The organism is Serinicoccus sp. CNJ-927 (assembly GCF_001942435.1).
GTDB classification, from domain to species: Bacteria; Actinomycetota; Actinomycetes; order Actinomycetales; family Dermatophilaceae; genus Ornithinicoccus; species Ornithinicoccus marinus.
Genome location: NZ_MKKF01000001.1, coordinates 1 through 57,037, shown reverse-complemented (window position 1 = coordinate 57,037; position 57,037 = coordinate 1). Strand labels below are relative to the sequence as shown.

Genomic DNA, 57,037 nt, shown 5'->3' with positions numbered 1-57,037 from the left:
GCGGTCGAGCAGCTGCTCGGCGCCCGCCAGGGCGCGCACCGTCGGGTCGGTCTCGACCGGCGGCAGCAGCGACCAGCGTCCCACGGTCGTGGGTGGCCCCGACCGGCTCGGGCGTGACGGACGGCCCGTCCGGGAGACGGACGACGCCGACGAGGCGGACAGGGCGACCGAGGTCCGCGACCACCGCCCCCCGCGCGAGGGGGCACGCCGCGACTTGTGCGTGGTGCGACCACCGGCGAGCAGCGCCCGCACCGGGGCGTAGGTGTCGGCGCTCACGCGGCCGGACCAGACGAGGTCCCACAGCGTGCCTGCGAGCCGTTGGTCGTCGAGCGAGCCCACGGCGTCGCTCAGCGCGCGGAAGAAGTAGGCGCCGCCCACGACCCGCTCCAGCACCTCCAGCACTGCCCCGGCCCGCTCGTCCTCGACGAGCGCATCAGCCTCGCCCCCCTCGGGCACCGCCATCGTGAGGTGCGCGGTGTCGGCGAGGTGCAGCGAGACCCAGCCGTCGTCACCGGGCAGCGAGCCGTGCCCCTGCCAGAGGACGTCGCCAGAGCTCATCAGCTCATCCAGCAGCGCCGGCGTGTAGTCGACGACCCGGGCGGGCAGCACGAGCGACTCCAGCGCGGAGGCGGGCACCCGGGCGCCGGCGAGCTGCTCGACCGCGCGCAGCGTGCCGTCCAGCCCGCGCAGCTCGCCGACGGACTGCCAGCGGGGCAGGAAGCGGGCATACGCCGCCTGGGTGACGGGCTCGACCTCCTGCCGCAGCGCCGCCAGCGACCGGCGGCGCAGCAGCCGCAGCACCTCGGCGTCGCAGACGTCGTCCTCCCCGGTGCCCGACGGCGCGAGCGCCCCCATCACGAGCCGGCCCGACGAGACCTGCCGCCGCACCGCGTCCCGCACGACGGCGCTGCCGAGCCCCAGCCGGGTCGCGAGGGACTCCAGCGTGAAGGGCGCGTGGGTGCGCGCGTGCCGTACGACGAGGTCGGCGAGCGGGTCCTCCACCCCTTCGAGGAAGGCGGCGGGCACCCCGACCGGCATCGCCACGCCGAGCGCGTCGCGCAGCCGGGCGGCGTCCTGCGCGTCCGCCAGGCGCTGCTCCCCGGCGACCCGCACCTCGATGACGCGTCGCCCCTCGACCAGCGAGTCCACCCAGCCGTCCACCTGCGCGCGCTGCTCCTCGACGGTGCGGGCGCGCACCTCCTCGCGGCTCAGCGGGCCGAGCACGCGCAGCAGGTCGACGACCTCCTCGGCGTCGCGCGCCTGCCGGTCGGGCGCCAACCGCTGCAGCTCGGCCTCGGTCCGGGCCACGACCTCGGGGTCCAGCAGGTCGCGCAGCGCCGCGCCCTCGCCCCGCCCGAGCAGCTCGGCGAGCAACCCGGCGTCGAGGGAGAGGGCGGCCGCTCGCCGCTCGGCCAGCGGCGAGTCGCCCTCGTAGAGGAACTGCGCGATGTAGCCCATGAGCAGCGAGGACGCGAAGGGCGAGGGCCGCGGGGTGGCGACCGAGACGAGCCGCACCTGGCGGGAGGCCAGGGAGCGCATGAGCTCCCGCAGCGCGTCGACGTCGTAGACGTCCTGCACGCACTCGCGCACCGCCTCCAGGACGATGGGGAAGGTCGGGTAGCGCGCGGCGACCTCGAGCAGCTGGGCCGAGCGCTGCCGCTGCTGCCACAGCGGCTGCCGCTTGCCCGGGTTGCGCCGCGGCAGCAGCAGCGCCCGCGCGGCGCACTCGCGGAAGCGCGAGGCGAAGAGCGCCGACCCGCCGATCTCCTGGGTCACCAGGTCGGCGACCTCGTCCGGGTCGAGGGTCAGCAGCTCGGCGATCTCGGCGTCCAGCCGCGCGGCGTCGCCGCCGTCGCGCCGTGCGTCGCCGCCGGAGGGCATGCCCTCTCCCGGCGTCCCGCCAGACGGTATGCCCTCGCCCGGGTCGTCCCAGCCGCCGAGGTCGGGCAGGCGCAGCACGATGCCGTCGTCGGCGGCCAGCGCCTGCACCTCGGTGCCGAAGCGCTCGCGCATCCGGACCGCCAGGCACAGCGCCCAGGGGGCGTGGACCGGGCTGCCCCAGGGCGAGTGCACGACGACCCGCCAGTCGCCGATCTCGTCACGGAAGCGCTCGATGACGATGGTCCGGTCGTCCGGGAGGTGTCCGACGGCCTCGCGCTGGTCAGCGAGGTAGGTGACGAGGTTGTCGGCGGCGAAACGGTCCAGCCCACGCTCGGCGAGCTCGCCCCGGGCGGCCTCCTGCGGCTGGCCCGCGATCCGACGCACGAACTCGCCCACGGCCGCGCCCAGCTCGGCGGGCCGCCCGAGCGACTCGCCCTTCCAGAACGGCAGCCGGCCGATCTGACCCGGTGCGGGCGTGACGAGCACCTGGTCGTGGGTGATGTCCTCGATCCGCCAGCTCGTCGTGCCGAGGGTGAAGACGTCGCCGACGCGCGACTCGTAGACCATCTCCTCGTCCAGCTCGCCCACCCGGCGGCCGGGGCCCTCGCCGCTGGCGAGCATGACGGCATACATCCCGCGGTCGGGGATGGTGCCGCCGGAGGTGACCGCGAGCAGCTGGGCGCCACGACGCGCGCTGAGGGTGTCGGTGACGCGGTCCCACACGATCCGCGGGCGCAGGTCGGCGAAGTCCTCGCCGGGGTAGCGCCCGGCGAGCATGTCGAGCACCGCGTCGAAGAGCGAGCGGGGCAGTGCGGCGTAGGAGGCGCTGCGGCGCACCAGCTCGAAGAGGTCGGTGACCGACCAGTCCTCCATCGCGAGCATCGCCACGACCTGCTGAGCGAGGACGTCGAGCGGGTTGCTGGGGACCGAGAGCTGCTCGATCGCGCCGGCTCGCATGCGGTCGACCACGACGGCGGTCTGCACCAGGTCGGCCCGGTGCGTGGGGAAGAAGGCGCCGTGGCTGGTGGCGCCGACCTGGTGCCCGGCGCGGCCGACGCGCTGCAGCCCGGAGGCGACGCTCGGCGGGCTCGCGACCTGCACGACGAGGTCGACGGCACCCATGTCGATGCCGAGCTCGAGGCTGCTGGTGGCGACCACGGCGGGCAGCTGCCCGGTCTTCAGCGCGTCCTCGATCTCGCCGCGCTGCTCCTTGCTCACCGACCCGTGGTGGGCCCGCGCGAGCACCGGCGGGGCTGCCCCGCCCGAGCCGGACTGGGCCATCACCTGGGCGGGCGAGCGTGAGGTATGCCGGTCGCCGGCCTCGGCGTCCTCCTCCTCCGGCTCGTCCTCGCTGTGCCGCTCGTCCCACTCCTCGTTGAGCCGGGAGGTGAAGCGCTCGGCGACCCGCCGGGAGTTGGTGAAGACCAGCGTCGAGGTCTGTGCCGACACCAGGTCGGTCACCCGGCGCTCGATGTGCGGCCAGATCGAGGCGCGCTCCTCCGGGTCGGGGGCTGGTGCCCAGACGTCCTCCTCGAGCTGCCCGCCACCCTCCAGGTCGGGCAGCACCGGCCCGGTGCCGAGGGGGAGGTCGTCGCCGGAGTCGGCACCCCCGGTGTCATCGAGACCCTCGTCGAGCGTCGCGTCGCCGGTGTCGTCGCCCTCGGCGTCGTCGTCCGCGGCGTCGACCTTCTGTCCGGTCCAGTCGTCGGACGCCGTGCCCCGCTGCGCCGGGCCGCCCCCGGGTGCGTCCGGCCGCTCGGTGCGCCCGGGTCGGCCATGTCCGGGATCGGGACGACGACCTCGAGGTCCCAGCTCTTGGTGGACGGCGGCTGCACCGTGCTCACCGGACGACCGCCGGCGAGGTAGCGCGCCACCTCCTCGACCGGGCGCACCGTGGCCGACAGGCCGATCCGCTGCGCGGGGCGGGGGAGGAGGTGGTCCAGCCGGTCGAGGGTCAGCGCGAGGTGCGCCCCACGCTTGGTGCCGGCGACGGCGTGCACCTCGTCGACGATGACGGACTCGACCCCGGTGAGGGCGCTGCGGGCCTGGGAGGTGAGGAGCAGGAAGAGCGACTCGGGGGTGGTGATGAGGATCTCGGCGCCGTCCTTGGCGAAGGCGCGGCGCTCGGCGGCCGGGGTGTCGCCGGAGCGCACCGCCACGCTGACCGAGGGCGCGTCCTGGCCCAGGCGGCGTGCGGCGTGGCCGATGCCGACCAGCGGGCTGCGCAGGTTGCGCTCCACGTCGACGGCGAGCGCCTTGAGCGGGGAGACGTAGAGCACGCGGCAGCGGCCCGGCTCCTCCGGTTGAGCGGCGGGCTCCTGCCCGTTCTTCCCTCGTCGACCGCGGGCGGGACGTGCCGGTCGCGGTGCGCGCGGGTGGGCAGTGATCTGGTCGATGGCCCACAGGAAGGCCGAGAGCGTCTTGCCGGAGCCCGTGGGGGCGACGACGAGGGTGTGCTCGCCGCGGCTGATCGCGTCCCACGCACCGAGCTGCGCGGGGGTCGGTCCGGCGAAGGATGCGTCGAACCAGGCCCGGGTGGCAGGGGAGAAGCGCCTCAGCACCTCGGCGGCGTCAGGGACGACGGTGTCGTCGGAGCCGGCCGTGTCGTCGGTGGTGGTCTGCCCCGTCACGCCGCCGTCGACGGCGGACGTGCCGGTGCCGCTGCCGGAGTCGGGTTCGCTCACCCGGTCACTGTGCCACGGGGCACCGACAGACCTGCGTGGTCCGTCAGTCCATCGTGCTGGTGATCGGCCTGTCGTCGCCGCGCTGCGGCACCAGGCGGCGCCGCGTCGCGGTGACGACCCGGTTGCCGTAGGCCCCCGTCACCGGCGGCATCTCCGGCCGCTCCATCTCCTTCTTGGCGTGATGGTCGGTCCGGTGCTCCGGGCGCCACAGCTTCAGCGCGACCAGCAGCTTCTGCCACCAGGCCAGGTCCGCACGAGTGCTCACGAGGGTTCCTCCAGGTCGCCGGGACGGTGAGTCGGCTCACATCCTCTCATCCCGACCGATATTCGCTGGTCCGGTGTCAGACCCGCCGCATACCCTGAGCGACGCCATGCGCGACTTCCCACCCACCGTCACCGCCTGGACCGAGGCCCGCGACGGGTCTGGTCACCGGGCCGGCATCGGCATACCCGACACCCGGGGGCCGGTGCGCTTCCTGTGGTGGCTGCTGCGCCAGCAGGGCGACCTCGTCCTCGCCGGGTGCCTGTGCAGCCTGCTCTGGATGCTGCCGACGGCGCTCACCCCCTGGGTCTTCGGGCAGGCGGTCGACGAGGGCATCCGCGCCGGCGACGCCGGCCGCACCGCGCTGTGGTGCGGCGTCCTGCTGCTCATCACCCTGGTCGGCGCGAGCAGCGGCGTCTTCTACCACACCGTCGTCGTGCGCTCCTGGCTGTATGCCGCCTACGGCCAGACCCGGTTGGTCACGCACCAGGTCACCCGGCTGGGGCACGTTATGACGCGGCGCGCGCCCACCGGCGAGGTGCTCAGCGTCAACGGCAGCGACGGCGAACAGTTCGGCCACTTCATCGAGATCTTCTCCCGCCTCGTCGGCAATGTCGTCGCCTACGTCCTCGTCGCGGTCATCGTGCTGCAGATCTCGGTGCCGCTCGGCCTCGTCGTGCTGCTCGTGGCGCCGGTGCTGGCGCTCGTCTCCTCGGTCCTGCTGCGCCCGATGGCCGCCGCCCAGACCCGGGAGCGCAGCCGCGACTCCGAGCTGACCTCGATGGCGACCGACATCGTCGCGGGCCTGCGCATCCTGCGCGGGATCGGCGGCGAGCGGATCTTCGGTGCCAACTACGCCCGGCAGAGCCAGCGGGTGCGCCAGGCCGGGGTGCAGGCCGGCTCGTGGGGCGCCTTCGTCGAGGCCGTGGGCGTGCTGCTCTCGGGCCTGTTCGTCGTCGCGCTCATGGTGCTGGGCGTGCAGCGGGTGCGTGACGGCGACCTCCAGATCGGCGAGCTCATCACCTTCCTCGGGTATGCCCTCTTCCTGGTCCAGCCGATCCGCGTCGTCTTCGAGGCGGCCCAGCAGATCACCCGCTCGGTGGTCTCCGCGCGCAAGACGATCGGCGTCTTCGGCACCACCGACCCGTGGCCGGAGCGGGCCCCGCTGGAGCCCGACCAGCTCCGCGCCCTGGCCGAGGGCGAGCTCGTCGACGCGTCCTCCGGGCTGCGGGTGCGGCCCGGCCGGCTGACGATGGTCGTCAGCGCGCTGCCCGACGAGAGCGCCCGCCTGGCCGACCGCCTGGGCCGCTACCTGCCCGCCGGCGACACCGTCCCCTCCGGCGACGACGAGGCCACGGGGCGCGCCGCCCGCCGGGCCACCGCGGAGCGCTCCCGGGTCCGCGCCGACCTCGAGAGCCGTGACGCCGAGCGCGCGCAGGGCGCCTGGGGAGTCACCCTGGGCGGCACCGACCTGGCCGACCTGCCGCTGGACCAGGTGCGCTCCCTGGTGCTCGTGAGCGACACCGCCGCTCACGTCTTCGCCGGCACCCTGCAGGACGCCGTCGACCCGCACCGCACGCTGCGACGCGAGCAGGCCGAGGCCGCGCTGCACGCCGCCGCTGCCGAGGACGTCTACGACATCCTGCCCGGCGGCTGGCAAGGCGTGCTCGACGAGCGCGGGCGCGGCCTGTCCGGCGGCCAGCGCCAACGGCTCGTGCTCACCCGGGCGCTCGCGGCCGACCCGCCGGTGCTCGTGCTCGTCGAGCCCACGTCGGCGGTGGACGCCCACACCGAGGCCCGGGTCGCCGACCGGCTGCCCGCGCACCGGCGCGGCCGCACGACGGTGCTGATGACCGCCTCCCCGCTCCTGCTGCACCACGCCGACGAGGTGGCCTTCCTGGTCGACGGCGAGGTGGTGGCCACCGGCACGCACGACGAGCTCGTCGCCGGGCACCCGGCATACCGCTCGACCGTGCTGCGCGGCGACGCCGAGGCCGCGGCGGCCGGCAGCACGACCGGCACGACGACGACCGGCACGACCGCCAAGGACAAGGAGGTGACCCCGTGAGCGACCTGCTCGACCCCGAGCTGCGCGCGCGCTCCGCGCGCACCTGGCGCGACGCGGACGACCGGCCCCCGGTCGTGCCGGACCTCCTGCACCCACCGGACCCCGGCACCACCAGGCTCCGGGACCGGCACCGGCTGCTCTGGCAGCGGCACGCGCTGCGCCGCGAGCGGGCCCAGGCGCACCTCATGACGGCGCTGGACCCGGACCGCGGCCTGCCCGTGGCGAGGTCGCGCACGGTCGTGGACTACCTGCGCGGGCTGCTGCGGGAGCGCTCCCGGCTCGTCGCGCTCGTCATCCTCGCCAACGGTCTGGCCGCAGCCACCGCGCTCGCCGTGCCCAGGCTGCTCGGCAACCTCGTCGACGAGGTCGACCTCGCCGGCGGCGACCCGGCGTCGGGCGTGGTGCGCGACCTCGTGCTGCTCGTCGTCGTGGTCCTGGTGGCGCAGGCGGTCCTCACCTACGCCGCCAAGGGGCTCGCGGCGGTGCTGGGCCAGGGCGTGCTCGCCCAGGCCCGCGAGCACGTCATCAGGGCGGTGCTGCGGCTGCCGCTCGGCAAGGTCGAGTCGGCCAGCACCGGCGACCTCGTCACCCGCGTCACCCGTGACGTCGGCTCGATGAGCGGGGCGGTGCGGTGGGCGCTGCCGGAGTTCATCATCGGGGTCGTCACGGTGCTGCTCACCGTGGTCTTCATGGTGCTCAACTCGTGGGCGCTGGCGCTGCCGACCCTGGTGACCGCGTCGTTGTCGCTGTTCCAGATCCGGCGCTACCTGCAGCAGGCGCCGGCCGGCTACCTGCTGGAGGGCGCCACCTACAGCGACATCAAGACCACGCTCACCGAGACGGTGGAGGGTGCCCGGACGGTCGAGGCATACCGGATGCAGCAGGACCGTCGCAGCGCCGGCGTCGACGACATCCAGGTCTCCTCGCAGGCCGAGCGCTACGGGCTGGTGCTGCGCAACGTGCTCTTCGCGGTGATGGACATGGCCTTCTCGCTGCCGCGGGTCATCACGCTGGTCGTCGGCGCCTGGCTCTACTCCCGCGACGCGGTGACGATCGGCGACATCACCACGGCGATGCTCTACATCGAGACGTTCTACGGCCCGTTCGACCGGCTCGTCGGCACCATCGACCGGCTGCAGGTCGGCGTCGCCTCGACGACCCGCCTGCTGGGGATCGCCGAGGTGCCGCCGGACCGCACCGCGGGCGAGGACCGGCCCGAGGGCAGCACCCTCGTCGGGCAGGGACTGCGGTATGCCTACCGCCCCGGCCACGACGTGCTGCACGGCATCGACCTGCGGCTGGAGCCGGGGGAGCGGCTGGCGATCGTCGGGCCCTCGGGGTCTGGCAAGTCGACCCTGGGCCGGCTGATCTCGGGCATCCACGCACCGACGGGCGGGACGGTGCAGGTCGGCGGGGTGGAGCTGACCGAGCTGCCGCTGGAGCTGCTGCGCACCGAGGTCGCGCTCGTCACGCAGGAGCACCACGTCTTCCGGGGGTCGGTGCGCGACAACGTCGAGCTGGCGCGCGACGGCGCCGGCGAGGACGGGGTATGGCGCGCGCTCGCCACGGTGGACGCGCTCGGCTGGGTGCGGGCGCTGCCGCAAGGTCTGGACACCGTCCTGGGGTCGGGCCACCACGAGGTGACGCCCGCGCAGGCGCAGCAGATCGCGCTGGCCCGGCTCATCCTGGCCGACCCGCACACGCTCGTGCTGGACGAGGCCACCAGCCTGATCGACCCGCGCACCGCCCGGCATCTGGAGGGCTCGATGAACGCCCTGCTCACCGGGCGCACCGTGGTCGCCATCGCGCACCGGCTGCACACGGCGCACGACGCCGACCGGATCGCGGTGGTGCAGGACGGCCGCGTCGTCGAGCTCGGCAGCCACGACGAGCTCATGGCCGCCGAGGGGGAGTACGCCGCGCTCTGGCGGGCCTGGACCAGCTGATCGCCCGAGGGGCCGGTGCGCCTGACCGGCCGACGGCCGGTCAGGGGCTCCGGAGGATCAGTCGGACGCCGGCTCCGGCGGCGTCGCGGGAGCGTCGTCCGCCTCCGCATCCGCCTTCAGGTCGGGCGCCGGCGCAGCCGCAGGCTCGGAGTCCTGCCGGTCGGCGCCTGGTGCTGCTGCTGCGGCTGCTCCTCGTGCCCGCCGGGGCCTCGCTCGTCCGTCGTCGCGAGCTTGCCCAGGGTGCGGGGGCGGAGGCGGTCGTCGGCCTGACGGCGCAGGCGTCGTGGGTTGAGGCCGTGCTGGGCGTTGTAACCCTTGACGACCGCGGCGCGGAGCTCGCGGACCGTGGCCTCGGGGTTGTCGGCGTCGTGGACGATGGTGTCGACCAGACCCTGGGCCTTGAGGTCGAGCGCGGAGGCCTTCATCGTCTCCAGGGTCATGCCGACCTGCTCGACGCTGGGGTTGGCGACGCTGTAGAGGATCGAGGCGGTGGAGCGCGGCTCGGAGACGAAACCCAGGGCGCTGTCGAGCATGATCGTCTCCCGGCCGAACGGCGTCGTCGCCAGGCCGCCGCCGGAGCCCATCGCGCCGGTGATGACCGAGATCGTGGGGAAGGGGTGGGAGGCGGCCCGCTTGATGCTCTGCGCGATCGCCCGGGACTGGCCGCGGCGCTCGGCCGCCATCGACGGCATCGCGCCCAGGGTGTCGGTGAAGAAGACGATCGGCAGGTCCCAGCGCTCGGCCGCGGTCATCATGCGCACGGCATACTCGAAGTCCTCCGGGCTCGGGTTCGCCGGGCGCTTGCCGACATACCCCCCGGAGATCGAGTATGACGGCTGGTCACCGATGACCATGAACGACTGCCGCCCAGGGTCGCCAACGCGGCGATGATGCTCGGGTAGGTCTTCTGGTCCTCGAAACGGACGTGGTTGTAGAACGGTACAGCGCCGTCGAAGACGTGGCGCAGGAAGTACTCGGTGTCCAGCCGGGCGGCGCCGGCGGCGATCTCGTTGTAGCGCGCCATGAGCGAGTCCCGCGGTGTGGCGCTGTCCCGGTCGCGACGGTCCCGGGGCAGCTCGACCTCCTCGGCCACCTCCTGGCGCTCCCACAGCGCCGCGGAGAAGCCTCGGGCCCCGCGGTCACCGTGCGCGAGCCGGTCTCGGCGAGCGCGTCGTCGGCGTCCTTGACCCGCAGCCGGTTGCCGGTCCGCCCCGAGCCGAGCACCTGCCCGACGAAGTCGATGAGCTCGTCGACATCCTTGACCAGCACGTCCACGTTGCGGTCGAGGTAGTTGGCCTCCGCGCTCTGCAGCCCGCGCGGCACCTCCCGGCCCTCGAACGTCTCGATGACCCGCCGCCCCGCGAAGCCGTAGTCGGTGCCCTCCAGCGCCACGATGAGGTCGGCCACCGGCACCGCGCTCGCCGACATCCCGCCCCAGACCTGTCCGGCGAGCACCGAGATGTAGGGCCGGTTGGTCGTGTGCTGGAACTTGTTGGCCGCCGCCGCCATCCGCTGCATCTGGACCAGGCCGAGGACGTTCTCGTGCTGGCGCACCCCGGAGGAGGCGCCCATGCTGATGAGCGGCAGCCCCTCGCGCTCGGCCAGCTCGGCGGCCTGCACGAACTTCTCCCCGGCGACCTCCCCGAGCGACCCGGCGAAGAAGGACCAGTCGACGACATAGACGACCGCGCGCTCGCCGTGGAAGTGCCCGATGCCGAAGCGCGCCGACTCGCTCGTGCCCGATCGGGCCTCGGCGTTGCGCAGCTTGTCGGTGTAGCGCTCGATGGTGTCCCCGACGCGGCGCTGCAGGCCGATGAGGTCGTCGACCACCCGCAGGTGCCCGAAGCGCTCCTGCAGGTTGACCGCCTCCATGAAGCGGGTGACCGCCTGGGTGGGGTTCAGGCCCGGGCGCGACTCGTAGAGGCTGGCGACGGTGCGCGGCTTGACCGGCCGCCGGTCCAGCAGGTCCGGGGTGACGCCGCCCTCACCGAAGACGTCGTCGACGTCGAGATCGTGGTCCTCGGGATCGCGGCTCACGCGGGGGTCGGCCATGAGGACGAACGCTAGCAGCCGGGCGGTGCCCGGCCGGGGAGGACCACGGCGGATAATGGCTGCCCGTGGTCGCCGTCCTGGAGGGGTTCTCGCTCATCGCCGCGGTGGTGGCCGTGGGGTGGCTGCTGGCGCACACCGGCCTCTTCGGCCGGGACGAGCAGCGGATGCTCGCCCGCCTCACCTTCTGGGTCGGCTCGCCCGCCCTGCTCTTCCTCATCGTCTCCCGCGCCGATGTCGACGTGATCTTCTCCGGCTTCCTCGTCGCGACGGTCGCGGCGGTCGCGGTCTGCGCGACGGCATACCTGCTGCTCGCCCGGCTCGTGCTCCACCGCCGCTGGGCGGACGCGGTCATGGGTGGGATGGCCGCGAGCTACGTCAACGCCAACAACCTGGGCATCCCCATCGCGATCTACGTCCTCGGCGACGCCTCGTGGTCGGCGCCGGTGCTGCTCATGCAGCTGCTCGTGCTGCAACCGGGCTGGCTGGCGGCGCTGGACGCGACCCGGGTGGGGAGGGTGTCGTGGCGGCGGCTGGTCCGCTCGCCGCTGACCAACCCGCTGACGATCGGGACGGTGCTCGGGCTCGTGGTCAACCTCTCCGGCTGGACGCCGCCGGAGCTGGTGCTCGCGCCGGTCGAGCTGGTCAGCGGGGTCGCCGTGCCCTGCATGCTCATCGCCTTCGGCCTGTCGCTGCGGCTCTCGCCGCTGCCGCGCAGGGACGCGCTCGCCGAGCCGGTGACGGTCGTGCTGGTCAAGCTCGTGCTCATGCCGCTGGTCGCCGGGCTCGTCGCGGGTCCGGTGCTGTCGCTGGACCGGGCGGACGTGCTCGCCGTCGTGGTCATGGCGGCCCTCCCGACCGCGCAGAACGTCTACGTGCTGTCGGTGGCCTACGGCCGGGGTGAGCGGATCGCCCGCGACGGCGTCTTCCTCACCACCGTGCTGTCGCTGCCGGTGATGCTGCTCGTGACCGCGATCCTGGGGTGACTAGCCTTGCGGGTATGCGGTTGAGCGAGTTCTGGGAGCTGGTCGAGCAGGAGTTCGGCTCCGGCTACGGCGCCGTCGTCGCGCGGACGCAGGTGCTGGGGAGCCTGGGCGGGCGCACCATCGAGGACGCCCTGGAGCAGGGGGAGCGGCCGCGCCGGGTCTGGGAAGCGGTCTGCCGCGACATGGACGTCCCGCCCGAGCACCACCACCTCCCGGACCCGCCCGCTCCGGACGAGCAGTAGCCGCCGCTGTCACGGCAGGCGGGGGCCGCCGTGAGCGCACGGTCGCGTCAACCATGACACGACGCCCGCCCTCCGGCAGGATGCCTCCATGCCGCAGCAGGGGGAGGAGCTGACCAGGACCGCCTACGACGCCGTGGCCGACCTCTACGCCGACACGTTCACCGCGACCGAGCCCGAGCAGTCGCTCGAGCTCGCGATGATCGACCACTTCGTGGCGCTGCTCGGTCACCGTCCGCGCGTGCTCGACGCCGGCTGCGGTGCCGGACGGATGCTCCCCTGGCTCGCGGCCCGCGGTTGCCGGCCGGAGGGGGTGGACCTGTCGCCGGGGATGGTCCGTCGGGCACGGACCGACCACCCTGCATACCCGTGCACCGTCGGGAGCCTCAGCGAGCTCCCCCTCGCCGACGCCGAGCTCGACGGGGTCTTCTCCTGGTACTCCACCATCCACAGCCCGGACGTCGATCTGGACCGGATGCTGTCGGAGATGGCGCGGGTGCTGCGCCCGGGAGGCCATCTCCTGCTGGCCTTCCAGGTGGGCGACGGTGTGCGCGAGATCGGCCGAGGCTTCGCTGCGTACGGCCACCAGGTGACCCTCTACCGGCACCACCGCAGCGTGGAGGCCGTCGCGTCTCGGCTCGATCGGCGGGGTATGCGGGTGGTCGCCCGGCTCGAGCGCGATCCCCTCGGGTCGGAGGGGGAGCCCCAGGCGGTCGTCATCGCCCGGCGGCCGGCCGGATGAAGCCGTTCGGCGGGGTGGGCCATAGACGGAGCGGACGAGCCATGGAAGCGGGCGAGAGGACCTGGCGGCGGATGCCACGGCTGCGGTGGGCGTGCACATGGTCCAGGAGCCACCGGCAGTCACCATGGTCGCAGGAGCCACAGTCTGCGCCGATATGTCCCGAAGGCCGCGAAATACCCCGCGCAGATGTGCACATCTCCGCACCGTGGTGCGCGTGCTCGTCGTGTGACGCACGGGACGCGATAGGCCTTCACTGTGCGACCGGCCGCGGCCCAACCAACCCCTGGAGTGGCATGCGCGACCGGCCACGCCCGGTCAGCTATCAGAGCAGCCCGCGACCGCTATCCCTCAGACCAGGTCGCGAGCCAGGAGCACCTCTCCCAGCTGCACCGTGTTGAGGGCAGCGCCCTTGCGCAGGTTGTCGTTGCTGATGAAGAAGACGAGGCCGCGGCCGTCCGGCACCGACTGGTCGACCCGGATGCGGCCGACGAGCGAGGGGTCCTTGCCCGCCGCCGCGAGCGGGGTGGGCACGTCGGTCAGCTCGACGCCGGGAGCGCCGGCGAGTGCCTCGCGCGCCTGCTCGGGCGTGACCGGCTCGGCAAACTCGGCGTGCACGGCGAGGCTGTGGCCGGTAAAGACGGGCACGCGCACGCAGGTGCCGGAGACGGCCAGGCCGGGTATGCCGAGGATCTTGCGCGACTCGTGCCGCAGCTTGGCCTCCTCGGTGGTCTCGTCGTCGGCGCCGAGGTCGCCGGCCATCGGCAGCACGTTGAAGGCGATGGGCGCGACATAGGCCTGCGGGTCCGGCATCGGGACAGCGCTCCCGTCGTGGGTGAGGGTCTCCACCGGCAGGTCCCCGCCGAGGGCGGCGCGGGCCTGGTCGGCCAGCTCGCTGACGCCGGCGAGCCCGGAGCCGGACACCGCCTGGTAGGTCGCGACCCGCAGCCGCTCCAGCCCCGCGAGCTCGTGCAGCGGGCGCAGGACCGGCATGGCCGCCATCGTGGTGCAGTTGGGGTTGGCGACGATGCGCCGGCCGGACTCGCCGGTCGCCAGCGCCAGGTCGTCGGGGTTGACCTCGCTGACGACCAGCGGCACCCGGTCGTCCATCCGCCAGGCGGAGGAGTTGTCGACCACGACCGCGCCGGCCTCGGCGAAACGCGGCGCGTGCTCCTTGCTGGCCCCGCCGCCGGCGGAGAAGAGGGCGACGTCGATGCCGGACAGGTCCGCGGTCGCGACGTCTTCGACCTCGATGTCGCGCGCGACGTCATACCCGGGCGCGGCGGCCGCCGACCCGGCCCAGCCGAGCGTGCTCCCCGCCGACCGAGCGGAGGCGAGGTAGCGCACCGAGGCGGCGGGGAAGTCGCGCTCGGCGAGGAGCCGACGCATGACCGCGCCGACCTGCCCGGTCGCCCCGACGATCGCGACGTGCAGCCGCCGCCCGTCCGCCGCACCGGTGTCCTGCTGCTGTGCGTCGGTCATGGTGCTCACCGTCCCGTCCCGCCGTAGACCACGGCCTCTTCCTCGGCGTCCAGGTCGAAGGCGGTATGCACCGAGCGCACCGCCTCCTGCAGGTCGCTCTGGTCGCAGATCACCGAGATCCGGATCTCGGAGGTGCTGATCATCTCGATGTTGACCCCGGCGTCGGCGAGCGCCGAGAAGAGCTTGCTCGCGACCGCGGGGTTGGAGCGCATCCCGGCGCCGACGAGCGAGAGCTTGCCGACGTGGCTGGTCCAGAGCACGTCGGCGAAGCCCATCTGCTCCTGCAGGCCGCGCACCGCGGCGACCGCGGTCTGGCCGTCGGTCTCGGGCAGCGTGAAGGAGATGTCGGAGGTCTCGGCGTCGGTCGTCGAGACGTTCTGCACGATCATGTCGATCGACACCCCGGCCTGCGAGACGGCGCCGATGACCGCTGCCGCGGCGCCGGGCCTGTCGGGGATGCCGACGGCGGTGATCTTGCCCAGCGAGGTGTCGTGGGCGATGCCGGAGATGATCGGCTCTTCCATGGTGTCCTCCGTGAGGGGTCGCCCGACCAGGATCCAGGTGCCTTCCTGGTCGGAGAAGCTGCTGCGGACGTGGAGCGGCACCTGGAAGCGGCGGGCGTACTCCACCGCGCGCAGGTGCAGGATCTTGGCGCCGTGCGCCGCCATCTCGAGGGTCTCCTCGATGGTGATGCGGGTGACGCGGCGGGCGCTGGGGACGATGCGCGGGTCGGCGGTGTAGAGCCCGTCGACGTCGGTGTAGATCTCGCACACGTCGGCACCGAGGGCAGCGGCGAGCGCCACCGCGGTGGTGTCCGACCCACCCCGGCCGAGGGTGGTGATGTCGTCGTCGGTCGAGATGCCCTGGAAGCCGGCGACGATGGCGACCGCGCCGTCGTCGAGGGTGCGGCGCACGCGGTCGGGCTGCACGTCGAGGAGCCGGGCGCGCCCGTGCGCGGTGTCGGTGCGCATCCCGGCCTGGGCGCCGGTGTAGCTCTTGGCCGGCACGCCGATCTGCTCGATCGCCATCGCCAGCAGCGCCATCGAGATGCGCTCGCCGGCCGACAGGAGCATGTCCATCTCGCGCTCCGGGGGAGTGCCGGAGGCGATCTGCCCGGCGAGGTCCAGCAGGTCATCGGTGGTGTCGCCCATCGCGGAGACGACGACGGCGACCCGGTGGCCGGCCCGGTGGGCGGCGACGACGCGCTGGGCGACGCGGCGCATCGCCTCGGCGTCGGCGACCGAGGAGCCGCCGAACTTCATCACGAGCAGAGCCATGGCACTTCCTGTGCAGGGGTAGGCAGGTCTACGGGTATGCGGGTCTACTGGGCCCGGCCGGACGGCGGCGTCCCGACCGGGAGGTCCGAGGAGCAAGTCTAGGGGGAGTGCCGCGGTGCCCTTGACGCCGGGGAATCCCCGCAGGACGTCCGGTGTGGTTGCACGCGAGGCTCACGGCATACCCTCGGGCCATGGATGACGAGGACCGGATCGCGCTGCTCATCGACTACGAGAACCTCGCGCTCGGCTCGCGCGACCACCTGGGGGTGCCCTTCGACCTGCGCCCGGTCGCGGATGCGCTGGCGGAGCGCGGTCGCGTGGTGACACGGCGGGCGTATGCCGACTGGTCCTATTTCGACGAAGACCGCCGGATGCTCACCCGCAACCACGTCGAGCTGATCGAGATGACCCAGCGCATGGGGGCCTCGCGCAAGAACGCCGCCGACATCAAGATGGCGGTCGACGCGATCGAGACGGCCTACGAGCGCGACTACATCACGACCTTCGCGATCTGCACCGGCGACAGCGACTTCACCCCGCTCGTGCACAAGCTGCGCGAGCTCAACAAGCGGGTCATCGGGTTCGGCGTGCGCGACTCGACCTCGACCATGCTGCCGCCGGCGTGCGACGAGTTCCTCTACTACGACGACCTCGACGGTGTCGTGCCGGCCGGCGCCGAGGACACGCCCGCACGCGGGTCGGGGCGCAAGGGGCAAGGACAGAGGCGCAACGGCTCGGGCAAGAGCGGCGGGAGCAGCGCTGGGCGCGCGCAGGAGCCGGAGCCCAGCACCGAGACCGCCGACGAGGGGGGCGAGGACACGGTCGAGGACACCGCCCCGGACCTCGCCTCGCTGGTCGCGCAGACCGTCTCGGGGTTGCAGCGCAGCAGCGGGGGAGCGGTGACCGCGTCGGTCCTCAAGCGGACCCTGGTGCGCAAGGACTCGACGTTCTCTGAGGCGGCCTACGGCTTCCGCGCCTTCGGCGAGCTCCTGGAGCACCTCGCCGGCCGGGGCATCATCGACCTGAGCGCCGGGCCCGCCAAGGGTGACCCGGAGGTCACGCTGCCCGAGGAGGGCGGCCGGCAGGAGGCCTTCGCGCTGTTGCGACAGACCGTGAGCGAGCTCGACGAGGGCGAGGGCGTGGCGCTCTCCGGCCTCAAGGACCAGCTGCGCGCGCGCCGTGAGGGCTTCTCGGAGAAGCCGCTCGGCTACGGCTCGTTCCTCCAGTTCGCCAAGGGGGCCGACGCGGCCGGGCTCGTGCAATTGCAGCGCCAGGGCTCGGCGTATGTCGTGAGCGTCACCTGAGCGCTCCCGGAGGCCGCTGCGACACGCCCGACACCCCTTCGCGGAGTCGTACAGAGTTTCGACTATCGTCGTCCACACGGTGTCGCCGTCGGCACGGTCGTCCACAGATTCGTCGTGGTGGCCGGGGTATGTCGGCGGGGGCGCCTAGCGTCTGACGCAGACGCAGGATCACCCATCTGGATGACCCTGACCGTCGGTCGAAGGTAGGCGCGCCCGCCACGAGACGAAGGAGCTGGCAGATGCCGCAGGCAAGCAAGACCACCGGTGCGACCGGGATCAACAACGACAGGCTCAGGGCCCTCGACACGGTCATGGCCCAGATCGAGAAGCAGCACGGCAAGGGCTCGGTGATGCGCCTCGGCGACGAGGACCGCCCGCCGGTGCAGATCATCCCGACGGGGGCCATCGCGCTGGACGTCGCGCTCGGCGTGGGCGGTCTGCCGCGCGGTCGCGTGGTGGAGATCTACGGCCCGGAGAGCAGCGGCAAGACCACGGTCGCGCTGCACGCCGTGGCCAACGCGCAGAAGGGCGGCGGGATCGCCGCCTTCATCGACGCCGAGCACGCGCTCGACCCGGAGTATGCCAAGAAGCTCGGTGTCGACACCGACGCGCTGCTCGTGAGCCAGCCGGACACCGGTGAGCAGGCCCTGGAGATCGCGGACACGCTGATCCGCTCCGGCGCGCTCGACATCATCGTCATCGACTCGGTCGCGGCGCTCGTGCCCCGGGCCGAGATCGAGGGCGAGATGGGCGACAGCCACGTCGGTCTGCAGGCGCGCCTCATGAGCCAGGCGCTGCGCAAGATCACCGGCGCGCTCAACTCGACCGGCACCACGGCGATCTTCATCAACCAGCTGCGCGAGAAGATCGGCGTGATGTTCGGCTCCCCGGAGACCACGACCGGTGGCAAGGCGCTGAAGTTCTACGCCTCGGTCCGGATCGACGTGCGCCGTATCGAGACCCTCAAGGACGGCACCGACGCGGTCGGCAACCGCACCCGCGCCAAGATCGTCAAGAACAAGGTGTCACCGCCGTTCAAGCAGGCCGAGTTCGACATCCTCTACGGGCAGGGCATCTCCCGCGAGGGCGGTCTCATCGACATGGGGGTGGAGCACGGCTTCGTCCGCAAGTCAGGCGCCTGGTACACCTACGAGGGCGAGCAGATGGGTCAGGGCAAGGAGAACGCCCGGCAGTTCCTCAAGGACAACCCGGACATCGCCGACACCATCGACCGCAACATCAAGACCAAGCTCGGCATCGGCGCCCCCGCGCCGACGGAGGACCTCCCGGACGGGGTGGACCCGGTCACGGGTGAGGTCTCGGTCGACTTCTGATGGCCGGCGCAGACAGGATGTCTGCGGCCCGGGAGGCGCTGGCGGCGGCGGAGGCCTCCGCCAGCGCCTACGGGCTCCGCTCCGCCGGGCCCGGTTCCGGGCCGCCGGACCCGGAAAGGCGCGAGGAGCAGTCGGCGGCGCCTGACCCGCACGCGGTGGCCCGCAAGATCGTGCTGCGCCAGCTCGCCATGGGCCCGCGCACCCGGCGCCAGCTCGAGGACAAGCTGCGTGACCGCGACTGCGACCCGCAGGTCGCGGCCCGTGTGCTGGACCGCATGAGTGAGGTCGGCCTGGTCGACGACGAGGCCTACGCCGAGATGTATGTCCGCTCCAAGCAGGAGACCAAGGGGCTGGCCGCGACCGCCCTGCGTCAGGAGCTGCGGCAGAAGGGCGTCGCCGACGAGCTCGTGGACGCGACGCTGCAGGACATCGACCCCGAGCAGGAGAAGGAGCAGGCACGGGCCCTCGTCTCCCGCCGACTGCGCACGATGCGCGGGCTGGACCGCGAGGTCCAGACCCGCCGGCTGGCCGCCTTCCTCGGGCGCAAGGGCTACGGCGCCGGGGTGTCCTACCAGGTCATCCGGGAGGCGCTGGACGACCTGCCCGAGCACGGTCGGGACTGAACCCGACCGGCTCAGCGCACCTTGGGCTCGGGCAGCTCCGGCGGCGCCGCCGCCGGAGTCTTCGCCAGCAGACTCAGCGCCTCCTCGATCGCGCGGTCCAGCTGCAGGTCGCGGCCCTCGGCCACGTCGGCGGGGGAGTGGACCACCTCGATGTCCGGGTCGACGCCGTGGTTCTCGACGCCGAAGCCCTTGCCCTCGAGCCAGAAGGCATACCGCGGCTGGGTGATCGAGGTCCCGTCGACCAGGTCGAAGCGGCCGTCGATCCCGACGACGCCGCCCCACGTGCGCACGCCGACGACCGGCCCCAGGCCCATGGCCTGCGCCCCGGCGTTGACGATGTCGCCGTCCGAGCCCGAGTGCTGGTTGGCCACGAGGACGACGGGGCCGCGCGGCGCCTGCTCCGGATAGCTGCCGACCGCCTCGTAGTAGCGCGCCGGCGCCCATCCCACGACCCGGCCCGCGAGCCGGGCGAGCACCAGCTGGCTGGTGTGCCCGCCCCGGTTGTAACGGACGTCGACGACCAGACCCTCCGCGCGGGTGGCCTGGTGCAGGTCGCGGTGCAGCTGCGCCCACCCGAGGCTCATCATGTCCGGGATGTGCAGGTAGCCCAGGCGCCCGCCGGCCTGCTCGGCGACGTAGGCGCGCCGCGAGGCCACCCAGTCCTGGTAGCGCAGCACCTCCTCGTCGGCGACCGGGACGACGACGACCCGACGGTCCGCACCCTCGCGGCGCAGCGTGAGCTGCACCGGCTTGTCGGCGGCGCCCACGAGCAGCGGGCCGGGCCCCACCGCGGGGTCGACCGGGCGGCCGTCCACGGCGACGACGACATCACCCACCCGCGCGCCGACACCGGCCGCCTGCAGCGGGGACCGGGCGTTCGGGTCGCTGGACTCGCCGGGCAGGATCCGGTCGATGCGCCAGCCGTCGGCCGCGGGCGACAGGTCCGCGCCCAGCAGCCCCAGCTTGCGGTCCGGGTCGCCCGGCGGGTGCGGCGGCGTGATGTAGGCGTGCGAGGTGTTGAGCTCTCCCACGGTCTCCCAGAGCACGTCCTGGAGGTCGTCGTGGGTCGCCACCCGGTCCACGAGCGGGGCCCACCGCTGCGTCGTCGCGGCCCAGTCCACCCCGTCCATGTCCTCCCGCCAAAAGTGGTCGCGCATGATGCGGGCGTTCTCGTCGAACATCTGCCGCCACCGGACCCGGGGCTCCACCTCGACGCGCACCCGCTCCAGGTCGACCGACACCTTGTCGGCGCTGCTCTCGTCGGCGTCGTCCGGCTTGCGGTCGGCCGGCTGCACGTGCACCGACTCCTTGTGGTGCACCACGACCCGCTCCCCGTCGCCGGAGACCCGGTAGTCGTCCACGGCGTCGGAGATCGTCGTCAGCGTCCGCTTCGCGAAGGAGTAGAACTCCAGGCTGTCGCTCGCCGCCTCGCCCTCGACGCCGGAGCGACGCGTGCCGAGCACACCGGCGTCACCGGCGACCCGCACCCACAGCACCCCGTCCTTGGCGGCCCGCAGGTCGCGGTAGTCGGCCGACGGCACCGGGAAGGGCGTGATCCGCTGCTCGGCACCGTCAGCGTCGAGGTCCGGACTGGCCGGCGCCGCCTCGTCCGCAGGCTTCTCCCCGGCCTCACCCGCATCACCTCCAGCACGCTTGTCCTCCTGCGCCTCGCTGATCCGCCACCCGTCCACGCTCGGTCCGAAGGGGGCCGGCCGGTCGGCGGCGAGCGGGATGAGCCACGGCCGGGTCGCGCCGGCGAAGCTCAGCGCGAACTCGTGCGCGTCGTAGGTCGGGTCGAAGGTGCGGTCGGACAGGAAGACCACCGCGGCACCGTCGTGGGTGAAGTCGGGGTCGCGGTCGTGGTAGCGACCGCTGGTCAGTGCGACCGGCGCCGCGTCGTCTCCGGCGCGCACGTCGAGCAGCACCACCTGGTGGTGCTCGCCCTCTCCCGAGGTGGGCTGGCTCCACACGAGGTAGCGGCTGTTCGGGGAGAAGCGCGGCGTGAGCGCCTCGCCCTGCCGGGACCGCGCGACCTCGCGCACCGCACTGCCCTCGACGTCGAGCACCCGGATCGCGCCGTCGTGGCTGATCGTCGCCACGCGCGCGCCGTCCGGGGAGGCGGCCAGGTGCAGCACGCGGCCGAGCTCGCCGCCGGCCAGCCGGCGCGGTTCGGCCGAGCCGTCCACGGTGTGGATCTCGAGGGCGTCCTCGCCGTCGGCGTCGGTGACCAGCACGGCGCGCGCCCCGTCGTGGCCGAGGAAGACCGGCTCGCGGGTGCGCACCGAGGAGTCCGCGACCAGGGCACGGGCCGGGCCGGAGCGGTGGCTCACCCAGAACGTCGCCCCCTGCGTCCCGACCAGGCTGGCGTCACCGCCGCGGTCGACGTCGAGGTGGTCGAGCCGCTCCGCGGCCGCCACGGTATGCCTGGCCGGCGGCCCCACCGGCAGGTCCACCTCGATCCGGCGCGGGGTGGCGGTGAGCGAGTCGAGCAGCCACAGGTCGCCGCGGGAGTGCCAGACCACCCGGGTGCCGTCGGTGCTGGCGTCCCGCACGTAGCCCTCCTGCTCGCCCTGGGTGGTGAGCTGCCGCGGCTCGGTGGGGGACTTGCGGACCCGCCCGGTGGTGCCGCCGGGCCGCTCCCACGCCCACAGGTTGGCCTGCTCGTGCGCCCGGTCGGGGAAGCGCGCGGCGCGGTCGGAGACGAAGAGCAGGGTGTCGCCGACCCACATCGGGTCCACCAGCGAGGCCGGCTCGTCGACAAGCAGCTGGCTCCAGTCGCCGCGCCCCTTGTCGTCCAGCCACAGCCGCGGGGCGGTGCCGCCGCGGTACCTCTTCCACTGCGCCGGCACCCGGCTGCCGACGGTGCTCAGCGCGACGGTCCCGTCGGGTCGGACGGAGACGCCCCAGGCGCTGCCCCACGGCATACGCTGCATCGAGCCGTCCAGCGCGACCGCCTTGACCACGGCGTGCCGCATGTTGCTCTCCCCGGCGTTGCTCGCGACGAGCACCCGACCGTCCGCGGTCCACCCCAGGACGATCGCGACCGACCCGGCCCACCAGGTCAGCCGGCGGGCGGCGGCGGTCGCGACCTCGACGACCATCACCTCGGGGTGGCCGTCGCGGTGGCTGACGTAGGCGATGTGCGCGCCGTCGGGGGAGAAGCGGGGGCTGCGCGCCGGCTCGTGGTCGGTGGTCAGCCGCCAGGCGCGGCCGCCGTCGACCGGGGCGATCCAGAGGTCGTCGTCGGCGACGAAGGTGACGAGGTCGTCGTGCAGGTGCGGGTAGCGCAGGTATCCGGTGCTCACCCGGCCGACCCTACGTCGCCGCGCGGCGCGGCGCATGGGAGTTGGGGGGGCTACTCGTCCTCGCCGCGCTGCTGCTCGTCCGAGGGCTCCCACTCCACCTCGGTCAGCTCGTCCTGACTCGCATCGGGGTCGTGGTAGTGCATCGCGGACTCCTCCGGGGAGTCCCAGCTGGTCGTCCGGCACTCGCGCGCGATCTCTCGGGCCTCGCCGTCGGGGCGGTGCCGGTCGGCATACCGCTGCGACTCCTCCTGCCGCTCCCGCTGCGCGATGCCCTCCTCGTGCGACTGCTCGTCGGCGGTGACCCCGAAGGCGCTGGACCCGACGTAGTGCTCGCCGGTCTCATAGCCGCGGTCGAGCACGTCGCCCTCGCCGTCGAGCGTGTCCTCCGGCTGCAGCTGGTCCTCCGCGTCGACGCTCCACACCCCGAGGTCGTCACCGATGGTCTCGCGGTCGGCCTGGTCGCTCATGACGGTGCTCCTTCGCTCGCGCCTGTGGGGCACACAGTAGCGCCGAGACGCCTTCACCGGGAGGGGGAGCATCCCGACCCATGGGTGAGACTGTGCCCATGACCCTCGCCCTCGTGCTCGCGCTGACCGTGGCGCTCGGGGCGGCGCTCCAGCGGATCTCCGGCATGGGCCTGGGGATAGCGGTCGCGCCCGTCATGTCGGTCCTGCTCGGCCCGGTGGCGGGGGTGACGCTGAGCAACGTCGCCGCGGTCGTCGGGGCGGTGCTGCTGGCGGTCGTCATGCGCGCCGACATCGACTGGCGTCGCTTCCGGGCGCTGGCCCCGCTGCTCGTCGTCGGCTCGGTGCTCGGGGCGTATGTCGTCCGCGTGGTCTCGCCGGACGTGCTCAACCTGGTCCTCGGCGGGTGCGTCCTGCTCGCCATCGGGGCCGCGCTCGGGCTGCAGCGCTTCCTCGTGGTGCGCGGTCGGGCGGCGGTCCTGGCCACCGGCACCATCGCCGGGTTCATGAACACCACGGCCGGGGTCGCGGGGCCGGCGATGACGGCCTACGGTGTCGCCTCGCGCTGGGGGCACCGCTCGCTGGCCGCGACGCTGCAACCGATCTTCCTCACCGCCAACCTCGCCTCGATCCTCACCAAGGCGGTCATGGGCGCGACCCCCGAGCCCGGTGTGCTCCCGTGGTGGTCGTGGCTGCTCGCCTGCGCCGCGGTGCCGGTCGGTATCGCGGTGGCCGCACCGCTGGCCCGGGTGGTGCCGCTCGGGGTCGCGCGGGCGCTGGCCATCAGCATCGCCAGCGCCGGTGCGGCGCTCGCGCTCGCCCGCGGGCTGGTCGGCGTGATCGGCTGAACGCCGTACCCTGGGTGCTGCCATGAGCAGCACCAAGACCTATGACGTGCGCACCCACGGGTGCCAGATGAACGTGCACGACTCCGAGCGGCTCGCCGGGCTGCTCGAGACGGCCGGGTATACCGATCTCGCCGCCGTGCCGGAGCCCGAGCGCCCGGACGTCGCCGACGTCGTGGTCTTCAACACCTGCGCGGTGCGCGAGAACGCCGCCAACAAGCTCTACGGCAACCTCGGCCAGCTGCGCCCGGCCAAGCAGGCCAACCCCGACATGCAGATCGCGGTCGGCGGCTGCCTGGCGCAGAAGGACCGCTCCACCATCGTCGACCGCGCGCCCTGGGTCGACGTCGTCTTCGGCACCCACAACGTCGGCTCGCTGCCGGCGCTGCTGGACCGGGCCCGGCACAACAAGGCCGCCGAGGTCGAGATCCTGGAGTCGCTGGAGACCTTCCCCTCGACGCTGCCGACCCGGCGCGACTCGGCCTACTCCGGCTGGGTGTCGATCTCCGTCGGCTGCAACAACACCTGCACCTTCTGCATCGTCCCCGCGCTGCGCGGCAAGGAGAAGGACCGCCGCCCCGGCGAGATCCTCGCCGAGATCGAGGCGCTCGTGGCGCAGGGCGTCGTCGAGATCACGCTGCTGGGGCAGAACGTCAACACCTACGGCGTCGAGTTCGGCGACCGGCTCGCCTTCGGCAAGCTGCTGCGCTCGTGCGGTCAGATCGAGGGCCTGGAGCGGGTGCGCTTCACCAGCCCGCACCCGGCGGCCTTCACCGACGACGTCATCACCGCGATGGCACAGACCCCGAACGTCATGCCGAGCCTGCACATGCCGCTGCAGTCCGGCTCGGACCGCGTGCTCAAGGCGATGCGGCGGTCCTACCGCTCCACGAAGTTCCTCGGGATCCTCGACCGGGTGCGCGCGCAGATCCCGGACGCCGCGATCACGACCGACCTCATCGTCGGCTTCCCCGGAGAGACCGAGGAGGACTTCCAGGACACGCTCGACGTCGTGCGCGCCTCGCGCTTCTCCAGCGCTTTCACCTTCCAGTACTCCATCCGTCCCGGCACGCCGGCGGCCGAGATGGACGGGCAGGTGCCCAAGGAGGTCGTGCAGGAGCGCTTCGACCGGCTCATCGCGCTGCAGGAGGAGGTCTCCTGGGCCGGCAACCGCGAGCTCGAGGGGCGCGAGGTCGAGGTGCTCGTCGCGCCCGGCGAGGGCCGCAAGGACGCCGAGACCCACCGGCTCTCCGGCCGGGGCCGCGACAACCGCCTCGTCCACTTCGCGGTCCCGGAGGGCGCCGAGGTGCCCCGGCCGGGGGACGCGGTGACCGTCGCGGTCACCTACGGGGCGCCGCACCACCTCGTCGCAGACTCCGGCGTCCAGGGCGGGCGGTATGCCGTCCGCCGCACCGCGGGCGGGGACGCCTGGGCGGCGCTGCAGGAGGGCGGGACGCCCGGCGCGGTGAAGAAGCCGGCGGTGAGCCTGGGCATACCGACGATCGGTGCTCCGCCGCTGCCGGACGTGCCCGCGGGTGCCTGCTGCCCCACCGACTGACCGCGCGAGCCCGCGGCGGCGTGGCTAGGGAGCCTCGCTGCGGGCGGTGCGCTCGCTGAGGTCGGCCCGGCGGTCGGCCTCGCGCGCCTGCTCGGTCGCCTCGCGCGCCTCGGCGGTCTCCTCGCGCGCCTCCCGGCGCTCGTGCTGGGCGACCGAGGCGCGGTAGTCGGCCTCCACCCGGTCGATCCAGGCGCGTGCCTCGGGCTTGCCGTGGAAGCGCACGATGCTCCAGACGATGAGCCCGATCGCGATCGCGCTGGAGGCGAGCATGGTGATCGCCACCGGGCGCCCGCCGAAGAGCCACCAGGCGTCCTCCAGCGGCCACCACCCGGGCGGCGGGGGAGAGATCAGCCACACCACCCCGACGGCGATGAGGCCGGCGGTGATGAGCAGGGTCAGGGCGATGCGGGGGATGGTCTCGACGCTCTCGGCGGCGCCGCGCAGCGCCCGGATCTTGACCGGCATGGTCCACCGGCGGGCCCATTCGTACTGCGTCGACAGGATCGCCAGCCCGGCGAAGGTGCCGAGCAGGCCAGGGCCGGGGAGCAGCAGCATGAGGACGCCCGCGACCAGGACGACCCACCCCAGGGTCTCCAGGACGATGCGCTTGGCCGCCGCGTTCACCCGGACAGCGTAGGTCAGCGCCCTGACAGGCGCGAGGGGCGAGCACCGCCCCGCTCCGACCGGGCGCGCGACCCCGTGTGACGGATGTGGCAGGCTACGCGCCGTGACATGGAGCCAGGTCGACCGTGACGAGCTGCTCATCCGCTCCGGCAAGGACCCCTTCGTCCGCTTCGCGACCAGCCACGAGCTGGTGGCGGTCGCGGGCCCGCACGGCTGGGCGTGTGCCAGTCCGTGGCGCCCGGGCTCGCGGCACTGGGGCGGTGCCGCCGTCGTCGGGCCGGACGCGCCGGCGGACGCCGAGACCGCGGCGCTGCGGGCGATCGTGGCAGCCGCTCCTGATCTCGCGCTGGAGTGGTTCTCCACCGAGGACGGGCGAGAGCTGGCGCTGCCCCCGGCCTACCTCGGCACGGGCTCGGGTCGGTGGTCCCTCATGTGGTGCGAGCGCACCGCCGCCGCGGTCGAGCCCGCCGGTCTCTCGGCCCAGGGCCTGGAGCTCGTCGAGCTGGCCGACGACGCGGACGCCGACCTGCTCGACGCCTTCGGTCGCACCCATGGCGAGGATCCCTACATGGGCTTCCCCGGGCACGGCTTCGCCTCGCTGTGGCTCGCCGCCCGCGACGAGGTGGGGCAGATCGTCGCCGTCGGGGCCCTGCACGAGCTCGGCTCCGGTATGCCCCACCTCGCCGGCCTCGTCGTGCGCCCAGAGCTGCGCGGCCAGGGGATCGGCGCGCTGCTGACCGAGGCGCTCACCGCGCGGGCGGTGCAGGAGGCTGGCGTCTCGACCCTGTCGGTCTTCACGTCCAACGCGGGCGCCGTCCGGCTCTACGAGCGCCTGGGGTATGCCACCGCCCACCGCTTCCACACCCGTGAGCTGGCCCCGACCGGTCACCCGGCCTGAGGCGGACTCGACCTACGATGGTCCGGTGAGCGAGCGGCATACCCCAGCGACGCCGGCCCCGATGCCGCCGGCGACGGAGCGCCAGCGCACCGCCGGGCAGGTCGCCGCCTCACTCGTCGCGCTGGAGGCGGTGATCCTCGCCGGGTTCGCGGTGTTCTACCTCGTGGAGCTGGTGCTGGGCCAGGGGCAGGACCTCATGATCGTCATCATGTCGGTGGTGACGATGGTCGTCTTCATCATCGGCCTGAGCTACACCGCGCTCGGCCTGTCGCGCCGCCACCCGCGCTCGCAGGCTCCCGCGATCGCCTTCAACTTCTTGCTGGTGCCCCTCGGCATCGCGTTGCTCCCGCTCGCACCCTGGTGGGTCGGCGTCGGCACGCTCGCCCTCGGGGTGGTCACCGTGGCCGCGACCTTCCTCATGGGTCGGCTGGAGGATCGCGACCAGACCGCCTGAGCCGCGGCCGTGAGTGGACCACTGAGAGCCGGTTCGTCCACTGGGCGCCTCGATGTCACCTGAGAGCCTCCTCGTGCAGGCTGTCGAGTGACGAACCGGCTCGCAGTGCAGGAGCGCGCGACCCAGACGAGGAGCACGCGTGACCCCGTCTCACTCGTCCGGGGCCGCGACCTGGACCCGCGTGCAGCGCCCGCGGTGCACCAGCACGCCCCGGCCGGGCAGCGGGAGGTCGCCGACGGGGACGCTGACGCCCAGCACGGCACCGTGCTGGCGCTGCCCGGCTGCAGCACCACGCCGGTGCGGGCGCGGGCGGCCTGCGGGACGAGCCCGCGGAAGGCGCCCGACGCGGTCTCGGCGTCCGCCGCGACCAGCAGCTCCATGCGGTATGCCGTCGCCACCTCGACCAGGGCGTCCTCCAGCGGGGACCCCGCCATGAGGTGGGCGTCGTCGACCACGAGCAGGCCACCGGTGCCGAGCCCGGCGCAGGCGCGACTCACCTCATCGACCTCCGGCGGGGAGGCGGGGTCCACGACGACCGCGGGCCGGCCGTCGCGCAGCCGGGCGAGGGCGTGCGTGCGTCCGGAGCCGGGCGGCCCGATCACCAGCACGGAGCCTGCGGGGCGCGGCACCGGTGCCGCCTCGTCCCCGCCGACCGCCCACTGCCCGCTCCCGGCCGACCACCGGCGGGGCAGGGCACGGCATACCAGCGGCGGGTGACCCGCGGGGCTCACCGGCTGGCCAGCGGAGGGGAGGACGACGTGCGCCTCGGTGCCGTCGCGCATGCTCACCAGTCGCCCCGGCGGTTGTGTCGAGGGGAGCTGGTGCGGCCGCAACCCGGTCATGAGCAGGTCGCTCGGGTCGTTGAGCCGCAGCGCCCAGGTGCTCGGCAGGGTCGAGGCGACCTTGCCGAGCAGCAGGCTACGGTCGCCGCTGAGCAGGGCGACGACCCCGACCGCCGGGCCCTCGCGCAGGACGCGCAGGGCGACGTCGACCGCACGGCCTCGCTCGACCGGCTCGAAGAGGTCGACGAACCGGTCCCAGCCGTCGAGCACCAGCACCACAGGGACGTGCTCGGCCCCGGCACCGGCCGACTGACGTGCGCGTACGACTCCCTCGAGCCGGTCCAGGACGCGGATGCCGTGGGCCAGGTCGTCCGGCTGGACCCACCCGACGAGACCTGGGTGCTCGGCGGCCTCCGTGCCCTCCAGCCCGCGCCCGAGGTCGAGCACGACGACCCACGCGCCGTCGGCCCGGCTCAGCAGGGACCGCAGCGCCGTCGTACGCCCCGAGCGCGCCGCGCCGACGAGACCCACGTGATGGTCCCCGTCCCAGGTCAGCGCCTCCCGCGCCTGCCGGGACGGGACGTCGGCCAGCGCCCACGCACGAGGCTCCCCGGAGAGCGTCCCCAGCTCCTCCGGCAGCGGCGGGTGCCAGACCACCGGCGGGTGCAGGTGCGCCTGCTCGGCCGCCTCCCGCAGCGTGGTCGCGAGCGCGCCGAGGTCGTCCGCCTCCGCCTCAGCCTCCGCGGGCCGGTCCAGCACCCGTCGAGCCGACCAGATGTCCGGCACGACCCGGACGTCCCACCCGGACGACGACCGGCGGCGGGGTGGGCCGACGCGGGCGACCTGGACGGCGCGGGGGAGGTCGGCGCCGGTGCGCCAGAGCGCGAGGCCCGGTCTGCCCTCGGGGAGCAGCGCCGCCTGGGCGGTCTCGATGACGTCGTGCGAGTCCGCGGAGTCCCGCAGTCGCAGGGCGATGCGCAGGTTGACGTTGGCCCGCAGGTCGGGTCCGACGACACCGGCCGGCCGCTGGGTGGCGAGCACCAGGTGGACCCCGAGGCTGCGCCCGACGGCGGCCAGCCGGATGAGGCCGCCCATCACCTCGGGGACCTCCTCGGCCAGCACCCGGAACTCGTCGATCACCACCACGAGTCGTGGCAGGCCGGGCACCTCGGCGGCGTCCTTGACCCCCGCGGCGGCGACCACGCCCTCCCGTCGGGTCAGCTCGGCCCGGAGCGAGGCGAGCACCCGGCCGGCGAGGTGCGGGTCGAGGTCCGTCACCATGCCCGTGACGTGCGGGAGCAGCGCGCAGTCGCCGAGCGAGGAGCCGCCCTTGAAGTCGACGAGCAGCAGCGCGAGGTCGCCCGGCGAGCGGCGCAGCGCCAGCCCCACCACGAGGGAGCGCAGCAGCTCCGACTTGCCGGCGCCGGTCGTCCCGGCGACGAGGGCGTGCGGTCCGTCCCGGACCAGGTCGATCGTCACGGGGCGTCCCGCGGCGTCATGACCGAGGTCGACCGCGAGGCCCGGGGTATGCCCCGCCCACGTGGCGAGCGCGTCCTCGACACTGTCGGGCCACCCCACCAGCTCGCCCAGGGGCGGGGAGCCGCCCGGCAGGGCCGGTGCGTCGGGATCGCCGTCCACCGCGTCCCGGGCGCGCAACGGAGCGAGCGCGTGCCCGAGCGCCCGGGCGCGGGCCAGGCCCAGCGTCGTCGGGGTGAAGGTCACCTCGTCCTGCCCAGGGACCTGGAGGACGGCTCGGGTGCCGGAAGTGAGCACGATGCGGGTGGCGCCCGCCGGCGCCTGCGTGACGTCGTCGACCAGGAGGAGGTCCTCCCCCCACCGGAGTGTTCTCCCGTCGGGAGTCGACCCGCTCGTGCTGGTCTGCGGTAGCCACCCCAGCAGGTCCCAGGCCGCACCGGGCGCACGCGCAGGGTCGAGCAGCAGCGTCCACTGCGTCGGAGGGTGACGGGTCGCGAGCTGCAGGACCAGGGACCGGGCGAAGGCCTCCCGGAGCGCCCGTTCTCCGCAGACCACCAGCGGGCCTGCCAGGGTGAGCGGCAGCGGAGCCGCGTCGTGCCACAGCGCCTCGTCCTCGAGCCGCACCGACGACGGACACGCGTACTCGCCCAGGCATACCTCCAGGTCCTCCGCCGAGCACTCCCAGAGCGACGTCGAGGGGTGCGGCACGAGGCTGGTGGTCACGCCGACCAGGCACGGATGCCTGTCGCGCAGCAGCATCAGCTCCTCCGCGAGGTAGCGCCGCGCACGGTGTTCATTCTTGCGGCGTACCCGTGCGTGCTCCACGAGGGCCTCCTCGTGCTCCAGCCGCGCGGCCCGGCGGTCGCCCAGGAAGTGACCCAGGACCATCGCCGGGCCGAGCAGCCCGAAGAGCAGCAGCCAGGGCATCCGCAGGAGCAGCGCGACGGCCAGCGCCACGACGAGCGGCAGGCTCCACGTCCAGGCGCTCGGCGGCCGGACCCGACGACGCGCCGCCGCGGCCGGCGTGGCGAGCTCGCGGGTCGGGACAGCACGCGCCGAGCGCGGCCACGGGACCACCTCGCGGACCCCGCCGCCGCTCACCTGACGCGCCGGAGCCGGGGGGCGCGGCACGAGCACGACACCGGATCCGCCGATGAGCAGCCGGTCACCCACCGGCCACGTGCCGGACGGCTGCCGCGTGCCGCTCTCCCAGGCCAGGCCGTTCGTCGACGCGAGATCCTCGACGCGCACGCCGTCGCGGTCCTGGCGCACGCGCAGGTGGCGTCGCGACAGCCCGGGGTCGGCGATGGTCAGGTCGCAGCGCGGGTCCCTGCCTACGGTGACCCATCGCCCAGGAGGCAGGGCCGCGGTGCCACCCGCGTCCGGTCCGGTGGTCACGACCAGCCGGGGCAGCCCTGCCGCCTCCTCCGGAGACGTCCCGCCGTCGTCGAGGTCGCTGCCGTGCTCCAGGGGCAGGGAGCCCCGCTCCTCGGGTTCTCCTGCGAAGGCAGGGCCGTCGACATGCCGGCGCAGGTCGCCGACGGTCGCGCCGCTGGGAGCGGTGACCGCGAGATGCTCCACCCGGTCCCGGCGTGCCCGCGTGACGATAACTCGCATACCCCGATCTTGCGCAGGTCGATCTGCGGCCCACCCGAGTTATCCACAGGTGGGGATCGTGGCGGGCGTCGATGCCGCTCGGCCACCTACAGTCGTGGGCAGAGGGCGCGACCCTTGGCAAAGGACGGGTGTCGGTGTCAGGATCGGCCGGAGCATCGGGTGCGGGTATGCCGGGAGGCGCAGCTCGCAGGAGAGTGACGGGGAGGCGGGGCAGATGTCGGCGACGGCGTTGCAACTGCTCGAGGACGACGTCCGCGAGCTCATCCGGCGACGGCGCCTGGACCCCACCCGCGACGACGCGGCCGTGCACGACCTGGTCGGCGAGGTGCTCGACGACTACGACGACCGCTCCCTGGTGGGCGGGCTCGTGCCGATCACCGACCGCAAGGAGGCGCACCGCGCCCTCGTGGAGTCGGTGGCGGGCTTCGGGCCGCTTCAGCCCTACCTCGACGACCCGGCGGTCGAGGAGATCTGGATCAACGAACCGACCAGGGTCTTCGTCGCCCGCAACGGTCGCTCCGAGCTCACCCCGACCCTGCTCAGCGAGCAGCAGGTGCACGACCTGGTGGAGCGCATGCTGCGCAGCTCCGGCCGTCGGGTCGACCTGAGCAGCCCTTTCGTGGACGCGAGCCTGCCCGACGGCAGCCGTCTGCACGTGGCGATCCCGGATATCACCCGACGGCACTGGGCGGTCAACATCCGCAAGTTCGTCGTCGCCGCCGACGAGCTCGCCGACCTGGTGCGGCTGGGCACGCTCTCGGCCCAGGCGGCACGTTTCCTCGAGGCCGCTGTGGCCAGCGGGCTCAACATCCTCGTGGCCGGAGGCACGCAGGCGGGCAAGACGACGATGCTCAACTGCCTCACGACGGCCATCCCTCCCGGCGAGCGCGTCGTGACCTGCGAGGAGGTCTTCGAGCTCAAGGTCAACCTCCGGGACGTCGCCGCGATGCAGTGCCGGCAGCCGAGCCTGGAAGGGACCGGGGAGATCCCGTTGCGACGGCTGGTCAAGGAGGCGCTGCGGATGCGCCCCGGGCGGATCATCGTCGGAGAGGTCCGGCAGGAGGAGAGCCTGGACCTGCTCATCGCCCTCAACAGCGGGTTGCCCGGGATGTGCACGATCCACGCCAACTCGGCCCGCGAGGCCGTGACGAAGATGTGCACCCTGCCGCTGCTGGCCGGCTCCAACGTGAGCAGCAGCTTCGTGGTGCCCACGGTCGCCAGCTCGGTCGACATCGTGGTCCACCTCGCCCTCGAGGCCGACGGCAGCCGCCAGGTGCGCGAGATCGCCGCGCTCCCGGGACGCACCGAGGGGGAAGTCGTCGAGATCGCCGACCTCTTCGTGCGGTCCGGCACCGACCTGGTGCGCGCCGACGGCTTCCCACCGCACCGCGAGCGCTTCGCCCGCGCGGGCTTCGACCTCGGGCAGCTGCTGGGGCAGGGCGCATGATCGCGGGCGCGGGGTGGGGGCTGCTGCTCGGTCTCGGGCTCGCCAGCATCTGGTGGTCGTTCTGGCCGCGGCAGGAGCGCCTGGGGCGCCGTCCCGGCGCACGTCGCCTGGAGCGGTTGCAGGACCAGATCGTGCTCGCCGGCGTCCGCGGTCTGGGCGCGCGCACCTTGCTCATCCTCTGCCTGACCGCGGCCCTCGTCGTGCTGCTGCTCGGGTATGCCGTGACCCGCGTCTGGACCATCAGCGTCTGCTTCGCGGTGATGGCGGCATGGTTGCCGCTGGCGGTCGTCCTGGCGCGCGCTCGACGCCGGCGGTCACGGCTGCGCGACGTCTGGCCCGACGCCGTCGACCACGTCCAGTCGGCGGTTCGGGCCGGGCTGGCGCTCCCCGAGGCGCTCGTGCAGCTCGCGGACCGCGGGCCGGAGGCGCTCCGACCCGCCTTCGAGGAGTTCGCCCACGACTACCGGGCGACAGGCCGGTTCTCGGAGAGCCTGGACCTGCTCAAGGAGCGCCTGGCGGACCCGGTGGCCGACCGCCTGATCGAGGCACTCCGGATCGCCCGTGACGTCGGCGGCACCGACCTGGGGCGGGTGCTGCGCACGCTCTCCACCTTCTTGCGTGACGACGCACGGGCTCGTGCCGAGCTCGAGGCGCGCCAGTCCTGGACCGTCAACGCCGCCCGGTTGGCGATGGCTGCCCCGTGGGCGGTGCTGCTTCTGCTGGCCACGCGAGGGAGCACGTTGCAGGCCTACGGCACGCCCGCCGGAGCGCTGGTGCTGGCCATCGGTGCGGCGCTGTCCCTGGTGGCCTACCGGGTCATGGTCGCCGTCGGGCGACTGCCGGAGGAAGCACGGGTGCTGCGATGAACCCGGCCTGGTGGGGTGCGGTCCTCGGCCTGATGCTGGGTGCGGGCCTGGTGCTCGTCTGGGCCGGCTTGCCGGTGGCCCGTCGTGTCGACCTGGCCGACCGCATCGAGCCCTACCTTGACCGCCCGCCCCGCAAGTCCCGGCTCCTCGCGCTCCACGACCCGCAGCCCTGGGAGGTCAGCGACCTGCTGACCCCGCTGGCACGTCGGGCCGCGCACCTGCTGGACCGGCTGCTGGGAGGGGCTGACTCGGTGCGCAGCCGCCTCCACCGTGCCGGCCTTGCCGGTGACGTGGAGGGCTTCCGGGTGCAGCAGGTGGTCTGGGGGGTGCTGGCCGCAGCGGCCGCGGTGGCGCTGGGAGCGCTGCTCTGGTTCGCCCGGGGGACCAGCCCCGCCATCGTCCTGCTCCTGGTGGGGGCTGCCTTCCTGGCCGGGGTCGTGGCCCGCGACTGGATGCTCAGTCGGGCGGCGACCCGTCGCGAGCACCAGATCATGGCCGAGTTCCCGGCTGTCGCGGAGCTGCTCGCTCTGTCGATCACGGCGGGTGAGGGCACGGCCCAGGCGTTGGAACGGGTGGCCCGACTCTCCCGGGGAGAGCTGGCGGCCGAGCTCGACCTGTGCCTGGCCCAGGCCCGGACCGGCGCCAGCCTCCCCGAGGCCCTCGAGGGTCTCGGGCACCGGACCGGTGTCGCGCCGATCGTCCGCTTCGTGGACGGCCTGGTCGTCGCCCTGCAGCGAGGGACCCCGCTGGGCGAGGTGCTGCGGGCCCAGGCCGCCGACGCCCGCGAGTCGGCACGTCAGCAGCTCATCGAGGAGGGCGGCAAGCGCGAGATCACCATGATGATCCCGGTCGTCTTCCTCATCCTGCCCGTGACGGTGCTCTTCGCCGTCTTCCCCGGCGTGACCCTGCTGCGCCTCAGTCTCTAGAGATCCACCACCAGAAGGAGAACGACCATGATCCGACGCTTCCGCGTGAACCCCGCCGGCCTGCGGCACCGTGTCCGACTGTGGCTGTCCGAGCCGGAGCGCGGTGACGTGCCCGGGTGGGTGCTCATCACCATCATGACCGCCGCGCTCGTGACCGCCCTGCTGCTGGTCGCCGAGCCCCTCCTCACCAGCCTGTTCTCCGAGGCCGTCAACTCCGTCGGCGGCTGACATGCGCCTCGCCGCGACCGATCGGGGCGCGGCTCCTGCGGAGTTCGCGATGCTGGCCGGACTGGTCAGCGTCCTCATGCTCGGCGTCATGCAGCTCGCCTTCGGGCTGCACCTGCACAACACCGCGACCGCCCACGTCGTCGAGGGGGCGCGGGTGGGCGCCCGGGTCGACAGCACCCCCGCGGACGGCGCCCGCCGGGCCCAGGAGCTGATGGCCTCGAGCCTCCCCGGTGGGGCAGCCGGAGTGACCGTCACGTCCGGTCGCACCACCGTGGGCGGAGTGGAGGTGGTCGAGGTGAGCGCGACGATGCGGCTGCCGCTCGTCGGGCCGCTCGGCCCCGACCGGCAGATGACCGTGGTCGGGCAGGCCTTCGCGGAGGACCAGTGAGCGGCACGGCCACGGCAGCGAGCTCGTCGCGGATCGCGTCGGACCGTGGGTCGATGACCGTCGAGGTCGCCTTCCTCCTGGTGCTGCTCGTCGTCCCGCTCTTCTACCTCGTCGGCACGGTCGGGCGGGTCCAGGCCGGCGCGTATGCCGTGACCGCCGCGGCCCGGGAGGCGGGTCGCGCCTTCGTCACGGCCGACGGTGTCGAGGCTGCCTCGTCCCGGGCCCAGGTGGCGGCTGCCCTGGTCTACCGGTCGCACGGCTTCGAGGACGGTGAAGGTGGGGTGCAGGTCTCCTGTCCCGACGGCGGGTGCCTGGCTCCCGGCACCACGGTGCTCGTCGACTCGCAGATCAGCGTCGAGCTGCCGCTCGTCCCGGACTTCATGCGCGACCGGGTGCCCACCTCCGTCACTCTCACGTCCACCCACCACGAGCCCGTGGACGAGTTCCGGGGAGGCGGACGATGACGGGGACTCTCACGCAGGAGCGCGACGGCGGGCAGATCAGCATCCTGCTCATCGGCATGGTTGCGCTGACGCTCACCATCATCTTCGCCGTCATCGGGGTGACCTCGGTGCAGCTGACCCGGATCCAGCTGCTGGACGCGGCGGACGCCGCGGCCCTCGACGCCAGCGACGCACTGGCCCGCGAGCAAATCTACGAGGGTGGGCTCGGCACGGGCCCCCCGGTGACCGACGAGACGGTCATCGACGCCGCCTCCGAGCATCTGGCGCGACGCGTGCAGCCCTCGCGCATCGAGGAGTGGGGTCTGGGCAGCGGCACCGGCACCACCGACGGCCGCACGGCGGTCGTCACCGTCACCGGCAGGGCCAGCATCCCGGTGGTCAGCTCGGTGCTGGAGGCCTTCGGGGGCGGCGTGACCATCACCGTGACATCGTCCGCGCGCTCGGAGGTGGCGGGGTGAGGCATACAGGGCAGGCGCCTGACACGATGACTTGGTGCGAGACATCACGACCGAGATCTTCGAGGCCGTCCTCTTCGACAACGACGGGACCCTGACCGACTCCCGCGGGCCGGTCGAGCGCTCGTGGCGTTCCTGGGCGGCCGACCACGGTGTCGACTTCGAGCGGTTCGGCCACTTCCACGGGGTGACGAGCCGGGGGATCGTCGAGCGGGTCGCGCCGCACCTCGACGCGGACGCCGCCACCGCCGACATCGACCGGCGCGAGATGGAGGACGTCGAGGGCATCGTGGCCCTGCCCGGCGCGGTCGACGCGCTGGCCGCCGTGGGGGAGCGGGGCGCCATCGTGACCTCTGCCGGCCGGGAGCTGGCCCAGGTGCGGATCCGTGCCGCCGGGCTGACCCAGACCTCGGTCGTCGTCACCGCCGACGACATCAGCGCCGGTAAGCCGGACCCGGAGCCCTACCTCACCGGGGCACGTCTGCTCGGGGCCGACCCGGCGCGCTGCCTGGTCGTCGAGGACGCTCCCGCGGGGCTGCTGGCCGGCCGGGCGGCTGGTGCGGCCACCCTCGCGCTGCTGACGACGACCGAGCAGGACGCGCTCGTGCCCGACGCCGACCTGGTGGTCGAGTCGCTGGCCGACATCCGCTTCGAGCAGGTCGACGGGGGAGTGCGGGTCCACCTGCCGGTGCGCTGACGGCGCCCGCCCGGCGCTCAGTGCCGGTTGGCGACCCCCAACGCTCCGGGTTCGGGTATGCCCGACACACCCCCAGGCACGCCGCTGACCTGCTAGGCCTGACAAGAGCGGTTACCTACGTTACCGTAACCTACGCAAGCGAAACCTACGTCTGCGTAGGTTTCGGGCCCTCGACCAGACAGGTGACCCCTCGTATGGCCGCACCCGTGACGATCGACCTGCCGACCGATCTCCCGCCCGCCGACCGGACGCAGACCAGCCGTCCCCGCCCGACGATCATCCAGGGCGGTATGGGCGTGGCCGTCTCCGGTTGGCGCCTGGCCCGTGAGGTCTCGCGCGCCGGGCACCTGGGGGTCGTCTCCGGCACCGCCATGGACGCGGTCCTCAGCCGGGTGCTGCAGGACGGCGACCCTGGCGGGCACTACCGTCGCGCACTCGCCGCCTTCCCGAGCCAGGCCATCGCCGAGCGGGTGCTCGACAAGTACTTCATCGAGGGTGGCAAGGCCCCCGGTACGCCCTACAAGCCGATCCCCAAGCTCACCCTGGAGACCGCCCGCGCCGGGCAGGAGCTCGGGGTGGCCGGCAACTTCGCCGAGGTGTGGCTGGCCAAGGAGGACCTGGCCCAGCACTCCGCCGAGGGCGCCGTCGGCATCAACTGCCTCGAGAAGGTCCAGATGGCCAACCCCACGGCGATCCTGGGCGCCATGATCGCCGGGGTCGACTACGTGCTCATGGGCGCCGGCATACCCCGGGAGATCCCGCAGTTGCTGCGCTCCCTCGCCGCGGGTGAGCCAGGCAGCATCTCCGCGGACGTGCTCGGGGGCAAGATGCGCCGGACCGTCACCGTCGACCCTGTCGACCTGCTCGGCGACGACCTGCCCACGCTGACCCGCCCCGACTTCCTCGCGATCATCTCGGTCGACCAGCTGGCGAACTACCTGCACCGCGACCCCGAGATCCGCCCCGACGGCTTCGTGGTCGAGCGGCCCCCGGCAGGCGGCCACTCCGCCCCGCCGCGCGGCAAGATGCAGCTCGACGAGGCGGGGGAGCCGGTCTACGGGGCTCGCGACGAGGCCAACTTGGCCAAGATGGTCGACATCGGGCTGCCGTTCTGGATGGCGGGGGCCTACTCCACCCCCGACAAGGTCGCCGAGGCGCTGGCCGCCGGCGCGGTCGGGGTGCAGGTCGGCACCCTCTTCGCGCTCTCCCAGGACTCCGGCCTGGCCGACGGCCCGCGCGGCCAGCTCATCGGACGGCTGCGCACCGGCGAGCTCGCCGTCCGCAACGACCCGCGCGCCAGCCCGACCGGCTTCCCGTTCAAGGTCGCGACCCTGGAGGGCACCGCGAGCCAGGTCGAGGTCTACGAGGCCCGTCCCCGGCTGTGCGACCTGTCCTACCTGCGCCAGCCCTATGAGCGCGAGGACGGCGAGATCGGCTACCGCTGCGCCTCCGAGCCGGTGCACATGTATCTCAAGAAGGGCGGCGACGAGGCCGACACCGTCGGCCGCAAGTGCCTGTGCAACGGGCTCATGGCCAACATCGGCCTGGGGCAGGAGCGCAAGGACGGGTATGCCGAGGACACCCTCGTCACGCTCGGCCAGGACCTGGCCGGTGCCAGCGCGCTCATCGAGCGGCACCCCGAGGGCTGGACCGCCGTGCAGGCGCTGGACTACCTGCAGGAGCAGGTGCCCGCCGCGGTCGGCCTGCGGCACACCGCCTGACAGCAGGCTCTGCCCCGCCGGCCCGGCGCGTGCTTATCATCGGGTGACGCACCGCCGCGCCGGCCCGCCCCTCGCAGGGACCGCTCCGTGGCGCACCACGCACCGTCAGTAGGGTCGACGATGACCGGCAGTGAAGCACGCACCGACCGGGCGCGGGAGGAGCGCAAGGTCCTCGCCGGCACCCTGGTCGGCACCACCATCGAGTGGTACGACTTCTTCATCTACGCCCAGGCGGCCGCGCTCGTCCTCGGCCAGCTCTTCTTCGCGCCCATGGGCGAGGGCGGCGCGCAGCTCGCGGCGTGGGCCTCCCTCGGCATCAGCTTCCTCGTGCGCCCGCTCGGCGCCGTCGTCGCCGGGCACCTCGGTGACCGCTTCGGCCGCAAGGTCGTCCTCGTCTTCACCCTGGTCGGCATGGGCGGCGCCACCGCGATCATCGGGCTGCTGCCGACGTATGCCCAGATCGGCGTCGCGGCCCCGGTCCTGCTCATCTTCCTGCGGCTGCTCCAGGGCTTCTCCGCCGGCGGGGAGTGGGGCGGCGCCGCGCTCATGTCGGTCGAGCACGCGCCGCTGGGCAAGCGGGGCCTGTTCGGGGCCTACCCGCAGATCGGCGTGCCCATCGGCATGATCGTCGCGACGCTGTTCATGTTCGGCCTCAGCACCTTCATGACCGACGAGCAGTTCCTCACCTGGGGCTGGCGCATCCCGTTCCTCTTCTCCATCGTGCTCATCGGCGTCGGGTACTGGATCCGCCGCCAGGTCGAGGAGTCGCCGGTCTTCGCCGAGATGGCCCGGCTGCGGCAGAAGGAGTCGGCCCCGCTCGGCGAGCTCTTCCGGCACCACCGCAAGAACGTCATCCTCGCCGCGCTCATCTTCGCCGCCAACAACGCGGCGGGCTACCTCGTCATCGCCTACTTCAACGGCTACGGCGTCAACACGCTCGGCATGGAGCGCACCCACACGCTCATCGCCTCGCTGCTCGGTGGCGTGGGATGGCTGGTCTTCACGCTCTACGGCGGCTACCTCTCCGACAAGATCGGCCGCGTCCTGACGTTCCAGATCGGTTACGGCATCATCATCCTCTGGGCGATCCCCATGTGGTTCCTGCTCGACACCGCGTCGTTGCCGCTCTTCACCCTCGCGATCCTCGTGCTCACCGTCGGGCTCGGCCCGTCCTACGGCCCGCAGTCGGCGCTCTACGCCGAGATGTTCCCCGCGCGGGTGCGCTACTCCGGCGTCTCGATCGGGTATGCCCTCGGCTCGATCGTCGGCGGCGCCTTCGCCCCGCTCATCGCCGAGCTGCTGCTGCAGCGCACCGGCCAGTCCTGGACCATCGGCGTCTACATCGCCGTGCTGGGCCTGATCTCCTTCGTCGCCGTGTCGATGGTGCCGAAGTCGCTGCAGGACTCCGACCTGCACCAGCACGAGCCCGCCCAGACCTGAGCCGCGTCACTCCCGGGGCCGAAATGCGGTCGCCCGCTGTCCGCAGCAAGCCCTAGTGTGCCGGGCATGAGCGACATCACGATCGACGAGGTGGGCCGCCCCGAGCCGCCGCTGGCGGCCGGGGAGGCGGCCACGCTGGTCGGCTTCCTCGACTACCAGCGCGCGACACTGGAGTGGAAGACCCGTGACCTGGAGGCCGACGGGTTGCGGGTGCGGCTGTCCGGTCACGCCAGCACCATGACGCTGGCCGGGCTCCTCAAGCACCTCGCCTGGGTCGAGGACTACTGGTTCACCGAGGTGCTCTCCGAGGCCACCATGCCGGCGCCCTGGGACACCGTGGACTGGGAGGCGGACGAGGACTGGGAATGGTCCAGCGCCGCGACCGACGACCCTGCGGCGGTGCGCGAGACCTGGGCCACGTCGGTGCAGCGGTCCCGCGCCGCGCTCACCGAGGCGCTCGTCGCCGACGGCGAGGACCCGCTCGGGGTGACGCACCCGGCGTGGGGCGGCCGGGGCCACGTCTCGGTGCGGTGGACCCTCACCCACATGGTCGAGGAGTATGCCCGGCACAACGGCCACGCCGACCTGCTGCGCGAGCTCGCCGACGGGCAGACGGGGGAGTGACCGTCCTCGCCGTCAGGAGAGCCGGAAGTGGTGCACCTCAAGGGCGGCGGGGTCGATGCGGCCGGGTGACATCGTCGTGACGTCGAAGCCGAAGAGCGCAGTGCTGACCCCAGAGGCGTAGGTCTCGGTGTCACCGTGGTCAGGCTCCTCCGGCAGCGCGTCGCCCGTCTCCTCCTCGACGGCTCCCTCGGCGTGAACCACCTGCCGCGCGAGGTCGCCCGGAGGCTCTCGGACCAGCAGCACGGCCGTGTCCGCGGGGGAGGACCAGAGGACGGACCACCAGGTGCCCTCCTCCTGCGGAGGCCAGCCCATCGTCGCGTCCATCGGCACCGGCCCGGCGACGAAGGGGATCCCGTCGTAGATTCCTGCCGCCGCCCGGTCGGGATCCGCCACTAGCTCGGACAGCGGGCCCGTGCCCTCGTAGGTGGCGGGCGACCCGCCGAGGACCTGGACCCAGTGCTGGGCCACTGCCGGGTCGGGGTTGAGCGAGGCCGTCGCGAGCGTGTCGACCGGGCGACCCAGGCTGACGGCATTGAGAGCGAGGTGCATTCAGTCCTCCAGGAGTCCGTCGATGGTGAGGTGCTGGGCTTCGAGCGCGAGAGCGGCCACGTCCTCGACGGACGCTACCGTCCGGAGTCGTGGTGGTAGTGGTGACAGAGGGGTCCAGTCCTCGCGACCAGTCTGGTCGATCTCTGCCGGACCGTCGGGCGGGATGAACAGACTTGTCGAATCAGACGGGTCGCGTCGGGGGACCCACAAGGGGGGACGGAGCTGGACCGAGTCGCCCCAGCGCGTCTCCTCGATCCACGACACGCGTGCCTCCTGCGCGGTCCGGTCGAAGGCGATCCCCCTGACCGAGTGCTGGCCGTGCCTCAGGTGGACGAAGATCTTGTCCCCCGTCACGTCGACCGTGATCCGCGGATCGCTCGCGGTGCCAGGCCACGTTGGCTGAAGGTCCATGCACCAGGGTTCGCCGGACAGGAGTCGCCGCTCGGCTTCGCGAGCCGTGATGAAGCCTCGCAGCGCGTTGCTCTCGCTGACACGTCGGGGGCCGTAGGTGCGGACCGCCGGGGCCGTCACCGTGTCAGGGGGCCACGCGGTCGGCAAAGGGCCGAACTGCGCCGCGGGGAGGGACTCGAGACGTTCGGCGATCTCCAGCCGGGCAGGCTCCACCAGTGGCCCCACGTCGAGTGGGTCGATCGGGCCGGGGACCGAAAGCAGGTCGAGCTCGGTCCGGGTGAGCGCGTGCCAGGTGCGATCCTCGTGCTCACCGGAGGGATAGTGATGCTCCTGACGGGATGCCACTCCGTAGGACGGGAAGGTTTCCCACTGCACCACCCGCTCTCCGTCGTCATGGGGGACGCTCAGGCTGTGTGTGTAGAGCTCTCCAGAGTCGTGGGCCGAGCGGCGCAGCGCATGCTCTTGCTGCAGCACGCCGCTTCTCCACCAGGAGACGGTGCCGGCATGCCCCGTGATGGCGTAGATGATGATGGTCTGGTCGTGGTCAGTGACCTCGATGTGGACGGTCTCACGCGAGTCCATGAGTGCAACAGCCTGGTCTCGCGTGATCTCTGGCCCTTCGAACCTTTGAGTCTTGGGCCACCAGTCATGTCCGTAACGCACCTGCATGAACTCATCCTGCCTCGTCCGGGTCATCACGGATTCCACCACGGTTGGTCCGGCAGCTCGTAGTCCTGGAGGATGCGCACCCCTCTCTCCTCGGCGTACTCGATCATCTCCTCAGGGATTCTCTTGCTCTGTCGCGGGACGACGATGTAGAGGTCACCATCGATCTTGGTGAATCCCTTGTCGAGGGCGCCCGTGGACGTCGGGACGTCGGCGATCCGTGCGCCGCTGGGGTATTGGTCGGCTATCTGATCCACATATCGACTCCAGGTCGACTCCTTGATGTCTCTGAGCTGGCTGCCCTTGAACTCCAGAATCGCGCCCGGGTGCACCTGCTCACCCGCACGGTTGACCCTCGGCGGGATCCACCCGTCGGCCACGACGTACTTCCCGCGACCGCCGTAGCCGGCGGGTGCGTTCAGGTAGACGTGGCCGAACCCTCCCTGTTCTCGCGTCGCGGCCGTCAAGGCGGCGTCGTGCGCCTGCCCGTTGAAGATGCGTCCGAGGTGCCGAAGGCCGGGTGGAAGCTTGGCGATCCGCTCGGCGGAGATGAGGAACCGTCCGCGGAAGAAGTCGCCAGCCGTGGGCAGGCGACCATGAGCGGCGAGGAAGTCGTCGAGTTGCTGAGGGTTGACGAGGTCGGTCAGCCGTATCCCGCGGATACTGACGTTGTCGGCGTTGCGGGCCAGGTTGCGCAGGCCGGTCAGACCGTCGCCCACGACCGGCGCGATGCCAAGCACGGACCAGCCAGCGTTGCCCCAGTCGCCCTCGGAGGCATACCAGAGCGCATTGCCGACGTCGACGGGTGTGCCGATCACGGGGACGACTGAGGCCCAGTCGGCCGCGACGTGCCGGTCCAGGCGCTCCGCTTCCTTGTTGTCCGCGGCGATGTCGGCCTGCAGGTCCTCAAGCTCCCTGCCCAGAACCCCGGCGATCTCCTTCCCGGCCGCCGGATCGCCGAGGTTGGTGGCGACGGCGAACGTTCCGACCACCGTCTGGCCCTCGTCCATCGGCCAGCCGCGGCGCACCAGGTGCCGGGTGAGACCGTCCAGGCCGATCTCCTCGCCGTCGACCGACCTGGTCTGAGGCCGGTCGTCGTCGAGCAGCGCCTGGACGGTCCCCGGGTGGTTGCGCACCCCGAGGAGCAGCTGCGTCATCGGGTCCATCGGACCGTCCTCGAAGCCGGGGAGCATGGGTGGACCGGTGCCGGTCCACCACATCTCGTGGCCGCCCTCGTGGTGGCGCTCCTGCACATACACCCGCTCGACCGCGGACTGCAGGAACTGCGGATCCCAGTTGCCCGTGGTCGTGAGGAAGGTGAGGATCGCTGCATCGTCGCCCGGTGTCGCCAGCTCCCCGGGCTCGGCGGCAAACGTCGGGGTCGTCATTGCCGTGAGCCAGCGCTCCCGGACGTCGTCGTCGAGGGCCAGGTCGCCGGTGTTGCTCGTGGCCTGACCCAGGGACGTACCCAGGCCCTGCACGATGGTGTCGTAGTCGGCGGCGTAGGAGTCGGGCGGATCCTCCTCCATCTGGAGGAAGCGGTTGTTGGCCTTCGCGAGGTTCTCCAGGAAGGAGGCGACGACCGCGGGGTCGGTCTGCTCCGCGAGCTCCGCCGCGAAGTAGGGGTCGTGGGCGTTCTCCTTGAGCAGGTCGACGATCTCCTGCGGGAGCTCACCCTCCTCGTTGATGGTGTCCTCATACATGGGCGAGCCGTAGATCGTCATGAGCTCGGCCGCCCGCCGCGCGTCCGCCTCCGCCTCGTGCGGCGACTGCGTGGGCAGCTGTGACTCGTCGATCGTCACCACGTCCATGCCCTGCGGCAGCATGGAGTTGATAAGCTCGGCCAGCGCGAGGCGACGCCGCAGACCCGGAAGCTCGTCGATCACCCAGTCCAGCGCCCTGCCCGGGGTGTATAGCCCCTCCGAGGAGAGGTCGACCGACTGGATCACCCGCTGCATGCGACCGACCTGGGTGGGTATGCCCGTGTCGGCGGTCTCCATGCCCTTGATGAGGTCGTGGAAGAACTCGAGGTGGATCTTGACCTCGCTCATCGGCCCCACCCGTAGTCCCGGTGCTCCTTCTCGATCTGGTGCGGGTGCGCCGGGCCCTGCTCCCCGCGGATCTCGCTCAGCGAGAGGTCCGGTCCGGTGCGGAGCCGGCGCTGGTTGTCGCTCAGGGCTGCCGCGAAGTCGTCCGCGCTGCTGCTCACCCAAGCTCCGTTGTCGAGGGCACGCCGCACGCCGTCGAGCAGCGCCGCCATCTCGGAGGCGATCTCTCCCATGTCTCGTTCGGCGTCGTCGATGTCCTGGCGGTAGAAGTTGGTGAACGTCTCCGGCTCGTCGTCCTCTGCCACGGCGCTACCCCTCCTGTGCGCGTCCCGGCAGCGAGGGTCGCAAGGCACCGCTCGTCCTCGTCGAGGCCCGCTGGGCGTAGGCTTGTCGCTCGTGGCAGTCGACTTCGAGACCGAGATCAAGCAGCTCCGCGCGACGATGGCGTCGGTGCGTGAGGTCACCGACCTGGAGCGGCTGGGGGCGCAGATCGCCGACCTCGAGGAGCAGGCCAGCAAGCCCGACCTGTGGGACGACGTCGAGAACGCGCAGAAGGTCACCTCGGCGATGTCGCGGGCCAAGGCCGAGCACGACAAGGTCACCGGCATGGACTCCCGCATCGACGACCTCGAGGCGCTGGTCGAGCTCGGTCGCGAGGAAGGTGGCGCGGATGGCGACCAGGTCTTGGAGGAGGCCGAGAAGGAGCTGGCCTCGCTGCGCAGGGCGGTGGAGCAGCTCGAGGTCCGCACGCTGCTCAACGGGGAGTACGACATCCGCGAGGCGGTCGTCACCATCCGCTCCGGCGCCGGGGGAGTGGACGCCGCGGACTTCGCCGAGATGCTCATGCGGATGTACCTCCGCTGGGCCGAGCGGCACGACTACCCGACCGCGGTGCTGGACACCTCCTACGCCGAGGAGGCCGGCCTCAAGTCGGCCACCTTCGAGGTGAAGGTGCCGTACGCCTTCGGCACGCTCGCGGTCGAGGCCGGCACCCACCGCCTGGTCCGGATCAGCCCGTTCGACAACCAGGGCCGTCGCCAGACCAGCTTCGCCGCGGTCGAGGTGGTCCCGCTCATCGAGAGCACCGACACCATCGACATCCCCGAGGCCGACCTCAAGGTCGACGTCTTCCGCTCCAGCGGGCCGGGCGGGCAGTCGGTCAACACCACCGACTCGGCCGTCCGGATGACCCACATCCCGACCGGCACCGTCGTCTCGATGCAGAACGAGAAGAGCCAGATCCAGAACCGTGCGGCCGCGCTGCGCGTGCTCCAGTCGCGCCTGCTCCTGCTGAAGAAGCAGGAGGAGGACGCCGCCCGCAAGGAGATGGCCGGCGACATCAAGGCCTCCTGGGGCGACCAGATGCGGTCCTACGTCCTGCACCCCTACCAGATGGTCAAGGACCTGCGCACCAATCACGAGGTCGGCTCCACCGCGGCCGTGCTCGACGGCGACATCGACGACTTCATCGACGCCGGCATCCGGTGGAAGCGCTCCGCCGACCGCGAGCAGGACTGACCGGACCCTCCTGACGCCAGGGCCCTGCGACGGCATACCCGAAACGTCCGCGGGCGACTCTTGACGCCGCCGAAGTCTCGGGTCTGATCTCCCTATACGGAATCGAACTTCCACTGAAGGGAAATTGCCGTCGGGGAGATCGTCCGCACAAGGTCGCCTCGCGGCGCATCGCCAACGGCCTGCGCGCCGACATGCTCTCCACCATGGCCGCGCCGGTCTTCAACTCCTTCCCCCAGTCCGGCTTCGCGCAGAACGTCGGGCTCGTCGCGGTGAACGGCATCCGCTCGCGCTGGGTCGTCACCGCGGGCGGCGGCCTCCTCGTGCTCCTCGGCCTGCTGACGCCGAGGGCGTGCTCTTCGTCGTCGACAGCGCCCTCACCCTCACCCTCGAGGGCACCGAGCACGCGCTGGAGCCGGGCAGCTACGCCTTCCTCCCGCCCGGGGCGGCTTGGACCCTGCACAACCGGAGCGAGGAGACCGCGACCTTCCACTGGGTCCGCAAGGCCTAGCAGCGGGTGCCGGCGCTGGACCTGCCCGAGGCCTTCGTCACGCACGAGCGCGACGTCGAGGCCGGTGCGATGCCGGACACCGACGGGGTGTGGCGCACCCAGCACTTCGCCGACCCCACCGACGTGCGGCACGACATGCACGTCAACATCGTGACCTTCGAGCCCGGCGGGGCCATCCCGTTCCCCGAGACGCACGTCATGGAGCACGGGCTCTACGTCCTGGAGGGCAAGGCGATGTACCTGCTCAACAGCGACTGGGTCGAGGTGCAGGCTGGGGACTTCATGTGGCTGCGCGCGTTCTGCCCGCAGGCCCGCTACGCCGGCGGCCCCGGCCGGTTCCGCTACCTGCTCTACAAGGACGTCAACCGGCACGCGGCCCTGACCCTCTGAGCACCTCCTGACGAACGCCGGCGGGCGGCATACCTCCAGGTATGCCGCCCGCCGCGTCGTGTCAGGCCGGTGACCGGCCGCCTCCCGTCAGGGCGCCTGGTCGCCGTTGAGGGCGGCGACGACGGTGTCGAAGACGTTGTCCGTCAGGGCGGTGGTGCCACCCAGCAGGAACGCCTGGGCCGGGTCGAGGGCGACGATCGCGTCCAGCGTGTCCGCCGGGATGTCGTCCGTGCGGCTCAGCATGACGGGGACCTGCTGGACCCCGGCCAGGGCCGAGCCGGCCAGCGCGTCCGGGTAGTCCAGGCCGGTGGCGACGTGGACCGCCGGGGCGGGGTTGGTCTCGTCGTAGCCGAACCGTTCGGCCACGGCCACCGAGGTGCCGTAGCGGTCGGTCCCGGCGAGACGCTCGGTCGCGCCCAGGGCGGTGAAGACGTCTCCGCTGACAGCACCCTCGCCGCCCAGGACGATCACCTCGGGGTCGCCGAGCGCCTCCAGGGCGGTGGTGAGCGAGCCGGGCACCGTGGCGGTGCGGGTCAGCAGGACCGGCACCCCCTCGGTGGCGGCCAGCGACGACGCGGACAGGGCGTCGGCGAAGGCACCGTTCTGACCGGTCGCCACGTAGACGTGGTCGACGTCGCCGTACTGCGTCGCGAGCAGCGCGGAGGTCTCGTAGCGGTCCTCGCCCGAGATCCGGCTGACCTCGCCGTAACCCTCCAGCGCCTCCTCGACGTCCTCGGAGACCGCGACCTCGCCACCGAGGATGACGATGTTGTCCGGCTCGAGGTCCTCCAGCGCACCGATGGTGGCCTGGGGCAGCCCGGCGGTCCGCGTCAGCAGGATCGGGGCGGGCGAGCCGTCGGGGGCGACGGCGACCTCGCCGCTCGTCGTCGGCAGCAGGCCGCGGGCGGCGGGTGCTGCGCCGGAGAGCGCGTCGGCGAAGCTCTCGCCGGTGGCGATGTAGACCGTGCTCACGTCCTCGGGGTAGGCAGCCGCGATCCGGGCCGCGGTGTCGTAGCGGTTGGTGCCCGCGATGCGCTCCACCGGCACGGTCTCGTCGGTGTCGGCGGTGAGGCCGACGAGGACGGGGTCGTGGTCGGAGCTGGCGAACTGGTCGTCGCTGTGGAAGTCGACGAGGTTGTAGTTGCGCCGGCTGTACTGGAACGCGATCGACTCATCGCCGTTGATGTCCCACACGCCCGCACCGGACACCAGCTCAGTGGCCGCCTCGTTGGCGAACACGTGGTCCAGCGAGCCCAGGCGTCCGCTGAACTGGTAGGTCATGGAGTCCGGCTCGAAGGCGCTGGCGACGTTGGTGTAGCCGGCGTCCTCGATGACCCGGACCGGGTCCTCGCGGCTGTAGGCGTTGAAGTCGCCCATGAGGAAGACGGCCTCGTCCGCGAACATCTCCTCCGACCAGGCGCTGAGCGCCTCGGCCTGCGCGATGCGCGCCGGGTTGGCCCGGCCCTGACCGGTGCCGTCGTCCTCGCCGGACCCCTTCGACTTGAAGTGGTTGGCGATCGCCACGAAGGACGTGCCGTCGGTCGTGGTGAACTCCTGCGCCAGCGGGTAGCGGGCGTTGGCGAAGGCGTCGTCGAGCTGGATCAGCGAGGGACCCTCGAGCGACACCTCGGACGGGTCGTAGATGAAGGCGGTGCGGATGACGTCCTCGCCCGGCGGGGTCACCGTCGGCGACGGGGCGTAGGCCCAGCGCTCCTCGCCCGCCTCGGCGTTGAGCGCCGCCACGAGGTCGGCCAGCGCCTTGTCGCGCGGGTGGTCGATGTAGGACAGCGCCGCGGAGTTCTCGATCTCCATCAGCGCGAGGACCTCGGCATCGGTGCCGTTGATGGCGGTGACGAGCTTGGCCTGTTGGTCCAGGAAGGCCTGCTCGGACCAGGCGCCCCGGACCTCGCAGAAGTCGGTGCCGACCGGGTTGCCGAAGCGGTCGGCGTAGTAGTCGCAGCCCTCTTCGTCCCGGCCGAGGTCGGAGAAGTAGTTGAGCACGTTGAACGCACCGATCTGGACGTCGCCACCGACCGCGGGCGGGTCGACCTCGCGGTCGTTCTCGCTGGTGATCGGGTCGACCGCGCTCTCCGAGCCGACGACCTGGCCGACCGGCTGGTAGTTCCACTGGAAGCGGTAGTCCAGGATCACCGGCGAGGCGAAGGTGACCTGCGAGCCGGTGCGGTGCGGCTCCTCGGCGGACAGGTAGGGCAGCGCCGAGGACTGGGCCGTGCTGTTGCGCAGGTAGTCCCAGCTCGAGCCGTCGTCCAGGGTGATGTAGCGCTCCTGGTTGGCCGCCTCGTAGGCCTCGGCCTCCTCGCCCGGCAGCACGCGGTCCGTGGCCTGGTAGAGCGGCTCCTCACCCAGCGCCAGACCGATCTGGCCGTACTGGTTGAGCTGGTAGTTGTTGGTGATGGTGTAAGTCCCCTCGGGCTGCACGAGCATGCCCTCGTAGACCTCCTTCTCGGCGTCCGTCACCGGCAGCGTCGAGAGCGCGGTGGGCGTGACCGCCTCGCAGCCCTCGACGACGTCGACGAAGCCGCCGGAGATCTCGGTGAGGCCGTTGTACTCGACCACCTCGGCCCCCTCGACCTGGAGGCAGTCGCCGATCTCGGCGTTGTCCGCCGCCCACGAGCTGTAGAGGAAGATGCCGTCCGAGGCGTCGCCCGGCACCTTCTCCACCCCGCCGGTGCCGGCCGTCTGCAGGTAGACCCCGCTGAAGCCGCCGGTGGGGTAGGCCGCGGTCACCACTCCGCTGGTGTTGACGCTCTGGCCGACGAGCTCGGAGGCCTCGCCGGTGCCCTGGATCTCGGCGATGCTCGCCTCGACCGGGTCCGGGTCGGGCTCCGGCTCCGGGTCGGTGCCGCCTCCACCGCTGTTGGTGGGGGTGGGCTCGCCGCGGGTGAAGTCGGCGGCGTTGTCGTCGGTGTCGACCGCGTCGGTCCGGCTCGCCGAGGTCGTGTTGCTCAGCCTCTCCGCCGCGGCGCTGCCCTCGTAGAGCGAGGCCGAGCCGTAGCCGACCAGGTCGACGACCTCCTCGCCGGAGGTGAGCTCGACGCTGCCGCTGGAGCCGCTCATCGAGGCGCCACACTCCGCGTCCGGGTCGGGCAACGGGGTGGTGCCGCCCGCGCCCGGGTTCTGCTGGATCAGGAAGTGGGTGCCCGGGGCGACGGTGCCCGACAGTGCGCACGTGCCGCCGCCGGGGTTGCCGGAGGAGGAGTAGTAGGTGACGGCATACCCGTCGAGGTCGATCGGCTCGTCCGTGGAGTTGAACAGCTCGACGAAGTCGTGGGTGTAGTCGGCGCCGGAGTTGCCGCCGCCGCCGTAGACCTCGTTGATCACGAGACCGGGCCCGGCCGCGAGGCTGCTGGGGGCGAGGGCGACCAGGCCGGTGACGGCCAGCGCGGAGGTCGAGGCGGCCGCGACGGCGCGCCGGAGGGGGATCTGCATCTGTTGCACTCCAATGGGCCAGGGACAGGTATGCCGGGACGCCACGGACCCGGTGCCAGTGAAGGTAGCCGCTGGCACCGACAACCGCGACCAGGACCCGCTGCGTGAGGGGAGGTTTCACCCCCCGTTCGCCGGCTGGTGCCGCTCCGGGCGTGGTCGGCGTGGGAACCCTGGACCCTAGGACCTCATCGGTTAGCGTGTGTCCCGGTCGACACTCCCTGCCCTCTCGTCACATCTGTCACACGAACCTCTGGAGTCCCGCCCGGATGATCACGATGGAGCGCGTCAGTCTGCGTTACGCCAAGGGTGACCCCTGGGCGTTGCGCCAGGTCGACCTCGACGTCACCCGGGGCGAGTTCTGCTTCGTCGTGGGGGAGTCGGGCTCCGGCAAGTCCTCGCTCCTGCGCCTGGTGATCCTCGAGCAGCGGCCCTCCTCCGGGCGGGTGCTCGTCGCCGGGCACGACCTCGGCGCGCTCGCGGCCCGCCGCGTGCACCTGCTCCGGCGCCAGATCGGCACCGTCTTCCAGGACTTCCGGCTGCTCTCGGGCAAGACCGTCGACCAGAACGTCGCCTACGTGCTGCACGTGCTCGGCGCGAGCCGGCACGAGATCCGGCAGCGAGTCCCCGAGACCCTGGCCCTCGTCGGCCTGGAAGGCAAGGGCAGGAGGCTGCCGCACGAGCTGTCCGGCGGGGAGCAGCAGCGGGTCGCGATCGCGCGCGCGATGGTCAACAAGCCGCCGATCCTGCTGGCCGACGAGCCGACCGGCAACCTCGACCCGGACACCAGCCAGGAGATCGTGGCGATCCTGGACCGGATCAACCGGGCGGGGACCACGGTGCTCATGGCCACGCACGACACCACGATCGTCGACCAGTTCCGCAAGCGCGTCGTCCAGCTGCGTGATGGCGAGGTCGTGCGCGACCAGGCCGAGGGCGGCTACCGGCAGGTGGTCGTGTCGTGAGGCCGGGCTTCCTGCTGGGCGAGGTCGGCAACGGCCTGCGCCGCAACTTCTCGATGTTCGTCTCCGTCGTCCTCGTGACGATGGTCTCGCTCTTCTTCCTCGGCGTCGGGCTACTCGCGCAGGCGCAGGTCAACACGGCCAAGGGGGAGTGGTACGACCGGGTCCAGGTCTCGATCTTCCTGTGCACCCCTGACTCGACCGACGCCCCGGGCTGCGCCGGCGGCGCGGTCACCCCGGAGCAGCGTGACCAGGTCGAGGCCGACCTGCAGGGGCTGGAGCCGCTGGTCACCGAGTACTTCTACGAGTCCAACGAGGAGGCATACGAGCGCTTCACCGAGCAGTTCCGCAACAGCTCGGCGCTGGACTCGGTGCCGCAGGAGTCGATCCCCGCCTCCTTCCGCGTCAACCTGTCCGACCCCTCGAAGTACGACGTCATCCGCGCCGCCTTCGAGCAGGCGCCCGGCGTGGACAGCGTCGAGGACCAGCGCGAGGTGGTCGACAAGCTCTTCGCCTTCCTCGGTGCCCTGAGCTGGGGCGCGCTGGCGCTCGCCGTGGCGATGGTCGTCTGCGCCGTGCTGCTCATCTCGACGACGATCCGGCTCACCGCCTGGACCCGGCGACGGGAGACCGCGATCCAGCGCATGGTGGGGGCCTCCGCCTTCTCCATCCACCTGCCGTTCGTCCTCGAGACCGTCGTCGCGGCGCTGCTCGGCGCCGCGCTGGCGGTGGGTCTGCTCTGGGCGACCGTGCGCTTCGGCATCAGCGGCTTCCTGTCCGAGCTGCTCGCCGGTGAGAGCGGCCTCGTGAGCCTCGTCGGCGAGCGCGACCTCTGGTTCCTCACACCGTTCCTCGTCGGCGGCGCCGTCCTGCTCGCCGTCGTGACCTCCTGGATGGCGCTGCTGCGCCACGTCAGGGTCTGAGAAGGAGACACCGCATGGCACCCACGTCCCGCACCCCGCGCGAGAGCGGCGCGACCCGGCGACCGACATACCGACCGCGGGTCCGGCGTGCCCTCGCCGTCGCGCTCGTCGGCGCACTCGGGGTCGCGACCCCGGCCCTGGCCTCCGACGAGCTGGAGGACATCCGCGAGCGGCTCGCCAAGGTCGAGCAGGAGCGGCGGTCGGCCGCGGACGAGCGGGAGGCGGGGGAGCAGCGGGTCGAGGACCTGCACGAGGAGCACGAGCACTTCAGCGCGGAGCTCGAGACCGCGCAGGCCCGGCTGGCCGAGACCGAGGGCAAGGTCGAGCAGGCGCGGGTCGTGCTCGACGAGGCCGAGCTGGACCTCGCCGACGCCGAGGCCGAGACCGAGCGGATCGAGGGCGAGCTCGCGGTCGCGCGGGAGAACGAGGCGCAGATCGAGGACTCGATCGAGCAGGTCGCCTCCGACCAGGAGCAGACGCGCTCCACGGTCGGCGCGATCGCGCGGGAGAGCTACAAGGAAGGGGGTATGGGCTCGCTCGCCACCACCCTGGAGCTGCTCTCCGGCGAGGTGGACGCGGTGGACCAGATGTCGATGGCGCGGACCGTGCTGCGGGTGCAGGACCAGCAGATCCAGCAGCTCGCGACCCAGGAGGCCGAGCAGGTCGCCGAGCAGGACCGGCTCACCGGGATCCGGTCCGACATCGACTACCTGCTGGCCAAGGCCGAGGCCAACGTCATCGCCAAGGAGCAGGCGCGGGCGGCGGCGGACGCCGCGAAGGTCGAGCTCGAGGAGCTGGAGGCCCAGCAGGAGCAGGCCAAGGCCGACCTGGAGACCGAGAGGACCAAGGTCGAGGAGTCCCTCGCGGCTGAGGAGCAGCGCGCCCAGGACCTGGAGAGCGAGCTGGCGGCGCTGGCCGAGACCAAGCACGGGCTGCAGACCGAGGAGGAGGCCGAGCTCCAGCGGATCGCCGAGGAGGAGGCCCGGCGCAAGGCCGAGGAGGAGGCGCGTCGTCAGGCGGCCGCCGAGGCCGCGGCGAAGAAGGCCGCCGAGGAGGAGGCGGCGCGCCAGCGGGCCGCCGAGCGGGAGGCCGAGCGTCAGCGCGCCGCGCAGGCCGAGGCGCAGCGGCTCCGGGACGAGGCCGCCGCTGCGGAGGCGGCGCGCCGTGCCGAGGCTGCGGAGGCCGAGGCCGCTGCTGCCGCGCAGGCGGCGCAGGAGGCTGCCCAGCGGGAGGCAGCGGACCGTGCCGCCGAGCAGGAGCGGGCCTCGCGGGCGGCCGAGGAGGAGCGCAGCGCGGCGGAGGCCGGCTCATCCGGGGTGCTGTCGTCGCCGGTCAACGCCCCGATCACCAGCGAGTTCGGCAACCGCTTCCACCCCGTCTACCAGATGTGGCGGCTGCACGCGGGCATGGACTTCGGCGCCGGCTGCGGCACCCCCGTGGTCGCCGCCGCGGACGGCGTCGTCTACAGCTCCTACTTCGACGCCGGCGGCGGCAACATGGTGATCGTCGACCACGGGGTGCAGCGGGGGGTGAACCTCACCACGAGCTATCTGCACTTCCAGAGCGCGGCGGTGGTCTCCGCCGGTCAGTCCGTCAGCCGCGGGCAGCTGCTCGGGTATGTCGGCACGACCGGCTCCTCGACCGGCTGCCACCTGCACTTCGAGACGCGGGAGAACGGCGCGCCGGCCAACCCGCGCGGCTGGCTCTGAGTCAGCTGCGGCCGTAGACCCGCTGGACGAAGTCGACGATCTTGTCCTCGTCCACGCTCCGGGCGAGGTCGGACTCGCTGATCATCCCCACCACGTCGTGACCGTCGACGACGACGAGCCGCTTGATCTGCTGGTCGCCCATGACGCCGACCACCCGGTCGACGTCCTCGTCGGGCGAGACCGTCGAGACGATCCCCTGCGTGACCGTGCCCACGGCGACCGCGCCCACGTCGTGCGAGGCGGCGACGCCGTTCACGACGATGTCGCGGTCGGTGATGATGCCGGCCAGGGCTCCGTCGTCCGAGGTGACCGGCAGCGCCCCCACGCCGTGGTCGCGCATGAGGGTGGCGGCCTCGACCAGCGACGCGCTATCGCCGACGGTATGGGCCTGCGGGGTCATGATGTCGCGTGCGGTGGTCATGCTCACTCCTCGTGGTCGGGCGGTCCTGCTCGTGCCGCCCCACCCTGCCTGGACCCCGGCACGGCGGCAACCGGAGCACCATCGGTCTACGTGCCCTGCGTGGACGACAGAAGGTCGGCGGGATCGGTGATCTGGATCTCGGCTATCTCGCGGGAGAAGTCCTCGGTGTTGTTGGTGATGAAACGCGTCGCACCGGCGACCACGGCCGTCGCCAGGTGGGCCGCGTCGGCAGGCCGTAGACCGTAGGTACTTCCGATCGACACCGAGAGGCGAGCGGTGCTCACGTCCAGAGGCAGGAGCGTCAGGCGCGAGAGGAGGCCGAGCAGGGCCGACACCTCCTCGTCCCGGCCGGCTCGTCGAGGTTTGGTGAGCACCTCGGGCAGGAGCAGGACCGAACCAACTCCCACAGTGCCGTCGGTCGTCGCCGCGTCGAACAGCTGACGGACCGGACGCCCGAGAGGATCGTCCGGGGCGGCAGCGTAGATGAGGACGTCGGCATCGAAGGCATCCATGCGGATCAGCTGTCAGCGAGGATCACGGTCGCGAGCGAGGTCGGCGACCAACTGCCGCGCCCGATCAGGGGAGATCGTTCCCGCGGCTGACAGTGGCGCATGACGCGCCGCCTCCAGCATGTCCCGCAACTCGTCGGCGTCCGCGATGAGGGCCTCCGCCCTCCGGATGCGCAGGACATCGGGCCGGACGACCACGGCGACGGGTCTCCCGTGCCTCGTGATCGTCACCTCCTCGCCCTCCGCGACCCGATCCAGGATCTCGGGTAGACCGGCGCGAGCGGCGCTGCTCGTCATCGTGGTCATGACCGTCATCGTACGACCACGTACAACAAGGGACAAGGATTGTTCGCTCAGCCTCGACGCCAGAAACCGGCGGACGGCATACCGGTGGTTCACCTAGACTTGACCGGCCATGCCCAAGGACTCCGGACGCAAGCTGATCGCCAGCAACAAGAAGGCCCGCTACGAGTACCTCATCGAGGACACCGTCGAGGCCGGCCTCGTGCTGACCGGGACGGAGGTGAAGTCGCTGCGGCACGGGCGCGCGAGCCTGGTCGACGGGTATGCCACGCAGTACCAGGGCGAGCTGTGGCTGGAGGGGGTGCACATCCCGGAGTACACCCAGGGCACGTGGACCAACCACTCCGCGCGCCGGCGTCGCAAGCTGCTGCTGCACCGCGACCAGATCGACAAGTTGGTCGCCAAGGCCGAGCAGGCCGGGCACACGATCGTGCCGCTCTCGCTCTACTTCGTCGACGGCCGCGCGAAGGTCGAGATCGCGCTGGCCAAGGGCAAGAAGTTGCACGACAAGCGGCAGACGCTGCGCGAGCGGCAGGACCGGCGCGAGGCCGAGCGGGCGATGTCAGCCCACCTCAAGCGGCACGGCTGAGGCGCCGCGCCACCACCGACGGGCGGGCGAAGAGCACCATCCCCGCGATCGCGAAGATTGCCGGCAGGGCGTAGATCAGCAGCGAGGGCCCGTCGATGAAGAACAGCATCAGCCCGATGATCGCCGGAGCCTCCAGGACCGCGGCGCGGAAGACCACGACGGGGGACACGGCGGCGGCCAGGGACGCGCCCTGAGGGGCTCGCGGAGGCGGCATGACCAGCACGAGCGCCCAGGCTCCGAGGGTGGCGGCAGCGACCACGAGCAGCACCCACGTCGAGGGCACCGCCATCTCGGCCCCGAGGAAGGTCAGGACGACACCGATGACGACCAGCGCACCGGCCATCGCGCCGACCATGATCGTCAACGGCCTCAGGTCGGTCGGGGCGCCGCTCGTGCCCGTGGGGGTGGTCATGGCAGCGACCCTCTCACGGCGTGCGGAATCTGCGTGGCCCGCCGCGCGTTGACCCACTAGAATGATCGTCTGCCCGGCTACGGCCGCGCAGTTTGACAACTGCACAGCGTGAGACCCCCCATGGGGGTGATCGGTTTCGACGTTGCTCGACACTTCAGGGGAAGCGGGTCGAGGATGCAAGGTCATCTCGTCAAACGCTCCTTGCGAAACCAATAGCTGCCAATTCCAAGCGCAGCGACTTCGCCCTCGCCGCCTGAGCGAGCCCGAAGTCTGTCAGCCTGAGCTCGTCATCGGCTCAGATCCTGGCATCATCTAGATGACTTGCTGCGTGATCTGCGCTCGAGGGATCACGCGGGACTCCCACTCGACTGGGCCTGTCAGGGAACGTGTGCGCGCGAGCCCTGGGGCCGAGAAAATCCACAGCGCACTGCACCCGGAGAAGCCCTGATTTCTCGGTAACGGACGCGGGTTCGATTCCCGCCACCTCCACCCACGTGTCTCACGCTGTGCGGCTTGTCGCACGTCGCCCCCAGATTCCGCATGAGGATGCGGATCTGGGGGCTTCGTGCTGGGGGACGCAGATGGCCGCGTCGAGACACGAAACGCCAAGATCTCCGTCACGTCGAGGGTCGCACCCACTCCCTCAGCATGTTCGAGATCCTCACGGACGCCGAGGCGGCCCCTGCACATCGCCGAGGCCGACGCGGCCGGAGGCACGTTCGTGCCCCCGGCCCAACGTCGCGCGGCGTAGCAGTCACAGGCGGCCAGGAATCCTCTGGCCCCCAGGGTCCACTTATACGGTCTTGAAGTGTGAGTGCCCTTGTCGGGGCGACTGACCTGCGGTTACGCTCCGGTTGCGATGCTCAGTGTGTGTCCCATGTGGGCAAGTCCCGCTTCCGATGCTCCGCCTGCGACACACGGCCTGTCGACGGCGCTCGAAAACTGGACAGTTTCGGCGGTCGAAGAGTGGACGGTCTCAGTCTAGGGATTCTTGTTCGGCCTTGATGCTGGGCAGGGTCTCGACGCCGCGGTCGCGTAGCCGGTAGGAGGCGCCTTTGAGGGCGATGACGTCGGCGTGGTGGACGATGCGGTCGATCATCGCGGCCGCGACAACCTGGTCACCGAAGACGCCTGCCCAGGAGCTGAACGGCAGGTTCCACGTCAGGATCAGCGAGGCGTGCTCGTAGCGGGATGAGACGAGTTGGAAGAAGAGGTTCGCGGCGTCCTGTTCGAAGGGCAGGTAGCGACCTCGTCGATGATGATCAGCCCGTAGCGGCGTAGCCGGGTCAGCTCGGCGGCGAGCCGGCCGCGGTCGTGGGCCTCGGTCAGGCGGGTGACCCAGTCGGTGGCGGTCGCGAACAGGACCCGGTGCCCTTGCCGGGCGGCGGCGACGCCCAGGGCGGTGGCCAGGTGGGTCTTGCCGGTGCCCGGTGGGCCGAGGAGGACGACGTTGCGGTGCTCGGCCAGGTAGGCCCCGGACGCCAACGCCTGGACGGGGGTGCGGGCGCCGGGTTGGTGG

Annotated in this window: 47 protein-coding genes, 1 other RNA gene and 3 pseudogenes (1 of these 51 cut by a window edge); 31 read left to right on the top strand and 20 right to left on the bottom strand. The window is 72.3% G+C overall.

Translation table 11 applies throughout. The annotated features are described in order from the left end of the window. Positions 1-4,442, bottom strand: a pseudogene (locus tag BJF86_RS00270) (DEAD/DEAH box helicase); it reaches 602 nt to the left of the window's first position. 166 nt (positions 4,443-4,608) lie between these two features. Continuing rightward, positions 4,609-4,830 carry a hypothetical protein gene (locus tag BJF86_RS00260; protein WP_075816501.1) on the bottom strand — a complete coding sequence of 74 codons (222 nt, stop codon included), beginning with the start codon at positions 4,828-4,830 and terminating at the stop codon, positions 4,609-4,611. Positions 4,831-4,936: 106 nt separating this feature from the next. Here BJF86_RS00260 and BJF86_RS00255 point away from each other — a divergent pair, with 106 nt between their 5' ends. Both BJF86_RS00255 and BJF86_RS00250 read left to right on the top strand, forming a co-directional pair. Next, positions 4,937-6,895, top strand: a complete 1,959-nt coding sequence (locus BJF86_RS00255) for an ABC transporter transmembrane domain-containing protein (protein WP_083652591.1) — start codon at positions 4,937-4,939, stop codon at positions 6,893-6,895. Next, positions 6,892-8,841, top strand: coding sequence for an ABC transporter ATP-binding protein (locus BJF86_RS00250; protein ID WP_083652590.1), 1,950 nt, complete (start codon positions 6,892-6,894; stop codon positions 8,839-8,841). The genes BJF86_RS00255 and BJF86_RS00250 overlap by 4 nt, the downstream gene beginning before the upstream one ends. Positions 8,842-8,957: 116 nt before the next feature. Here the strand turns inward: BJF86_RS00250 and BJF86_RS00245 are convergent, their stop codons facing one another. Both BJF86_RS00245 and BJF86_RS00240 read right to left on the bottom strand, forming a co-directional pair. After that, positions 8,958-9,695: a carboxyl transferase domain-containing protein gene (locus BJF86_RS00245; protein ID WP_075816500.1), complete on the bottom strand. Its 738-nt coding sequence runs from the start codon at positions 9,693-9,695 to the stop codon at positions 8,958-8,960. After that, entirely contained in the window at positions 9,682-10,893 is a 1,212-nt protein-coding gene (locus tag BJF86_RS00240) for a carboxyl transferase domain-containing protein (RefSeq protein ID WP_075816499.1), read from the bottom strand. Before BJF86_RS00240 ends, BJF86_RS00245 begins: the two co-directional genes overlap by 14 nt. Before the next feature lie 65 nt (positions 10,894-10,958). On the opposite strand from BJF86_RS00240, the gene BJF86_RS00235 reads away from it, so the two are divergent. The 3 genes from BJF86_RS00235 to BJF86_RS00225 all read left to right on the top strand — a co-directional run bounded on the left by BJF86_RS00235 (position 10,959) and on the right by BJF86_RS00225 (position 12,857). Next, positions 10,959-11,876: an AEC family transporter gene (locus BJF86_RS00235; RefSeq protein ID WP_075816498.1), complete on the top strand. Its 918-nt coding sequence runs from the start codon at positions 10,959-10,961 to the stop codon at positions 11,874-11,876. 14 nt (positions 11,877-11,890) lie between these two features. Next, positions 11,891-12,118 (top strand): DUF3046 domain-containing protein, encoded by a 228-nt coding sequence (locus tag BJF86_RS00230; protein ID WP_022924923.1) that lies wholly within the window; start codon positions 11,891-11,893, stop codon positions 12,116-12,118. An 88-nt stretch (positions 12,119-12,206) separates the two neighbouring features. Continuing rightward, positions 12,207-12,857 (top strand): class I SAM-dependent methyltransferase, encoded by a 651-nt coding sequence (locus tag BJF86_RS00225; RefSeq protein ID WP_075816497.1) that lies wholly within the window; start codon positions 12,207-12,209, stop codon positions 12,855-12,857. Between the two features lie 348 nt (positions 12,858-13,205). Here the strand turns inward: BJF86_RS00225 and BJF86_RS00220 are convergent, their stop codons facing one another. Both BJF86_RS00220 and BJF86_RS00215 read right to left on the bottom strand, forming a co-directional pair. After that, on the bottom strand, positions 13,206-14,336 hold the full coding sequence (locus BJF86_RS00220; RefSeq protein ID WP_075816546.1) for an aspartate-semialdehyde dehydrogenase: 1,131 nt from the start codon (positions 14,334-14,336) through the stop codon (positions 13,206-13,208). Between the two features lie 5 nt (positions 14,337-14,341). Further along, complete coding sequence (locus tag BJF86_RS00215) at positions 14,342-15,613, bottom strand: aspartate kinase (RefSeq protein WP_075816496.1); 1,272 nt, start codon at positions 15,611-15,613, stop codon at positions 14,342-14,344. Positions 15,614-15,804: 191 nt separating this feature from the next. Here BJF86_RS00215 and BJF86_RS00210 point away from each other — a divergent pair, with 191 nt between their 5' ends. The 3 genes from BJF86_RS00210 (at position 15,805) to BJF86_RS00200 (ending at position 18,874) form a co-directional block, all read left to right on the top strand. Then, on the top strand, positions 15,805-16,917 hold the full coding sequence (locus BJF86_RS00210; RefSeq protein ID WP_075816495.1) for an NYN domain-containing protein: 1,113 nt from the start codon (positions 15,805-15,807) through the stop codon (positions 16,915-16,917). 239 nt (positions 16,918-17,156) lie between these two features. Next, positions 17,157-18,251: a recombinase RecA gene (gene recA, locus BJF86_RS00205; protein WP_075816494.1), complete on the top strand. Its 1,095-nt coding sequence runs from the start codon at positions 17,157-17,159 to the stop codon at positions 18,249-18,251. Then, entirely contained in the window at positions 18,251-18,874 is a 624-nt protein-coding gene (locus BJF86_RS00200) for a regulatory protein RecX (protein WP_083652589.1), read from the top strand. The genes recA and BJF86_RS00200 overlap by 1 nt, the downstream gene beginning before the upstream one ends. An 11-nt stretch (positions 18,875-18,885) precedes the next feature. Here the strand turns inward: BJF86_RS00200 and BJF86_RS00195 are convergent, their stop codons facing one another. Next, the gene (locus BJF86_RS00195; protein WP_075816493.1) at positions 18,886-22,179 is read right to left on the bottom strand and encodes a S41 family peptidase; all 3,294 of its coding nucleotides are present in this window, start codon (positions 22,177-22,179) and stop codon (positions 18,886-18,888) included. A 50-nt stretch (positions 22,180-22,229) separates the two neighbouring features. Continuing rightward, positions 22,230-22,646: a hypothetical protein gene (locus BJF86_RS00190; protein WP_075816492.1), complete on the bottom strand. Its 417-nt coding sequence runs from the start codon at positions 22,644-22,646 to the stop codon at positions 22,230-22,232. 98 nt (positions 22,647-22,744) lie between these two features. On the opposite strand from BJF86_RS00190, the gene BJF86_RS00185 reads away from it, so the two are divergent. Together BJF86_RS00185 and miaB are read left to right on the top strand one after the other, a co-directional pair. After that, positions 22,745-23,491: a sulfite exporter TauE/SafE family protein gene (locus BJF86_RS00185; protein ID WP_143553601.1), complete on the top strand. Its 747-nt coding sequence runs from the start codon at positions 22,745-22,747 to the stop codon at positions 23,489-23,491. 22 nt (positions 23,492-23,513) lie between these two features. After that, on the top strand, positions 23,514-25,046 hold the full coding sequence (gene miaB / locus BJF86_RS00180; protein WP_075816490.1) for a tRNA (N6-isopentenyl adenosine(37)-C2)-methylthiotransferase MiaB: 1,533 nt from the start codon (positions 23,514-23,516) through the stop codon (positions 25,044-25,046). A 24-nt stretch (positions 25,047-25,070) separates the two neighbouring features. Here miaB and BJF86_RS00175 read toward each other — a convergent pair whose 3' ends face one another. Beyond that, positions 25,071-25,670, bottom strand: coding sequence for a PGPGW domain-containing protein (locus BJF86_RS00175; protein ID WP_075816489.1), 600 nt, complete (start codon positions 25,668-25,670; stop codon positions 25,071-25,073). Positions 25,671-25,773: 103 nt separating this feature from the next. Here BJF86_RS00175 and BJF86_RS00170 point away from each other — a divergent pair, with 103 nt between their 5' ends. Continuing rightward, positions 25,774-26,568: a GNAT family N-acetyltransferase gene (locus tag BJF86_RS00170; RefSeq protein WP_075816488.1), complete on the top strand. Its 795-nt coding sequence runs from the start codon at positions 25,774-25,776 to the stop codon at positions 26,566-26,568. Between the two features lie 249 nt (positions 26,569-26,817). Here the strand turns inward: BJF86_RS00170 and BJF86_RS00165 are convergent, their stop codons facing one another. Continuing rightward, positions 26,818-30,897, bottom strand: a complete 4,080-nt coding sequence (locus BJF86_RS00165; RefSeq protein WP_083652586.1) for an FtsK/SpoIIIE domain-containing protein — start codon at positions 30,895-30,897, stop codon at positions 26,818-26,820. Between the two features lie 214 nt (positions 30,898-31,111). On the opposite strand from BJF86_RS00165, the gene BJF86_RS00160 reads away from it, so the two are divergent. From BJF86_RS00160 to BJF86_RS00110, 11 genes are all read left to right on the top strand, one after another. Continuing rightward, a complete protein-coding gene (locus tag BJF86_RS00160; RefSeq protein ID WP_075816486.1) occupies positions 31,112-32,344 on the top strand; it encodes a CpaF family protein in 1,233 nt (410 codons plus the stop codon). Continuing rightward, entirely contained in the window at positions 32,344-33,210 is an 867-nt protein-coding gene (locus BJF86_RS00155) for a type II secretion system F family protein (protein ID WP_083652599.1), read from the top strand. The genes BJF86_RS00160 and BJF86_RS00155 overlap by 1 nt, the downstream gene beginning before the upstream one ends. Then, on the top strand, positions 33,207-34,136 hold the full coding sequence (locus tag BJF86_RS00150) for a type II secretion system F family protein (RefSeq protein ID WP_075816485.1): 930 nt from the start codon (positions 33,207-33,209) through the stop codon (positions 34,134-34,136). Before BJF86_RS00155 ends, BJF86_RS00150 begins: the two co-directional genes overlap by 4 nt. Positions 34,137-34,163: 27 nt before the next feature. Continuing rightward, positions 34,164-34,364 (top strand): hypothetical protein, encoded by a 201-nt coding sequence (locus tag BJF86_RS00145; protein ID WP_075816484.1) that lies wholly within the window; start codon positions 34,164-34,166, stop codon positions 34,362-34,364. A gap of 1 nt (position 34,365) precedes the next feature. Beyond that, complete coding sequence (locus BJF86_RS00140) at positions 34,366-34,752, top strand: TadE family protein (RefSeq protein ID WP_075816483.1); 387 nt, start codon at positions 34,366-34,368, stop codon at positions 34,750-34,752. A gap of 53 nt (positions 34,753-34,805) precedes the next feature. Then, positions 34,806-35,216 carry a hypothetical protein gene (locus tag BJF86_RS00135; RefSeq protein ID WP_052327820.1) on the top strand — a complete coding sequence of 137 codons (411 nt, stop codon included), beginning with the start codon at positions 34,806-34,808 and terminating at the stop codon, positions 35,214-35,216. Beyond that, positions 35,213-35,674 (top strand): pilus assembly protein TadG-related protein, encoded by a 462-nt coding sequence (locus tag BJF86_RS00130; protein WP_075816481.1) that lies wholly within the window; start codon positions 35,213-35,215, stop codon positions 35,672-35,674. The genes BJF86_RS00135 and BJF86_RS00130 overlap by 4 nt, the downstream gene beginning before the upstream one ends. A gap of 34 nt (positions 35,675-35,708) precedes the next feature. Beyond that, entirely contained in the window at positions 35,709-36,368 is a 660-nt protein-coding gene (locus BJF86_RS00125) for an HAD-IA family hydrolase (protein WP_237768006.1), read from the top strand. 206 nt (positions 36,369-36,574) lie between these two features. Then, positions 36,575-38,089 carry a nitronate monooxygenase gene (locus BJF86_RS00120; RefSeq protein ID WP_237768005.1) on the top strand — a complete coding sequence of 505 codons (1,515 nt, stop codon included), beginning with the start codon at positions 36,575-36,577 and terminating at the stop codon, positions 38,087-38,089. Between the two features lie 120 nt (positions 38,090-38,209). Then, positions 38,210-39,529 (top strand): MFS transporter, encoded by a 1,320-nt coding sequence (locus BJF86_RS00115; protein WP_075816479.1) that lies wholly within the window; start codon positions 38,210-38,212, stop codon positions 39,527-39,529. Positions 39,530-39,595: 66 nt separating this feature from the next. After that, positions 39,596-40,153 carry a DinB family protein gene (locus BJF86_RS00110; RefSeq protein WP_075816478.1) on the top strand — a complete coding sequence of 186 codons (558 nt, stop codon included), beginning with the start codon at positions 39,596-39,598 and terminating at the stop codon, positions 40,151-40,153. Between the two features lie 12 nt (positions 40,154-40,165). Here BJF86_RS00110 and BJF86_RS00105 read toward each other — a convergent pair whose 3' ends face one another. From BJF86_RS00105 to BJF86_RS00090, 4 genes are read right to left on the bottom strand one after another with little or no spacing between them, the layout of a single operon-like run. Continuing rightward, a complete protein-coding gene (locus tag BJF86_RS00105) occupies positions 40,166-40,702 on the bottom strand; it encodes a hypothetical protein (RefSeq protein WP_075816477.1) in 537 nt (178 codons plus the stop codon). Next, positions 40,703-41,812: a hypothetical protein gene (locus tag BJF86_RS00100; protein ID WP_075816476.1), complete on the bottom strand. Its 1,110-nt coding sequence runs from the start codon at positions 41,810-41,812 to the stop codon at positions 40,703-40,705. Then, the gene (locus BJF86_RS00095; RefSeq protein ID WP_143553600.1) at positions 41,809-43,830 is read right to left on the bottom strand and encodes a hypothetical protein; all 2,022 of its coding nucleotides are present in this window, start codon (positions 43,828-43,830) and stop codon (positions 41,809-41,811) included. Before BJF86_RS00095 ends, BJF86_RS00100 begins: the two co-directional genes overlap by 4 nt. After that, positions 43,827-44,132, bottom strand: coding sequence for a hypothetical protein (locus BJF86_RS00090; RefSeq protein ID WP_022924870.1), 306 nt, complete (start codon positions 44,130-44,132; stop codon positions 43,827-43,829). Before BJF86_RS00090 ends, BJF86_RS00095 begins: the two co-directional genes overlap by 4 nt. Before the next feature lie 91 nt (positions 44,133-44,223). Between BJF86_RS00090 and prfB the strand changes: the two genes are divergently transcribed. The 4 genes and pseudogenes from prfB (at position 44,224) to BJF86_RS19665 (ending at position 46,243) form a co-directional block, all read left to right on the top strand. After that, positions 44,224-45,345 (top strand): peptide chain release factor 2, encoded by a 1,122-nt coding sequence (prfB, locus tag BJF86_RS00085; RefSeq protein WP_075816474.1) that lies wholly within the window; start codon positions 44,224-44,226, stop codon positions 45,343-45,345. Between the two features lie 123 nt (positions 45,346-45,468). After that, positions 45,469-45,683 (top strand): annotated as a pseudogene (locus BJF86_RS19675) (solute carrier family 23 protein); the annotation flags it as partial. An 11-nt stretch (positions 45,684-45,694) separates the two neighbouring features. Beyond that, positions 45,695-45,853 carry a cupin domain-containing protein gene (locus tag BJF86_RS19670; RefSeq protein ID WP_414819920.1) on the top strand — a complete coding sequence of 53 codons (159 nt, stop codon included), beginning with the start codon at positions 45,695-45,697 and terminating at the stop codon, positions 45,851-45,853. Positions 45,854-45,859: 6 nt separating this feature from the next. Continuing rightward, on the top strand, positions 45,860-46,243 hold the full coding sequence (locus BJF86_RS19665; protein WP_414819919.1) for a cupin domain-containing protein: 384 nt from the start codon (positions 45,860-45,862) through the stop codon (positions 46,241-46,243). 87 nt (positions 46,244-46,330) lie between these two features. Here BJF86_RS19665 and BJF86_RS00055 read toward each other — a convergent pair whose 3' ends face one another. Further along, positions 46,331-49,693, bottom strand: coding sequence for an ExeM/NucH family extracellular endonuclease (locus tag BJF86_RS00055; RefSeq protein ID WP_083652584.1), 3,363 nt, complete (start codon positions 49,691-49,693; stop codon positions 46,331-46,333). A gap of 266 nt (positions 49,694-49,959) precedes the next feature. Between BJF86_RS00055 and ftsE the strand changes: the two genes are divergently transcribed. Genes ftsE through BJF86_RS00040 form a run of 3 tightly spaced genes read left to right on the top strand, consistent with a single transcriptional unit; the run spans position 49,960 to position 53,284 of the window. Beyond that, positions 49,960-50,655 carry a cell division ATP-binding protein FtsE gene (gene ftsE, locus BJF86_RS00050; RefSeq protein ID WP_075816473.1) on the top strand — a complete coding sequence of 232 codons (696 nt, stop codon included), beginning with the start codon at positions 49,960-49,962 and terminating at the stop codon, positions 50,653-50,655. Further along, positions 50,652-51,575, top strand: a complete 924-nt coding sequence (gene ftsX / locus BJF86_RS00045; protein ID WP_075816472.1) for a permease-like cell division protein FtsX — start codon at positions 50,652-50,654, stop codon at positions 51,573-51,575. Before ftsE ends, ftsX begins: the two co-directional genes overlap by 4 nt. 14 nt (positions 51,576-51,589) lie before the next feature. Next, the gene (locus BJF86_RS00040) at positions 51,590-53,284 is read left to right on the top strand and encodes a M23 family metallopeptidase (protein WP_075816471.1); all 1,695 of its coding nucleotides are present in this window, start codon (positions 51,590-51,592) and stop codon (positions 53,282-53,284) included. Position 53,285: 1 nt separating this feature from the next. Here the strand turns inward: BJF86_RS00040 and BJF86_RS00035 are convergent, their stop codons facing one another. The 3 genes from BJF86_RS00035 to BJF86_RS00025 all read right to left on the bottom strand — a co-directional run bounded on the left by BJF86_RS00035 (position 53,286) and on the right by BJF86_RS00025 (position 54,520). Then, complete coding sequence (locus BJF86_RS00035; protein ID WP_075812898.1) at positions 53,286-53,705, bottom strand: CBS domain-containing protein; 420 nt, start codon at positions 53,703-53,705, stop codon at positions 53,286-53,288. Positions 53,706-53,791: 86 nt separating this feature from the next. After that, a complete protein-coding gene (locus tag BJF86_RS00030) occupies positions 53,792-54,217 on the bottom strand; it encodes a type II toxin-antitoxin system VapC family toxin (protein WP_075816470.1) in 426 nt (141 codons plus the stop codon). A 12-nt stretch (positions 54,218-54,229) separates the two neighbouring features. Then, the gene (locus BJF86_RS00025; protein WP_158068337.1) at positions 54,230-54,520 is read right to left on the bottom strand and encodes a type II toxin-antitoxin system Phd/YefM family antitoxin; all 291 of its coding nucleotides are present in this window, start codon (positions 54,518-54,520) and stop codon (positions 54,230-54,232) included. Between the two features lie 109 nt (positions 54,521-54,629). Here BJF86_RS00025 and smpB point away from each other — a divergent pair, with 109 nt between their 5' ends. After that, a complete protein-coding gene (gene smpB / locus BJF86_RS00020) occupies positions 54,630-55,106 on the top strand; it encodes an SsrA-binding protein SmpB (protein ID WP_075812569.1) in 477 nt (158 codons plus the stop codon). Here smpB and BJF86_RS00015 read toward each other — a convergent pair. After that, positions 55,090-55,518, bottom strand: coding sequence for a hypothetical protein (locus tag BJF86_RS00015; RefSeq protein WP_075816468.1), 429 nt, complete (start codon positions 55,516-55,518; stop codon positions 55,090-55,092). The genes smpB and BJF86_RS00015 overlap by 17 nt on opposite strands. Before the next feature lie 122 nt (positions 55,519-55,640). Here BJF86_RS00015 and ssrA point away from each other — a divergent pair. Continuing rightward, positions 55,641-56,010: a transfer-messenger RNA gene (gene ssrA, locus BJF86_RS00010) on the top strand. A gap of 484 nt (positions 56,011-56,494) precedes the next feature. On the opposite strand, the pseudogene istB reads toward ssrA, so the two are convergent. Next, positions 56,495-57,037: pseudogene (istB, locus tag BJF86_RS00005) on the bottom strand (IS21-like element helper ATPase IstB); the annotation flags it as partial.

Excerpts from the sequence above, each read along its gene's own strand:
- BJF86_RS00135 (WP_052327820.1), top strand. The coding sequence starts at position 34,806 with ATGACCGTCGAGGTCGCCTTCCTCCTGGTGCTGCTCGTCGTCCCGCTC.
- BJF86_RS00145 (WP_075816484.1), top strand. The coding sequence starts at position 34,164 with ATGATCCGACGCTTCCGCGTGAACCCCGCCGGCCTGCGGCACCGTGTC.
- BJF86_RS00150 (WP_075816485.1), top strand. The coding sequence starts at position 33,207 with ATGAACCCGGCCTGGTGGGGTGCGGTCCTCGGCCTGATGCTGGGTGCG.
- BJF86_RS00215 (WP_075816496.1), bottom strand. The coding sequence starts at position 15,613 with ATGGCTCTGCTCGTGATGAAGTTCGGCGGCTCCTCGGTCGCCGACGCC.
- BJF86_RS00095 (WP_143553600.1), bottom strand. The coding sequence starts at position 43,830 with ATGAGCGAGGTCAAGATCCACCTCGAGTTCTTCCACGACCTCATCAAG.
- BJF86_RS00255 (WP_083652591.1), top strand. The coding sequence starts at position 4,937 with ATGCGCGACTTCCCACCCACCGTCACCGCCTGGACCGAGGCCCGCGAC.
- BJF86_RS00190 (WP_075816492.1), bottom strand. The coding sequence starts at position 22,646 with ATGAGCGACCAGGCCGACCGCGAGACCATCGGTGACGACCTCGGGGTG.
- BJF86_RS00200 (WP_083652589.1), top strand. The coding sequence starts at position 18,251 with ATGGCCGGCGCAGACAGGATGTCTGCGGCCCGGGAGGCGCTGGCGGCG.
- BJF86_RS00025 (WP_158068337.1), bottom strand. The coding sequence starts at position 54,520 with ATGACCACGATGACGAGCAGCGCCGCTCGCGCCGGTCTACCCGAGATC.
- BJF86_RS00110 (WP_075816478.1), top strand. The coding sequence starts at position 39,596 with ATGAGCGACATCACGATCGACGAGGTGGGCCGCCCCGAGCCGCCGCTG.
- recA (WP_075816494.1), top strand. The coding sequence starts at position 17,157 with ATGCCGCAGGCAAGCAAGACCACCGGTGCGACCGGGATCAACAACGAC.
- BJF86_RS00105 (WP_075816477.1), bottom strand. The coding sequence starts at position 40,702 with ATGCACCTCGCTCTCAATGCCGTCAGCCTGGGTCGCCCGGTCGACACG.
- BJF86_RS00030 (WP_075816470.1), bottom strand. The coding sequence starts at position 54,217 with ATGGATGCCTTCGATGCCGACGTCCTCATCTACGCTGCCGCCCCGGAC.
- BJF86_RS00055 (WP_083652584.1), bottom strand. The coding sequence starts at position 49,693 with ATGCAGATCCCCCTCCGGCGCGCCGTCGCGGCCGCCTCGACCTCCGCG.
- BJF86_RS00185 (WP_143553601.1), top strand. The coding sequence starts at position 22,745 with ATGACCCTCGCCCTCGTGCTCGCGCTGACCGTGGCGCTCGGGGCGGCG.
- BJF86_RS00035 (WP_075812898.1), bottom strand. The coding sequence starts at position 53,705 with ATGACCACCGCACGCGACATCATGACCCCGCAGGCCCATACCGTCGGC.
- BJF86_RS00140 (WP_075816483.1), top strand. The coding sequence starts at position 34,366 with ATGCGCCTCGCCGCGACCGATCGGGGCGCGGCTCCTGCGGAGTTCGCG.
- BJF86_RS00230 (WP_022924923.1), top strand. The coding sequence starts at position 11,891 with ATGCGGTTGAGCGAGTTCTGGGAGCTGGTCGAGCAGGAGTTCGGCTCC.
- BJF86_RS00225 (WP_075816497.1), top strand. The coding sequence starts at position 12,207 with ATGCCGCAGCAGGGGGAGGAGCTGACCAGGACCGCCTACGACGCCGTG.
- BJF86_RS00245 (WP_075816500.1), bottom strand. The coding sequence starts at position 9,695 with ATGGTCATCGGTGACCAGCCGTCATACTCGATCTCCGGGGGGTATGTC.
- BJF86_RS00240 (WP_075816499.1), bottom strand. The coding sequence starts at position 10,893 with ATGGCCGACCCCCGCGTGAGCCGCGATCCCGAGGACCACGATCTCGAC.
- BJF86_RS00130 (WP_075816481.1), top strand. The coding sequence starts at position 35,213 with ATGACGGGGACTCTCACGCAGGAGCGCGACGGCGGGCAGATCAGCATC.
- BJF86_RS00165 (WP_083652586.1), bottom strand. The coding sequence starts at position 30,897 with ATGCGAGTTATCGTCACGCGGGCACGCCGGGACCGGGTGGAGCATCTC.
- BJF86_RS00210 (WP_075816495.1), top strand. The coding sequence starts at position 15,805 with ATGGATGACGAGGACCGGATCGCGCTGCTCATCGACTACGAGAACCTC.
- ftsE (WP_075816473.1), top strand. The coding sequence starts at position 49,960 with ATGATCACGATGGAGCGCGTCAGTCTGCGTTACGCCAAGGGTGACCCC.
- BJF86_RS00040 (WP_075816471.1), top strand. The coding sequence starts at position 51,590 with ATGGCACCCACGTCCCGCACCCCGCGCGAGAGCGGCGCGACCCGGCGA.
- smpB (WP_075812569.1), top strand. The coding sequence starts at position 54,630 with ATGCCCAAGGACTCCGGACGCAAGCTGATCGCCAGCAACAAGAAGGCC.
- BJF86_RS00220 (WP_075816546.1), bottom strand. The coding sequence starts at position 14,336 with ATGACCGACGCACAGCAGCAGGACACCGGTGCGGCGGACGGGCGGCGG.
- BJF86_RS00160 (WP_075816486.1), top strand. The coding sequence starts at position 31,112 with ATGTCGGCGACGGCGTTGCAACTGCTCGAGGACGACGTCCGCGAGCTC.
- BJF86_RS00015 (WP_075816468.1), bottom strand. The coding sequence starts at position 55,518 with ATGACCACCCCCACGGGCACGAGCGGCGCCCCGACCGACCTGAGGCCG.
- miaB (WP_075816490.1), top strand. The coding sequence starts at position 23,514 with ATGAGCAGCACCAAGACCTATGACGTGCGCACCCACGGGTGCCAGATG.
- BJF86_RS00115 (WP_075816479.1), top strand. The coding sequence starts at position 38,210 with ATGACCGGCAGTGAAGCACGCACCGACCGGGCGCGGGAGGAGCGCAAG.